Source organism: Nitrospira sp. CMX1, from assembly GCF_054902215.1.
Genome location: NZ_JBUBKD010000074.1, coordinates 1 through 57439, shown reverse-complemented (window position 1 = coordinate 57439; position 57439 = coordinate 1). Strand labels below are relative to the sequence as shown.

Here is a 57439-nt window from a genome sequence, read left to right as displayed (position 1 = left end):
ACAACTAAGGAACAGACTCCAATGGAAGGCCTGCGTGGCCTCGTACGTTCGTTACCGACAAGAGATTGGCGAACCACACTCTGGTCTCTTGTTGTACCACGTCGGAAGGGGGAGCAAGTCTCGACACGCATCCCCAGTATTGAAAGTTTTCGAGTGTTAGCGATCTTCGCGGTGATTCTTTGGCATAGCCATTTTCTGTCAAGCCTCTCGCAGGTCGCAGAGGGTAGCTTTTTCGCCATTCTCAATGGGTATCTGGTCTGGTGGGTAGGGGTCCCGTATTTTTTCATTACGGCCGGCTATTTCTTTCAGCGATCGATCTTGACACAGGGAAATCCTACGGGTCAGTTCCGTCGGTATGTGCCCCCACTTGTCTGGATCCTTCTTGTTTGGCTGTGTATTTACATGGGCACACCACCTGATTGGCCGGCTGCAATCCTTCATCGCGGCTTATGGCAGCCGTTTTATACCGAGGTGCTGAAGAATGTTCAGTTATTGGAAACTCGGCATATCTGGCTTTTTATAGAAGGGGTTCGTCCAGTTTGGCATCTCTGGTTCCTTCCCGCTCTCATATTCAGCCTAGCCATATTGACCCTGGTGGCTATGGGCAAGCTACAGAGGTCCCTGATGCTCTTAGTTGTAGGCGTCTATGGGTTGATCCTTGAGGAGGAATGTACAGCGAGAAATTTGCTCAATGCTCCGATCCCTCTTGGCCAATGGATCATTGCTGTTCCTCTTGTTGCCTTGGGTGGGTGGCTTGCAGAACGACGAGAGTCGGTCTCAACGACCGTGGCGTGGAGTTTAATCCTTGGTGGCTACGTCATGGCTCTGATGGAGGGAGCAGTGATGAATGTGGTGTTCCATAGCTCGATGCAGGCTATTAGGGGACACGCATTCTTGGGAGGGATACTCTTTAGTTCGGGGATGTTTTTGCTGGCTCTCGCGAAGCCTCAACTGGGCCGGTCAACACCCTTCCCTTTCTTGGGCCAATTGACATTGGGAATTTATGTGACACATGTCTTTGTGATGTATACCATCACCCCATTTGTGTGGAAGTTGGCGGACAAGGTTCCATTGTGGGGGCTGTTTTTGGGAATCATCGTCTATCTCATATCCGCGATATTTGTCCTCGTTCTGGCAAGGATGCCCCTATTACGATATCTCGTGGCGAAACCTGCTTGGAGGGCTGGCCAAGCTGCCACTTAGGAGCGGAATTCATTTGTGAAGGCCTAGCAGAGTGAGAGGGGAAGACAATTGTCATCCCACGCTGAGTAATGTCATCTTGCCAAGGCGCTTGGTCAAACGACGATGCTAGAAGAGCCCCGTTGGCAGGGAAGGTGCTGCCAACATACAGGGGATGCTGAAGTTACAGGAAGTATCTGGCCACGAGTGTTTCCCAAGATAATCTCTCAAAAGTCTCTCCCGGACATACGTTGCAAAGTTTGGGTTGAGCTGGTCGTCTTCTGTGGATATTAAGGAGCGAGAATAATCCGGGCATCTTTCTAATAGAAGGAGATCCTGGAAGGATGTAATACGGTGAATGCTCTGTGCTTTTAAATGGAGGTGGCGAAGCACACGATTTTACGATCGTCGAGGAGAATGCGCGGGAGACATCCAACTGTTTGGTGATGATGGTTCGAACTACATCGAGATTGAGGCGGGTGTATTCGTGAATGGCGATGTTGCGGAAGCCGACCATTCGTTCCATATGCCGAGTAAGATCGGCGGGGAGAATCCCTGCTGTTTGTAGTAGCGAAAACGCATTGCGGCTGCCTTGTGGAACCCCCAGCTTACGTTGGCTGACCACATATCATGGCCAGATCAATGATAGTTTCACAAGCACGCTGTAGATTGAGGACAATAGCGTCCTGTTTAGTCTGATTCGCAATGAGGTTCTGGTCCTTGCTTGTGTATTCTTCGCTTGTGTATTCTTCTTCGATGCAATGAAGGCAGCGCTCAATGCTTGAGGTCTTATTGTGAATGACATTATCAGCTATAGACTAACCCGCTGGCACTGATTCTTTTCAGAATCTCGCGATGCTCCTCGTTGAGTCTGGCATAGCCTGAGTATGTATACATTTCGAATTCTCGACGGACTGTTTCATCCGGTGCAGCAAGGCATTCTCCGGTCGAGATGATTTGCATGCGCATCACGATGGAAGCGGTGCAAAGATCCACGAGGCCCACATCACGATGCAGTTGCGATGCGAGCTCTTGGGCCAGTTCAAATCGACGTAATGGCGGTATGGGGTGGCGTGCGAGTAGGGCAAGGTCTACATCACTGTCCGGGCGTGCTCATTCCGTTGTCTGCAAACCAAATCGGTACAGAGCAATGTGTCGAGAATGGCTTGTGTGACGAATTCGGTTAATGCATCGTCGTTCATATTAGGCCCCCTGTTTCGACCAGCTCAGGCTACTGTTCAGTCCTATCCGGCCGATCGAAAGACCAGGATTAAACGCGGTGGATCGTCAGTATCCGGTGGATCTTGGCGGCGTAGATTGCCAGTGGCAGGATGATCCCAGTTGCGGTATTGTTGCGGTTCTCTCATACTCGGAAGGACTATGATTGCCGTCATCGATTATGGAATGGGGAATCTTCGCAGTGTCTCCAAGGCCTTTGAGGCGGTGGGACAGCAGGCGATAGTCACGCGGGACGCAGCTGCTATTCGAAATGCGAGTCATATCGTCTTGCCGGGTGTGGGAGCGTTTGGCGACTGCATGGCAAATCTCAAGCAGTATCAATTAGTCGAACCTATCAAGGGGGCGATTAGGGCGGGAAAGCCGTTTTTGGGGATTTGCCTTGGATTCCAACTCTTGTTTACGGAAAGCGAAGAGTTCGGTCGCCATGAGGGCCTGGACGTTTTTCCGGGCAAGGTGCGAGCCTTCTCAAAAGAGCAGGCACTCAAGGTGCCGCATATGGGTTGGAATCAGGTGAATATTCAAAAGCCTTGTCCGGTCTTCGAAGGCATTGCAGATGGATCGAATTGGTATTTCGTCCATTCCTTTTTTGTGGAGCCGACGGATCGGCAGATCACTGCCACAACGACAAGCTATGGCCTCCCATTTACCTCCAGTATTTGGAAAGACAACGTGGTGGCCTGTCAGTTTCATCCGGAGAAGAGTCAGGCAGTTGGGTTGCAATTGATCCGAAATTTTGGGAGATGGAAGTGAGAGACTGGTTCGTGCCGTTCCGCATGGCGCTAGTGATCATTGCGACAGGATTCATGGGAATGGCGGTGGGTTGCAGCGGGTCGAAAGTTTCAACCAAATCAGCGCCTGAGGTATCTCGATACCAGATTCGCTCACTGGCGCTAATCCCCTTTACATCGATCGAAACTCCCCAGTCATCGGGGTATGATGACCTCTTTATTCCACCTCCGGAGAGTATTCGCCGGTCCGATATCTCCATCGGAGTTCCGTTGGAAGGACCGCCTCCTGCTCCCAAGGCCATGCTCGTGCCGGGATACGCTGCGGAACAGGTAACGGACTTATTCTGGAAACGTCTCAGAAATTGGAAAGGGATTCAGGTGATACCTCCTGGTGAAGCCGTGCGAGCTTCATCAGTCGATACGGATCTTGCCAGACTGGGGCCAGAGAAAGCCGCTGTTGCTGTAGCGAAGCGACTCAAGACGGATGCGGTATTGATCGGGCTTGTGTCGATGTACCAGGAACGGGTGGGCAGTCGACTTGGTGCCGATCCGCCGGCGACCGTCGGTTTTCAGGCGAAGGTCATCGCGAATGATGGGAAAGTTCTCTGGGCCGGTGGGTATTATGAGCGGCAACGACCGATGACCGAGGATTTCCTGGGGTTTCTGCAGCGATGGTCTTTTGTGACAGCGGCTGAATTGGCGGAGTACGGTGTCGATGCGGTGCTGAAAGAATTTCCGTTCGGTGGTGGAGAGGAGCGATAAGGTGGTAGTCATTCCTGCGATTGACCTCAAGGACGGACGATGTGTGCGGTTGCGTCAAGGCGACATGGCGGCTGAGACGATCTATTCGGAGGATGTGGCGGCTGTTGCTCGACAATGGCAACAGTGCGGAGCCGGCCTTATTCATGTCGTCGATTTGAACGGCGCGGTCGGGGGCGAGCCCAGGAATTTGCCTCAGATCGAGGCGGTTCGCAAGGCGGTTACCGTCGACATCCAAGTCGGTGGTGGAATCAGGACCATAGAAACCGTCCGACGGTATCTGAAGGCCGGGGTGTCGCGCGTGGTCTTGGGGACTGCGGCACTCACGGATCGAGCGTTTCTTGAGCAGGCCTGCACCGAGTTCCCCCGGCGAATTGTCCTTGGTCTGGATGCACGCGACGGCAAGATTGCGGTGAAGGGGTGGACGACGGTATCGGAGACAAAGGCGATCGATCTGTTGAACAAGGTCAGTGGACTGGCGATAGGAGCGGTCATTTATACGGATATTGCACGGGATGGGATGTTGAACGGGCCCAATCTCACGGCGTTGAGAGAAGTCGCGGCTTCCTCCGCTTTTCCAGTTATTGCATCCGGAGGGATCAGTCGGATCGACGATCTTCTGGCCGTACGCTCGCTTGGGCCTCAGATTGAAGGTGCCATCGTGGGCAAAGCATTATATGATGGCCACTTGGATTATCATGCTGCGCTTACGGCGCTCTGTCAGGAGTAAGGGGTGAAGAGTTAGAGGTGGGAAGAGGGATTTACGTTGATCCTTACCCCTTAGTATTCACCGATTGCAGATGTTGACCAAACGCATTATTCCCTGTCTCGATGTCAAAGAAGGCCGAGTTGTAAAGGGTGTGAGTTTCGTGAATCTTCGCGATGCCGGTGACCCCGTCGAGGTTGCGGTGGGATATGATCGTGAGGGGGCGGACGAACTCTGCTTTCTCGATATTACCGCCTCGCATGAGAACCGGAAGACGATTCTTGATGTGGTCGAGCGGACGGCGGCTCGCGTTTTTATGCCGGTGACGGTCGGTGGCGGAGTACGGACAATCGAGGATATCCGGGACTTATTGAATGCGGGTGCGGACAAGGTCAGCATCAATACTGCAGCGATTCAGCGGCCCGGGTTCGTTCAAGAAGCCGCGCAGCGGTTTGGGACGCAGTGTATCGTCGTCGCGATCGATGCCAAGTCCGTTGCGCCAGGCCGGTGGGAAATCTTTACGCATGGAGGACGAAAACCGACCGGGCTCGATGCAGTTGAGTGGGCAACACGTATGGAGCAGTCTGGTGCCGGCGAGATTCTCCTGACGAGCATGGATCAGGATGGTCGTCAAACCGGATATGATCTGGGTTTGACCGCTGCGGTGTCTGGTGCCCTGTCGGTTCCGGTGATTGCATCGGGAGGAGTGGGGACATTGGAGCATTTGTATGACGGCTTTGCGAAGGGGAAGGCGGACGCAGTCTTGGCTGCTTCCATCTTTCATTTTCGGACCTATACGATCTCCCAAGCGAAGGCCTATTTGAGAGACCACGGCGTTCCTGTCCGTATGACAGACGATATTGCTGACGTGGCGTGAATTCATGGACCAGGCACCGGTTGGCCAATTCAAATTCGACCAGCAAGGCTTGCTTCCTGCCGTGGTGCAGGATTGGCTCGATGGGACGGTATTGATGCTGGGGTATATGAATCAAGAGGCGTTGGCTAAGACGGTTGCGACCAGAACCGTGCACTTTTGGAGCCGGTCCAGAAATAAGCTCTGGGAAAAAGGCGAAACCTCCGGCCATAAGCTGCATGTCAAAGCTCTTTTCGTCGATTGCGATCAGGACACCGTCTTGGTAAAGGCACAACCGATTGGGCCGACTTGTCATACAGGCGAACGGGCCTGCTTCTTTTCACGGCTGGATGAACAAGGCCTGGTTACTGGGGAGAAGACGCGGGATGCCGTGGGGGGAATTCTTGAATCAGTGTTGCGGACGATCCTCGCACGTCGTGCGAACCCACAGGCCGGATCCTATACGACGAAGCTATTCGAAGGGGGGCATGACAAGATTTTGAAAAAGGTCGCAGAGGAGGCCGGAGAGGTGCTGTTGGCGTCGAAAGGTGGCAAGAAAGAGGAAATTGTCTACGAAGTGGCTGATCTCTTTTTTCACACCCTCATGGTTCTGGGGTACCATGGTCTGACCTTACAGGACATTTATGAAGAACTGGGACGCAGATTTGGAAAATCCGGCTTGCGGTTGGAGAAGTAGATGACATGGTCTGTGGGGACACCAGTCTGTGATTGAGCGGTGAGATAGGGTATTGGTCGGAGAGGTCGACATGAGCGAGTGCCTATTTTGTAAGATTGTGGAGAAGAAGATTCCAGCAAAGTTGGTTCACGAGGATGAAGACATATTGGCGTTTGACGATATCAATCCCCAAGCACCGGTCCATACGTTGGTGATACCGAAACGACATGTAGAGTCAGTCCAAGATTTGGGTGCGGCAGATCAGGCTCTATTGGCGAGATTGCTACTGACCTGCAGGAGGGTTGCGAACGACAAAGGGCTGGCAGGTTCTGGGTTTCGCCTCGTGGCGAACACCGGACGAGATGGAGGGCAAACCGTGTTTCACCTCCATTTTCATGTCATGGGTGGACGGCATATGGGATGGCCTCCCGGCTGATAGAAGATGACGAATTGACAGGTTTTCCACTCGTCTGTTAATCTGAACGGTCAATAATTCCGATTACTTAGTAACCAGCTCGTCAGGTCGTGCGCGACGGGAATGTAGGAGCGGAGACTCTCGTGGGCCGAGGTCTGATTTCCGACGAGATTAAGAATCGAATACGAGATCGGGTGGATATTGCGGATGTCGTGGGCCAGCATGTCTCATTAAGGCGGGCTGGTCAGAACCTGGTGGGGCTGTGCCCCTTTCATCAGGAAAAGAGCCCATCATTTTCGGTCAGTTCCTCCAAACAAATGTTTTACTGCTTCGGCTGCAAGGCCGGGGGTGATGTGTTCGCATTTCTGAGCAAGATGACCGGCGCGACCTTTCCTGAAGTATTGCGTGAGCTGGGCGACAAGGTGGGTATTGCGATAGAGGAGTCGCCTACGGAACGAGGCCAACGTGGGCAAGCGCATCGCATCGAAGAGATGAACCAGGCTGCGCTGACGTGGTTTCAATCGAATCTTCGCGATCCATCTCTCGGGGCAACGGCTCGTGAGTATCTCGTCAGGCGAGGAATTCAGCAATCCACTGTGGAGGCGTTCCGTCTCGGGGTTTCGTCCTCGGATTGGGAAGGGCTCTGCAAGGTCCTCTCTCGAAAAGGGTTCTCGGCTAGCGACGGCATGACTGCAGGGCTTATTACCCCACGGTCCAATGGTAACGGGTACTACGACAAATTCCATGGACGCCTGATGTTCACCATTACTGATCTACGCAAGCGTGTGGTGGGATTCGGCGGTCGCGTATTGGGCGACGGCATGCCTAAATATTTGAATTCTCCCGATACGCCGCTATTTAAAAAAGGGCAGACGCTGTTTGCGTTCGATCAGGCGCGCGAAGCAATTGTTCGAACCAAAACGGTGATCGTTGTTGAAGGGTATTTCGATGCCATCGCACTTCACCAAGCAGGATTGACCCATACTGTGGCGACCTTGGGGACAGCCTTGACGGCTGAGCATGTGCAGACGCTGCGGCGATTTGCCGAGCGGGTCATATTACTCTTTGATCCGGATACAGCCGGTGTGCGCGCGGCGTTGCGAGGGTTGGATCTGTTTGTCAACAGCGGCTTGAGTGTCAAAGTTGTCACGCTACCGGCGGGAGAGGATCCGGATACCTTTATCCGGAAATCTGGTGTGGATGCATTCGCCCAGTTGGAAGCCATTGCGCCAAGCTTATTGGACTATGCCCTGAATCACACGATCGATCAGGCCGATCCTAGTTCGCTGGAGAGCCGTATTCGAAGCGTCGATGAAGTGCTGCGCATTCTGCAGAAGAGCGAGCATCCGATCGAACGGCAGGAGCGAATGAGAATGGTCGCTGAACGGCTGAGGATCAACGAGGCACGGTTGATCGAGCGCTATCCGGTGCTGTCGGTTCAACCGAAATCTGGTGCCGTTCCTCCACGCGTGCAATCGGCGCAGGAGATTTCTTTGACCACGCTGTTCAAAGGATTGCCAGAAGAGAGGGACTTGTTGCTTCTGCTGTTGCAGGGGAAGCTGTCCCCTGCTGATGTGCGTCGCCTGAATCCGGAATCGTTCACTCTAGCGTCTGGACGAAAGCTGATTGAAATTGCGCTCACTCATCTGGAGCCTGGCGGAGGGCTTGGTCTTCGAGCCGTGCTGGATGAAGCGATGGAAGATTCCGACTGTGGTGCAATAGCGACGGAATTATCCATGCGAGAGGATTATTTCGACGATGTGCCCGCCCATATCCAAGCTTGTTTGGATAATCTCGATCGTAAACGGACGGAGCACGTGCTGCGGGATCTGATCGAACGTCTCAAAACGGCCGAACGCGAAGGGCGAGCGGATGAAGCGGGGAACTTGAACGTGCAGATTAATGAAGTACGGATGCGGAAAGCCGGCACGCTGAGCGCCGGTGTGATGACTTTGGTGAAGGAGTAGTCATGTCGAAACAAGAGTTATTGGGCGAGGTGAAGAAGCTGATCTCCATCGGGAAGGAAAAAGGCTTCCTGACATACGACGAGCTCAACAGCACCTTGCCGGCTGAAGTGGTCTCGTCCGATCAGTTCGGCAGCATCATGGCGATGTTCGGAGAAATGGACATCGAGATCGTTGAAGCGACGGAGGGAGAACGGATTTCAAAACGAGGCGATGGTGAAGGTGGTGAAGAGGGCGAGGATGTGGAGTCGGACGCGGAGGACGACAACGATAAGGCGATCGATTTGACGCCGGGCGCTTTGAGTCGAACCGACGATCCCGTGCGGCTCTATCTCAAGGAAATGGGGAGTGTTGCGCTTCTGAGCCGAGAGGGTGAAATCGAGATCGCCAAACGGATTGAAGAGGGGAAATTCGATATCGCCTCGGTGATCTATGGGATGCCGATGACGATCGAGTTTGTCTTGGCGCTCCGGGATCAACTCAAGAACGGGAAAATCGATGTTCGCGAGATCGTTCCGGTTCAAGAGACGGAAGAGGATTTCGAAGAGGACCAGCAACCGGTCGAGCGTGACTACGAAGAGCTCCGAGTCAAGACCCTCGACGCGTTGAATTCGGTACGGAAAGTCTCGCTTGCGCTCAAGGCGTTGGCGGAGAAGGGCAAGCATCTCGGGAATGACCCGGCGAAACACAAAAAGTTCAAGAAACAGTTTGAAGCCGTTCGTCAGCAGGTGGTGAACAAGATCGAATCAGTCAACCTGCATGGGGTGTTGAAGGAGCGGATGGTGCAGCGTGTCCGCGATCTTGCCGTCCAAATCCGTATGGCCGAACGGGAAGCGGTCAGCTGTCAACGGCGTATTGGCGTCGGCGGCGAGGCCGGAGCTGAATTGTTGAGAAAGATGTGCCGGAGCCGTCAGGACTTCCTGGCTGTCAAGCGGAAGACCGGAGTCTCCGAGGAGGCCTTGCTTGAGATTCGCAAGGTGTATCAAGCCGCCAAGGCGCGAGTTCGCCAACTGGAAGCCGAAGAAGCGCTGGTACCAGCCGAAGAAATTAAGGATGCGGTCAAGCATCTCGATGTGGCGGAGGAGAAAGTCAAACGTGGGAAGGCGGAGCTGGTCGAAGCAAATCTACGGCTCGTCGTCAGCATCGCCAAGAAGTATACGAACCGCGGTCTTCAATTTCTCGATTTGATCCAAGAAGGCAATATCGGCCTCATGAAGGCGGTGGACAAATTTGAATATAAGCGCGGGTATAAGTTCAGCACCTACGCCACATGGTGGATTCGGCAGGCGATTACCAGGGCCATCGCTGATCAAGCGCGTACGATCCGGATCCCGGTGCATATGATTGAAACGATCAACAAATTGATCCGCACGTCCAGGCATCTTGTGCAGAAGTTGGGACGAGAACCGTTACCGGAAGAAATCGCCGAACGGATGGATTTGCCGTTGGATAAAGTCCGGAAGATCCTCAAAATCGCTCGTGAGCCCATTTCGCTCGAAACACCGATCGGAGAAGAAGAAGACAGTCATCTGGGCGATTTCATCGAGGACAAGAAGGCAGTGTCGCCGTTGGAGGCGGCCATTCGCTACGACTTGCAGCGGCAGATCAACAGCGCGTTGGAAACCCTGACGCCGCGTGAGGAGAAGGTCTTGCGTAAGCGGTTTGGCATCGGGGAAGCGACCGACCACACGTTGGAAGAAGTTGGTCAGGACTTTGAAGTGACTCGTGAACGCATCAGGCAGATTGAAGCCAAAGCCCTCAGGAAGTTGCGACATCCGAGCCGTAGTAAGAAGTTGCGGAGCTTTGTCGAAAGTTTGTAGGTCGCAGGACGCACGGCGTGATCCTTGACCTTTCCGAAGAGGGCCCATAGCTCAGGTGGTTAGAGCGGCTGACTCATAATCAGCTGGTCCTAGGTTCAAGTCCTAGTGGGCCCACCAGCGGAAACATGGCGTGCGCCTTCAGTGTTGGGCACTGATGGAAAGGATATGGTGAATCAGAAACTATCCCCACTCATCGAATTACAGAAACTCGATCTCCGAATCTTGGAGATCACCGAAACTCGCCGAAAAATTCCTGAACGTCTCCACCTTGCCGAAACTCCGCTTCGAGAAGTGACCCAGGCCCTGACCGACACGAAAGCTGCGGTCGACGCGGCCACCAAGGAACGGCGTACGCATGAGAAGGACCTCGAAGTGCACGAAGCGCACACGGAGAAGATGAAATCACATGCGGCGAGCCTCAAAACCAACAAGGAATATCAAGCGCATCTGTTCGAACTTGAATTGGCAAACAAGAGGCGGGGCGAGTTTGAGGAGAAGATTTTGCTGGCAATGGAGAAGATTGATGAGCTCCAGAAGGTCGCCAAGGAGCTGCAGGAGAAAAAGCAGGCACACGACAACGTCTTCGCTCAGGAAAAACAGAGTCTGGACACACAGGATAAAGAGCTGGCGAAGGAGCTGGCACGGCTGGAAGCCGATTACCGAGAAGCGGCTGGGAAGGTGGAGAAGAGCCTTCTTGACCGGTACAATCAAGTGAAGGCCGCGCGAAAAGATCAACCCTTGGCTGCCGTGCGTGCCGGTATGTGTGTGGGGTGCCGCTTGCAGATCCCGCCGCAACTCATCGCTCAGGTGAGACGATCAGATGACCTTCATCTCTGCCCCTATTGCAGACGGATTCTCTACTGGGAAGGGGAGCCAGCGAAAGAATCTGCTTCGGCCCTCAGTGAAGCTCGGAAGGCGGATATGGAAGTGGGGGAGTCGTTCTAAGACCGGCTCCCTCAATCTCTCCTGGGTCGTGGTTCTGAACTATGGAACAGCCATCGGGTACGACCCAGAAGACGCTGGATCGAATTCGATCCATGTGTATCTACCAGGATTTTGGTCATTTTATAATGCCGTTCGACCAGTGACCTAGCCGTTCCCTGTCTGTTGTGACGTCCTCCTCCCCTTCGAAGATCATTCGTTTTTCATGGTAGGAGGTTTTAATTTGAAGAGTGCCTTCTGGACATCCAAATCTATGTATCTGATGATGGGGGAATCGGCGAGGCGTACATCGTATGGTGGCGAGACCGAGCCGCCATGCCAAAACACGTGTCCCACCTGTTTATGATCTAGGCCTGCACCGATGTGAATGGAATGGGCATCATGTCGATAAGGGCTATCATAGCTATTGGCTAGTTCATCTCGTTGTCTTCTATCTGAGAAATCAAACGCCAGTTGCAGAATGGCGTCGGCCATGGACCGATCTGGTACGACTGTAAATCCTGCTCGTGTAAGCTTGTCTTTGACGTCCTGTTCCACCTTCTCGATGATGCCGGTTATACCAGTGGGGAGTGTGCGAGCGTTGCTGTGAATGTCAACCCAGATGGTTTTTGTTTGTGCGAGAGTTCGTTGCTCTTGTTCAGTATATGTTCTGTGGCCGGTGCATGCGGCTTGCAGGACTGCAATGACCAATGTCACTATTTGAAGAATCCTCATGCGCTGCTCCTCGTAGGACGTTCGTAAGCTATCAAAGCTTCTCTTGGAGCACAAGGAGGGGATGCCGTTGCAGGTTCAGATCGTGACGTCGATTGCTCAGGCAAAAAGTCTAGAGTAGGGGTGCCAGCACCGCTTTCGTGGTTTTGAAGTGCAACTTCGCCACCTGTCCTAAGCGTTCCTGTCCGTGTTTTTTTACGATCATCTTTGCAGCCAGTTCAACGGTCGGTGAGGCGCCTTTGGGGAGGGCGGTTCCCACTTCACTGGAGAGACGCTTGAGACGGATGAGAAACTCCGCCCGGGCGAGTATGGACGCAGCGGCAACGGCCAAGTCCGACTCCGCTTTCGGGCGTTGTTCCAGCGTAACTTTCCGTCCCTTTTCTTGGAGGGCATTGAGGATCAGCCGCTTGTCTCCGAATTGATCAGAGATCGCCTGCTCACAGGTGATACCTCGTTCCAGCAGAGTTTCTAGCGCTTTGGCATGGCCCCAGGCGAGCAGGCGATTCAGATTCTTGATCTTCTCGTAGAGCTCGTTGTACTTCTGCGGTCCGATGGTGATAATGCTGTGCGGGCAGATGGTTTTGATGTCGGGTGCCATCTCCAGTATACGGCCGTCGGAGAGCGTTTTGCTGTCACGCACCTCCATCAGTCGCAACTCTCCTTGCGTCGTCGCATCCACAAATACCGCAGCAATGACGAGTGGGCCGAAGTAATCGCCTTTTCCCGATTCGTCGATACCGATGCGCTCAATGGCGATTCGTGAATGTTGTGTGGTCATTGCACGTCGAGTCCCCCTAGAAATCATGCCTAGGGCGCGGTAATCTATCAATCGAATCCATATTGGTCAATCCTGCATGGATGGTGCCTGGAGGATTTTGGGGGAGGAATGAATATGCGGGCTCAGCGATTCACCCGTGCCGTGACGATATGCTGTTTGATTGCAGGAGGGATTGGTTTAGCAGGGTGTGAGACCAACCCCTACACGGGTCGGCGGCAGCTGTTGATGACGTCGGTTGGCCAAGAGATGCAAATGGGAGCGCAGGCGTACAATCAAGTTAGGAATGACCCAAAGATGAGGCCGTCACAAGATCCCCGTGAGATCGAGCCGGTGAAACGGGTGGCGACTCGTATTGTTGAAGCGGCGAAACGGTCGAAGTACGCGGAGATGGCGCAACAATTTCAGTGGGAAGTGACTGTGATCAAAGACGACAAGACGGCTAACGCCTTTGCTCTGCCTGGTGGGAAAATGGCGGTGTACACGGGCATTTTCCCCATGGCCAAAACAGAGGCCGGGTTGGCGGCAGTCATGGGCCATGAAGTGGTGCATGCGCTGGCTCGCCATGGGGCTGAGCGGATGAGTCAGGGGCAAGCAGCGAATATTGGCATGCAGGTCATCGGGGCGGCCATTGGGATTGGGAGTAAGAATCCGGCACTCGGTCAGGCGGCGATGGGAGCACTGGGTGTCGGTGCACAAGTGGGTGTGTTGCTGCCCTTCAGTCGGAAACATGAATCCGAAGCGGATTATATTGGAATCCTATTGGCCGCCGATGCCGGGTATGATCCCCGTGAGTCGGTGGCGCTTTGGGAGCGAATGGCTCAGTCAGGTGGTGGGGGACAACCAGAGTTCATGTCTACCCATCCCAGCCACGATACGAGAATTGAGCAATTGAAAGAGTGGATGCCTGAGGCGATGGAGATCTATCAGAAGCGAGCACCCATGCTGGCTGCTCCACTACCGGAAATCGGCGGCAGGTAAGCCGTTACTATTTGTCCTCAGTCGTCTGAGGGAAAGTGAGTCGGCTTGTGACTAACCGTCGCCATTCTTTATACTAACTCGGCGTGGGTGGAAAGCTGGATGGTCGCTCGGGGCTTCGGCCCCGAGAGGAAAGTCCGGACTCCATGGGCAGGGCGCTGGGTAACTCCCAGGCGGAGCAATCCGACACCAGCACCACAGAAAACAAACCGCCGATGGCCAAGGCGATGGGATTCCATCTGATCGTTGCGGCTCAGGTAAGGGTGAAACGGTGGGGTAAGAGCCCACCGCGGGGGTGGTGACATCACCGGCACGGTAAGCGTCGCCCGGTGCAAGGCCAAATAGGAAGACAGGTGCCGTGCTCCTGACGGACTGCGGCGCGCCGACTGGCCCGGTCGAGGTCTTCGGGTAGGTCGCTTGAGGTTCGGGGTAACTCGAATCCCAGAGAAATGATCATCCAGGCAAAGGGGGAGACTTCTTTGCGGGACAGAATCCGGCTTACAGGTTTTCCGCTCACGCACTTCATTCAGCGAGAGTTCTCTCAGGCGTCACTACGCTATTCCGTCGTTGGGTGCCCAGAGGACTATATTGACGCTCCTCTGTGGGGATGCTAGGATCAGAAATCTTTCCCCTTGATTTCAAACACATTCGTGCACGATGATGCGTGCTTCCACGAGGGGTGCTGGTGTAAGGTCTCACGATCGATCGTAGACCTTACGCACGTGTGGTCGGAGGGAGGAGTGTCATGAAACTCACCGGTTCTGAAATCTTCATCGAATGCCTGAAACGGGAAGGGGTGAAAACCATCTTTGCGCTTCCCGGAGGAGTCGTCTTGAAGATTTTTGATACGCTCCATCAGCAGAAAGATGTTGAAGTGATTCTGACGCGCCATGAACAGGGCGCGGGCCATATGGCGGAGGGCTATGCCAAGGCGACGGGAAAGGCGGGCGTCTGTCTGGTCACCTCTGGCCCCGGGATGACCAACGTCATCACAGCGTTGGCGGATGCCTACATGGACTCGGTGCCGGTGGTCTGCTTTAGCGGGCAGGTTCCGACGAGCCTGATCGGGAATGATGCCTTTCAGGAAGCGGACAACATTGGGTTGAGTCGCCCCTGCACGAAATATAATTTTCTCGTCAAAGATGTGAATGATTTGGCAGCCACGATCAAGGAGGCCTTTTACATTGCCACGACCGGTCGTCCCGGTCCGGTGCTTGTCGATATTCCAAAGGATGTTTCTTTGAATGTGGCGGAGTTTGTCTATCCCAAGTCGGTCTCGATCCGCGGCTATAACCCAACGGTCGAAGGGAATAAGTGGCAGATCAAGCAGGCAGCCGAAGCCATCATGCGGGCTAAGAAGCCGATCCTCTATGTCGGCGGTGGTGTCGTCTTCTCCGGCGCATCGCAGGAGCTGCTTGAGTTGGCCGAGATGACGCAGATCCCGGTCGACATGACCTTGATGGGGCTCGGCGCGTTTCCGGGTGAACACCCGCTGTCTCTTGGGATGCTCGGGATGCATGGGACCTATCAAGCCAACATGGCCATGCATTATTCCGATCTCGTCATTGCGATCGGTGCGCGGTTCGATGATCGGGTGACGGGGAAGGTGTCGGAATTCTGTCCCCACGCAAAGGTGATTCATGTCGATATCGACCCGACGTCGATTCGCAAGAACATCCATGTCGATATCCCGATTGTTGGTGATTGCAAGACGGTGCTTCGTGAGCTGAATCAGATTCTTCGTGCGACGGTCAACGGTGAACAGAAAGATCTTCGGAAACCCTGGTGGGGTCAGATCAGAGAATGGCAGCAGGCTCATCCCTTGACCTATCACCAGGAGAAGGACGGGCCGATCAAGCCGCAGCAGGTGGTCAAGCGGCTGTATGAGTTGACGAAAGACCGGGATCCGATCGTCGCAACCGATGTCGGACAGCATCAAATGTGGGCGGCACAGTACTTCAAGTTGGCGAACCCCAATCGGTGGTTGACTTCAGGCGGGCTTGGCACAATGGGTTTTGGGTTTCCTGCTGCCATGGGGGCGCAGGCTGCCTTTCGCGATCGTTTGGTCCTCTGTATTGCCGGAGACGGCAGCATCCAGATGAACATGCAGGAAATGGCGACGGCGGTCGTGAGCAAGTTGCCGGTGAAGATTATCATCTTGAACAACGGCTTTCATGGCATGGTTCGGCAATGGCAAGACTTGTTCTATAACGGACGGTATGCGTCGAGTTATCTCGATACGACGCCGGATTTCGTCAAGCTGGCGGATGCCTACGGTGCGGTAGGATTGCGGGTCAAGAAGATTGCTGACCTCGATGCTGTTTTGAAAGAAGCGTTGGCAACGGACAAACCCGTCATTGTGGATGTCCCAACGTATCCCTATGAGAATTGCTATCCAATGATTCCTGCCGGTGGATGCAATCATGAGATGATTCTCGAAGATCCGCCTGAGTTGAAGCAGAAACAATCCGGCGGAGCCAAAGCGACGCCAGAAGATAAAGACACGGTGCTCACGGCGTAAGCTAGGTGCTGAGTACTGAGTGTTCGGAACGAGAAAAATGGAACATATTATTTCAGTCACCGTTGAAAATAAGTTTGGAGTCTTATCACGGGTTGCCGGGTTGTTCAGCGGGAGGGGATTTAATATTGAGAGCTTGTCGGTGGCGCCGACGTTGGATCCTTCAATGTCCCAAATGACGATCGTGACCTCGGGAGACGAACGAATCATCGAGCAGATCGTGAAGCAACTGAACAAGCTGATCGATGTGATCAAGGTGGTCGATCTGAACGAAACGGAATTTGTCTCGCGGGAGACTGCGATTATCAAGGTCCATACGAAGGATGTGGATCGAGCCGAGGCGCTGCGGATCGTCGATATCTTTCGTGCGAACGTGATCGATTCGACACCGACGACCTATACGATCGAAGTCTCCGGAGACCCGAAGAAGATTGAAGCGATCATCAATTTGCTTCAGCCACTTGGGATTAAAGAATTAGTCCGCACCGGTCGGGTCGCCGTTGCGCGGGAGCCGGTTCGTCCGGCTGCCGTCCAGGCAAAAAAAGTTGCCCGCGAATGACGGGTTGCGGGATGAGAGAGATGTCGCGCTAGACTGACCAATGGAAAGGGTGTTGCATGAACATCTATTACGATAAGGATGCTGATCTTCAACAGATTCGGAACAAAAAGGTGGCCGTGGTCGGCTACGGGAGTCAGGGCCATGCGCATGCCTTGAACATGAAGGAAAGCGGAGTCACTGTGGTGATTGGGTTGCGCGAGGGGGCGTCGTGGAAAAAAGCCGAGCAGAGTGGGCTGAAAGTCATGCCCGTTGCTGATGCCGTCAAGAGTTCCGATGTCGTGATGATTCTGGCGCCTGATGAAGCACAGGCGGCTATCTATCGGCAGGATATTGCTCCGAATCTCAAGCCAGAGTCCTATCTCGCATTTGGTCACGGCTTCAATATTCACTTTGGGCAGATCGTGCCGCCTGCCTCCATCAATGTCTTCATGGTGGCGCCCAAAGGGCCTGGGCACCTTGTTCGCTCGGAGTATGCGAAAGGCAGCGGTGTGCCCTGTCTTCTGGCGATCTACCAGGATCCCAGCGGTATCACGAAACAGGTTGGACTCGCCTATGCCAGTGCAATCGGGGGTGGTCGTGCCGGTGTCATTGAGACCAATTTTCGTGAAGAAACTGAGACCGATCTCTTCGGTGAGCAGGCCGTGTTGTGTGGTGGCCTCACCTCCTTGATTCAAGCGGGTTACGAGACGCTGGTTGAAGCGGGGTACTCACCAGAGATGGCCTACTTTGAGTGCCTGCACGAGGTGAAACTCATCGTCGATCTGATTTATCAGGGGGGTATTGCCAATATGCGCTACTCCATCAGTACGACGGCGAAGTACGGCGATGTGACCCGGGGCCCACGTGTGGTGACCGAACAAACCAAACAGGAGATGAAAAAGATTCTCGACGAGATTCAGACCGGGCGGTTCGCTAAGGAATGGGTGCTTGAGAACCAAGCCAATCGGCCGGTCTATCAGGCCTTGCTCGCGAAAGGGGAGGCGCATCCCATCGAAGCAGTCGGGGCCAAGTTGCGGGGAATGATGCCGTGGCTCAAAAAAGATCAGCTGGTCGATAAGACGAAGAACTGAGGCGGCTCCATGGCGGATCGTGCAGTCGGTATCCCATTTGCGAAAGAGGGAATTCCCTTCATTGCGGTTCCTGCTGGCGTTACACTGTTGACGGGATTGGTGGGGTGGTCTTTCGTCGCGTTCTTCAGTGGCATCGCGACGCTGTTTTCAGCATGGTTTTTCAGGAACCCAACCAGAGTTATCCCGCAAGGTCCGAACCTCATCGTGGCTCCAGGCGATGGCAAAATCATTGCTGTCGAGGAAGAATTTGAACCGAGGTATCTAAAAGAACGCAGCATCCGGGTGACGATCTTTTTGAATGTATTCGACGTCCATATCAATCGATTGCCCTGCGACGGGATGGTTGAAAATGTGCAGTATCAGCCTGGGTTGTTCATGGTGGCAAGTAAGCCGGAAGCCACATTCATGAACGAACAGAATGCATTGATGATCAAGACAGACGAGGGAATTAAAGTCTTGTGCGTGCAAGTGGCTGGGTTGATTGCTCGGCGCATCGTGTGTTGGATTTCACCACATGATCGAGCCGTTCGGGGTGAACGATATGGCCTGATTCGTTTCGGGTCGCGCATGGATACCTTTCTTCCCGTCGGCACCACACTGCGGGTGGCAGTGGGGCAACGGGTGAAGGGTGGAGAAACCATCCTAGGAGAGTTGCCATGAAAACTGCGAGCTTCAGAAGTTCGTTTGGAAAAGGAGGGAAGCGGAGGAAGGCTGCGATGCACCTGATCCCGAACCTCTTCACGACGGGCAACTTGTTTTGTGGGGTGTTTGCCATCCTGTCAGTCTTCAATGCCAACTATCTGGAAGCCGCGATTGCAGTGCTGGTCGCCATGATCTTTGATGTTCTGGATGGGAAGTCGGCCCGGTTGACCAACAGCACCAGCCAGTTCGGGTTGGAGTATGATTCGCTTTCTGATGTGGTGTCGTTTGGTGTGGCTCCAGGGATCTTGATCTATTCCTGGGCGTTAAGCGGGCATGGGACGTTCGGTATTGCCGTGATGTTTGCCTATGTGGCGATGGGAGCTGTCCGACTAGCGAGGTTTAATTCCACTGTGGCTGTGTCGGACGGGAAATACTTTACCGGTTTAGCCATTCCAGCTGCGGCAGGGGTTGTGGCGTCTTTGGTCGTCCTGGATCATTACATCATGAAGATGGGAACCGATGTCCGGTCGATTGTGGTCTTGCTCATGACGTTAGGGCTGTCGTTTCTCATGGTCAGCACGATCAAGTATCGAAGCTTTAAGGATTTGAAGTTCAAAGGACATCGCCAGATCACCTACCTGGTCTGGGGTATTCTTGCGCTGATGATGGTCGCAGCCTGGCCGGCAGTCATGTTGTTCGTTGTGTTCGCCGGCTATGCACTGATGGGACCGGTCGAAAAGATTGCAGGGCTGCTCGTTCCGGCCTCTGGGAAACGAGGTGTCGGAAAAGTTGATCTGCCACCGGTTGAATCGAACCCATAGTAATAGAGGGAGAAATCAAGAGGGGTGTGAACGGCTAGGATGAGGAGTAGTAGGCGAACCGTCTAGATACAGGGTGGAACACGCTCTGGAGAGAGCTGGTGGATGGTGCAAACCAGCCTAGATGTCGCTGAACTCGCCTTTGAGCTGGGTCTCCGAACAGGAAGTAAGAGACTCCGTCTTGCCTCCGTAAGGGGCAGAAAGAAGGGTCTGAGGATCAGAAATTCCTCAGGCTGAATCAGGGTGGTACCACGGAGTGCTTCAAGCCTTCGTCCCTGGGTCGTATGGGATGAGGGCTTTCTATTTTCAAGCCGCTGAAAAAGTCTTCATTCTGCGTTCTCCGTCGTTCGAACTCCTCGACGTGCCGATTCGTACGCCTTGGGGTTCTCGCTCCTTGCGGCCTTGCCGGAAGGACTTTTTGAGCGGCTTGTATTGGAGGTCGGACATGGCACGCATGATCAGAATTTTTGACACGACGTTGCGGGACGGCGAGCAATCGCCTGGGGCCAGCATGAATGTGGAAGAAAAGGTCATGGTGGCGAAACAACTGGCACGGCTTGGGGTCGATATTATTGAGGCGGGATTTGCATATAGTTCACCAGGAGATTTCGACGCGGTACGACGGATTGCACAGGAGGTGGAGGGGCCGACGATCTGCAGCCTGGCGAGGGCTCGTCCCGAAGACATTGATCGGGCATGGGAAGCCTTAAAGGGCGCACCAAAGGTCCGTATCCACACGTTTTTATCGACGTCCGATATTCATCTCAAACACCAATTTCGGATGACGCGGGAACAGGCCAAGCAGCGGGCGGTTGAGATGGTTCAGCGTGCGCGCGGGTATGTCGAGGATGTTGAATTCTCTCCCATGGATGCGAGCCGGTCCGACCCGTCGTTTCTCTACGAAGTGATCGAGGCGGTGATTGCTGCGGGAGCCGGGACTGTGAACATCCCTGACACGGTGGGCTATGCGGTTCCACAAGAATTCGGCGCACTGATTAAAGGAATTTGCGACAAGGTTTCCAATGCCAAGCAAGCCGTGATTTCCGTCCATTGCCACAATGATCTGGGGGTTGCGGTGTCGAACAGCCTGGCGGCCATTATGAACGGGGCCGGACAAGTTGAGTGTACGATCAACGGTATCGGTGAGCGCGCGGGGAATACTTCGTTAGAGGAGATCGTGATGGGACTCCGAACGAGGAAAGATTTTTACCATGCCGATACCGGGATTCGGACAGAGGAGATTGCGAAGACCAGTCGTTTGGTGAGCAAGATTACCGGCATGGTGGTGCAACCCAATAAAGCGATCGTGGGGGCTAATGCCTTTGCCCACACCTCGGGTATCCATCAAGACGGCTTGCTGAAGGAAAAGGCGACCTACGAAATTATGCGTCCGGAATCGATTGGTTTGGTCGAGAGCCAGATGGTTATGGGCAAGTTGTCCGGGCGGCATGCCTTTCGGCAGCGATTGGAAGAGTTGGGGTACAAGCTCGGTGAGGCGGAAGTGAATCATGCCTTCGAACGGTTTAAAAAGCTTGCCGACCACAAAAAAGAGATTTTTGAGGAAGATCTCGAAGTCATCGTCTCGGAAGAGCTCTCAAAGATGGCTGAACGGCTCGTCTTAAGGTCGCTTCAGGTGACCAGTGGAACAGATCGGGTCCCAACGGCCACGGTTGAACTGGAGATCGATGGTAAGCCTGTCTCACAAACCGGGACCGGTGATGGGCCGGTGGATGCCGTGTATCGAACCATTGCAACCCTGACGCAGACCAAGAGTCGATTATTGATGTACGTCGTCAAAGCCATCACCGGCGGGACCGATGCTCAGGGGGAAGTCTCCGTGCGGGTCGAGGAAGACGGACGGACGGTGTCAGGGCATGGGGCCGATACTGATATCATCACGGCATCCGCCCGAGCCTACATCAGTGCGCTGAATAAGTTGTCCTATTTGGCGGCAAGGCAAGCACAAGGTGAGCAGAAGGTGAACTTGATTTGACGCGGAACTCCACGGTACAGTTTATTTCTTTGAGCAGGTTGTGGATGTCACCATATCTTCACGATGCTCATAAAGGCAGCCGCAAGTGAATGGGCGGGAGTATGCGCTTCGGTACGTTGAGCCTTTGAGCGATGCGGGAACGTCGCCGGCGTCCTTTTCCACTGTCCGGTGAGAGATGAAGTCGATTCGATCGAGGGAGCTTGTCCTTGTTCAAGGTGACCCTAGCGGATCGCCCCGAGTTTCTAGCCGGGGACGAGACCCGTTTGCGGGAGATTTTTCATCCTGCCAAACATCGGTTGTCGCTGAACTATAGTCTCGCCCACGGAACCTTGCCGCCCGGTCACTGCTCGAAACGACATGCCTTGGTCTCGTCTGAAGTCTATTACTTCATTTCCGGGATGGGCCGATTGACGGTTAACGATCAAGTGACACTGGTTGAGCCGGGAACGACGATCTATGTACCGCCAGGCGGGCAACAGTTTCTCGACAATACCGGAGACACCGACATTGAGTTTTTATGTCTTGTTGATCCGGCCTGGCGGATGGAAGACGAAACGATACTGGAGTAGGTCATGAGCCGAGCGCAGGCTCGAAAGGAGTCGCAGTGAAGGCAAAGATTGCAGTGTTGGCTGGAGACGGGGTCGGGCGAGAAATCGTCCCTGAAGCCGTCAAGGTATTGAAGGTGATCGCAGAGAAATTCGGACATGCATTCGAGTTTGTTCCTGGTGATATCGGCGGGCAGGCGATTGACAAGCTTGGTGTTCCCCTGCCGAAGGATACATTGGCCCTAGCCAAACAGAGTGATGCGGTCCTCTTGGGGGCCGTCGGCGGGCCCAGGTGGGAAGGGCTGGAGTACAGCCTTCGCCCTGAGCGCGCGCTGCTCGGAATCCGAGAGGCCCTCGGACTCTATGCCAACTTGAGGCCGGCGAAATTGTATTCGACCCTCGTGGATGCTTCCACGTTGAAGCGTGAGGTAGTCGAGGGGATCGACATCCTCGTGATCCGTGAGCTGACCGGCGGCATCTATTTCGGCAAACCGAAAGGGATCGAGAAGTTACCGAATGGAGATGAGCGGGGAGTCAATACGGAAGTCTATACGACGGAAGAAGTGCGACGAATTGCTAAAGTCGCATTCGAGGCGGCACGAAAGCGGCGTAAGAAAGTGACATCGGTCGATAAAGCGAATGTCTTAGAGTCCTCGGAGCTTTGGCGGAAAGTTGTGATCGACGTCCATGCCTCTTATCCGGACGTGGAGCTCAGCCATATCTATGTTGATAACGCCGCAATGCAATTGGTGAGAAACCCTCGTCAGTTTGACGTGCTGCTCTGCAATAATATGTTCGGGGATATTCTCAGCGATGAAGCGGCGATGTTGACCGGATCAATCGGGATGTTACCGTCGGCCAGCATCGGTGCCAAGGTCGGCCTCTTTGAACCAATTCACGGGAGTGCACCGGACATTGCCGGGAAGAACATCGCCAATCCCATCGCGACGATTGCCTCTGCCGCCATGATGCTGTCGTACGCTTTTCAGCTCGAGAAAGAGGCAGAAGCCATTGATCAGGCCATCGTCAAAACACTCGATCTTGGATATCGCACGAAAGATATTCAGAACCCGGGTGCGAAGGTCGTCGGTACGGTAGAGATGGGCGAAGCCGTCGTTCGCAATCTGAGCTAGGCATCACCGTCCAAGCTATGGCAGCTATTCTGTCCACATGGATGATCCGCACGCTCGCCGGGAACGGTGAGCCAGGCTTCACGGGCGATGGTGGGCCTTCGGTATCCGCACGTGTGAATGAGCCCAAGGGTGTGACAGTCGATTCCCATGGTAATGTGTATGTGGCCGATTCAGAAAATCATGTGATTCGGAAAATAGAGCGTGCCACTGGTCTTATCTCGACGGTGGCCGGTATCCCTGTCGTTGAGCATGGGCTTTCGGTCGTACAGCCAGAACCGGCGGTATCTCTTGAGCACGAAGACCCCTTGGCTGAAGGGAGTGATGTGCCGGGAACGAGTGCGTACACTCAGCAAGCTGACTTGAGTGGGACCGTCCGGTATTGGACCCAAGGGCCATCTACATCGACTCGATATGGTGGAGACGGTGAGGTTGCGATCCGTGCTCAGCTCAACTTCCCCACGGCTGTTGCGGTTGATCGGACTGGCAATCTGTATATTGCCGATACCATGAACCATCGCGTGCGGATGGTGAATGCAGCGACGGGTGTTATCACAACCTTGGCTGGGACCGGTCACGCTCGATTCTCGGGAGATGGGGGTCTTGCCCATCAGGCGGCGCTCAATGAACCTGCGGCATTGGCCATGAATGACGACGATACTCGGCTGTATATCGCTGATCAGAGCAACCATCGTGTACGGATGGTTGATTTGAGGACCGGTGTGATTCAGACCGTTGCTGGAACCGGAGCAGCGACCTACGATGGGGATGGGAAGCTTGGGGTTGAGACAGCTCTTGCGGGTCCAAGTGGCTTGGCGTTCGCTGGTGACCACCTCCACATCGCTGATACCTTCAATGGTCGGGTTCGCTGTCTCCATCTCTCAACAGGGCTGATCGTTACCGTCGCGGGGGATGGTGGACCCTATCGATATGAGTCAGCGTTGGGTGCAGCATCAGCAAGTCTTGCACGTCCGACCGGAATTGCCATTGATCCCCAAGGGCGGCTCTTTCTGACGGACTCTGATAATCACCTGATCCGAGAATGGGACCAGGAGTCGGGAATGGCGGTCTGTGTGGCCGGGCAAGGAAGTCCTTGTTACTCGGGCGATGGCGGTCTCGCACGAGAAGCCGGAGTCTGTTACCCATTCGGTATCGTTGCCGATCGCGACGGAACGCTGCTGGTGGCGGACACGTTCAATCATCGTATTCGCGTATTGACATTGGAGTAGGAACGGCATGCTGAAGAGGAAACCAGGTTATGTGGTGGCCATCCTTGGCGCAACCGGTGCGGTCGGCCAGGAAACGCTCGAAATATTGGAGGAGCGGCAGTTCCCGCTGACCAGCCTGAGGTTGTTCGCTTCCAAGCGATCAGCGGGCGAGATCATGGCGTGTCAGGGGAAGGAGTGGACGGTTGAGGAACTGACGGAATCCTCGTCGTTCGATGGTGTCGATCTGGCCTTTATCTCCGCGACGGATACGATCAGCAAGGAGTATGGGCATCGATTGGGCGCTGCCGGCATCGCGGTGATTGATGATAGCGCCGTTTTTCGCATGGATGAGCAGGTCCCGCTGGTGGTGCCGGAGGTCAACGCGGCGGCGTTACGGGACATGCCTCGCGGCATCGTCGCCATTCCCAACTGCACGACCACACCGCTGGTCATGGCACTCAAACCGCTGCACGATGCGGTGGGCGTGAAGCGTGTGGTGGTGACGACGTTCCAATCCGTATCGGGAACCGGATCGGCGGCCATGGATGAGTTGATGGATCAGACGAAGGACTTATTGGCGTTTCGTGACGTCACGACCAAGGTCTATCCCTACCAAATTGCCTTCAATCTTTTGCCGCACATCGGCTCATTCAATGAGGGAGGCGATTGCTCAGAGGAGGTCAAGATTGCGAAAGAGACTCGGAAGATCCTTGGTGCCCCGAACCTGAGGGTGACTGCCACGACGGTACGCGTGCCGGTGCTGCGGTGCCATTCCGAAGCGATCAATGTCGAATTGGAACGCCCCTTAAGCGTAAATGAGGCGCGTGCGGCCCTCGCAGCCATGCCCGGTGTGTTGGTCTATGATGATCCAACGAAGAAACTCTATCCTATGCCGCTTGATGCAACGGGAAAGGACGAAGTCTACATCGGTCGGGTGCGCGAGGATGAATCGATCGCCAACGGCCTTAATCTCTGGGTGGTATCCGATAATCTGCGCAAGGGAGCGGCTCTCAATGCGATTCAGATTGCAGAGTGTCTCGTGAATGGCTGAGAGGCTATCCTAGGCTGCGGCATGGGAAAAACCAACTGTTCATACAGAGATTGCGAGTGATGCCGGAATGGACCACCATTGGAAAGATTTTCATTGGAGTAGGGCTTGGCATTGTCGCACTGGGAGTGCTGCTGATTGCCCTTGACCGGATTCCCGGTCTTGGGAGTAGCCTCAGTTGGCTCGGCAAGTTGCCTGGTGACATTTCCATCAAACGTGAGAACGTCAGCTTCTATTTTCCTGTCGCCACCAGTATTCTCCTCAGTGTGCTGCTAAGTCTGATATTCTGTATCGTGGGATGGCTCTTCCGTCGTTGACACGGGTACGGCTTTGGGTCGGCGCAGCGGGATTGGGAGTCTGCCTGGGGGCAGGCACGGTACCCGAGGCCCAGGCGGCACAATCGATCCGCGTCCTGCTGGCGTCCGATGTTCAGCAGCTTGAAGTCTCGAGTGAGCAAGCGCTGTGGGTGACCGATGAACAGCATCAGGCCTGGTCTTACGACTCCGTTCTGAAGATCAAGGTGCGAGGCCATGCCCTGATCCTCAACGGCAAACCGGTGGTGACGGATCAATTAACACTACGGGCAGGTACTCGTGATCTTACCATTTGGTTGAGTGGGAACGGCAAGCGATCTACGGTGCATACCGGCGATGAAAACGGGGCGCTCCATGTCAGTGGCGTCGTCCAGCTCGTCCGACGAGGGAAAAGCCGCCTCCTCGTCAATCATGTTGATTTAGAGGAATATGTCAAAGGTGTCGTGCCGGCAGAAGTGAATTCAACATGGCATCCGGAGATGCTGAAGGTGCAGGCCGTCGCCACTCGGACGTACGCACTGTACCAACGTATGTTGAATTCCACTCGAGACTATGATGTGGTGGCCGGAATTCAGGATCAGGTGTATCGTGGCCGCCAAGGCATTGATGCCCGAGTGATCGCGGCGGTGGAATCCACAAGGGGGCTCGTGGTGACTTACCAAGGCGCTCCAATCTACGCCGCGTTTTCATCCACGGCGGCAGGAGTGACGGAAGATGCGATGACGGTGTGGTCAAAGGATCTTCCCTATTTGAAGGGAGTGGAGTGTCCGTTCGACATTGAGTCTCCCTATTATCAGTGGAAAGCATCCGTGAAGATCGGGACGCTGGAGAAGAATCTCCGGCAACAGGGATTTTCGGTGGGAACGATTTCACAGGTTGCTCCGGAGTCGTACAGCCGTGCCGGGCGAGTCGCCACCCTGCGAGTTGTGCATTCGAACGGGGAGTTGGTGATACGGGGGGAGGATCTCCGTAAAGCGGTAGGCTATACGATTGTGCCCAGCACTCAATTTACCGTTCAAGCGATCGGACAGGATCTCGTCCTCTCCGGTTATGGAGCCGGCCATGCGGTAGGTCTCTGCCAGTGGGGCGCAAAAGAGTTGGCAGAGTTAGGCTATTCGTTTTCGAGCATCTTGAGCTATTACTATCCGGGGACGGAATTGCGTGATGTCGCGTTGACGAAAATACCTCCTGTCCCATCGATGCCTCCTTCCTAATGCACCTTTCTGAATTCGATTTTCCCTTCGATCCTGCTCTGGTTGCGTTGCAGCCTGCGAGCCCTCGCGATCGCGCGCAGTTGCTGCTCCTCAACAGAGCTACTCAACAGCGCCAGCATCATCATGTCGCGGATCTTCCTGTATTGCTGAAGCCAGGCGATCTTCTTGTGGTGAACGATACCAAGGTTATGGCCGCACGGGTTCCGGGAATCAAGAAGTCGACGGGAACGCCGGTTGAGGTGTTGTTTGTGAAGAATCTGGTGGGCCAGCGATGGGAAATCATGGTGAAGGGGTCGTTTCGAGTCGGGCAGATCATTGAATTTGATCAACAGTCCTACGCGACAATCGTCAAGCGCGATGCGACGGGAACGGAGGTAGTTATGGAGAGCCCGATGCCCGTCACGCAGTTTTTTGACGCACGCGGGGTGATGCCGCTTCCCCCATACATTAAGCGTGTACCGACTCGAGAGGATCACCAGTGGTATCAGACGATGTTTGCAAAACATGAGGGTGCGATTGCCGCACCGACAGCGGGACTCCACTTTACGGAAGCACTGTTTCGACGCCTACGCAATGTTGCCATCAACGTTGCGACCGTGACCCTGCATGTTGGGCCTGGCACGTTCAAGCCGGTGACGACAGAGCGGATCGAGGACCATCAGATGGGGGGAGAAGTCTTTCACGTGAGCCCAGAGACAGCCGATATGATCAATCAAACGAAGCGAGCCGGCGGACGGGTGGTTGCGGTGGGGACGACGGTCGTCCGAACGCTTGAAACCGTCATGAAGGAAAAGGGCGAGATGGTGCCGCTGTCCGGCGAAAGCCGCCTCTTCATCACGCCGGGATTTGAATTTAGGATAGTCGATGGGATGATGACGAATTTTCACCTACCCAAGACGACCTTGCTGATGTTGGTCTCAGCCTTCGCCGGCATCGAGCCCATTCGCGGGGCCTATGAAGAAGCCGTCAAAGAACGCTATCGCTTCTACAGCTACGGCGATGCGATGCTGATCCTCTAGCACACCGCAGGACACCCACTTCGTTCATCCTTGGCTGATCTATTCACGGATAGGTCGGGTGAAGTAGCGAGAGCCTCTTTCCTGGTTTCTTGCGTGAGTAGGAGCACCAATATAGAGGGTCTGGAGTGAGGCGGATCGGGGCTCGTCGGCAACGTTGACGGCCCCGAGTGCTGCACAGATTGGTTTAAAGCAATTCGCGGCGGATGGTGACCGGGATCTTCGCTTTCATCGACTGCTGGAATGAGACCAATGCGCGTTGTTGCTTCTGCAACAGCATGTCATCCAGTACCCGTTGCTTGGCCTCAGCCATCTTTGCAGGGTCGTTACCATCAGCGGGCCTGGTCATGAGGGACTGCCCTTCGGCGATTTCCTCAGGCGTCAGTGCCACGGAGTCTCGGACGATCATGCGGGCCTTGTTGGCCAAGACTTCCTGGTGCTGGATCGATTCAAACGCGGCCGGGGTCAGGTGATTAGCGGCGAGGATACGTTTATAGTGTTCTGGATCGAACGCGCCGTTTTTCTGAAAGACCGGTGTTTGCATGATCAACTCACGTAAATCGGCATCAGACACCCGCACACCCATCTCTTGGGCGGCGATGATCCAGACGCGGCTGTCGACCAGCTGGCCCATGACGAAGTCCTTGAACTCCTCCTCTTTGAAGTCGGTCTTGACGTTGTCCTTATAGATGCGGTGCATGTTTTCGTAGGTGCGCTTAAACTCATCGAGCGTAACGGATTGTTCGCCGATCTTCGCAACTGGCCCACCAGCCTGTTCACCGAATCCCCACCATCCCATCGTAATGACGAAGGCAATGGCCAAGATCCCCATGATGGACTTCAAGAGCCAAGGATAATTGTGTGCCGCATCCCGCATCGTCTTGATCATCAGACCCCTCTTTGCTTTTGTGAAGCCAACAGTGTACTTATGGGCTGGGCGGAAGGCAAGGGGCCGCTCCGGGGGCATCCGACTCAGCAGGGGGATTGCGCATGTGGGAGTCTCAGGTTCAGGAGGTTTCCTAGCTGCTTCCGGGTGGTTTGAAAAAATATTCAGAAAAAGATGACGCTTTGTTTGTGCAAGGTGGCGAATTTTGTTATACTTTGCCACTAATTAGAAGGAGATCCCTTGGTAGGGGAGGGGCCAGACTCGAGGTCATTCGATTCACGGGTTTATCCGAAGGCCCATGTGCTGAATCGATTCATCGCGAAGTTGATCGATCTGTTCATTGTCGTCGCTGCCGGCGAAATTGCTCCTCCGGTCGGTTTTCTTTCCGGTTTGACGTACATCCTGATTGCCGATGGGTTTGCGGGAGGGAAGAGCATCGGCAAGCGGCTGGTCGGGTTACAAACTGTGCGAGTAGATGGTCGGGAGACCGCAGGGTTTCGAGAGTCGATCATCCGCAATCTTCCACTGGGCGGGGCACAGGTCGCGTACGCGATCCCGTACATCGGATGGCTTGCCTCTCTGGCGATCGTCGCGTTTGAAAGTTTTTTGATTATTGGGAATGAGCAGGGGCGTCGCCTCGGCGATGAAGTGGCCCGGACACACGTGTTAGACGCCGGTCAATTAGCAGTCCCGGACTAAGTGCCAGATCGATCACGCACACCAGCTGGACTCTGAATGGGCCAGCTCAGCTGAAGGGAGAGATATCGTGGGGTTTCCGGGAGATGTGTTCGGGTGGTTTTCCGATGACCTGGCAATCGACTTAGGGACGGCAACCACCCTGGTGTACGTGCGTGGGAAGGGGATCGTCCTCAATGAGCCTTCCGTGGTCGCGGTGGAGAAGAAGAGCGAAAAGGTGCTTGCCGTTGGCACCGATGCCAAGAAAATGCTCGGTCGTACGCCGGGGAACATCGTGGCGGTTCGGCCCATGAAAGAAGGCGTGATCGCCGACTTTGAGATGGCTGAGCAAATGCTGAAACACTTCATCCGAAAAGCCCACAATCGCAGTGCGTTCGTTCGGCCGCGGATTATCATCGGTGTCCCTTCTCGCATTACGCAAGTCGAGCAACGGGCGGTTCGTGACTCGGCGGAATTGGCCGGGGCTCGGGAAGTCTATCTCATTGAGGAACCGGTTGCGGCGGCGATCGGGTCAGGGCTACCGATCACGGAGCCATCCGGCAACATGGTCGTCGATGTGGGGGGGGGCACGACCGACATCGCCGTCATCTCGCTGGGCGGGATCGTCTATAGTGAGTCCGTCAAGGTCGCAGGCGATCGAATGGACGAAGCGATCATGAATTACATCAAGAAGAAGTATAATCTGCTGATCGGCGAACACATGGCCGAGCGGATCAAGTTTGAAATTGGATCCGCCTATCCGTTCGAAGAACGGAAAACCATGATGATCAAAGGACGGGATTTGATCACGGGGATCCCGCGTACCTTAGTCATTGATGACGCCGAGGTGCGTGAGGCGTTGCAGGAGCCGATTGGGACCATTGTCAATGCCATCAAGATTGCCTTGGAAAACACCCCACCCGAACTGGCCGGTGATATCATCGATCGCGGGATCGTGTTGACTGGCGGGGGGTCCCTCTTGAAGGGGATGGATACACGATTCCGTGAAGAAACGAACTTGCCGATCATTACGGTCGATGATCCGTTGACGTCCGTGGTCTTGGGAGTCGGGAAAATTCTGGACGAATTGGATCTGCTTCGGAAAGTATCGGTCATGTCTCAGGCGAACAACCTCCGGTAAGGTCCCATCCCCTCATGTGGATGGTCAATTTACGCGTGACGTCTAATGCCAGGCGTGTGGCCCTCGTTCTTGCCGTCGTTCTGATCCTCGGCTTTCTCCTTCTGCCAGGCCAACTCCAAAGTGTGTTTCAAGGCGTGGGTGGCCCGCTCGGGTGGATCATCAGTTGGCCCCTGCGTGCCGTGGCAGGGGTTCATGATCGGATTGCCGGAATATGGGGCGGTTATGTCGCGCTTCAGGGGATGGAAGAAGAGAATCGGCAGTTGAAACGGGAGTTAGAACTGCTGAAGGAACAGAATGGGCAACTGCGCGAATCTGCCGCGGCAACGGAGCGACTGGCGACCCTGCTGGAGTTCAAGAAGCAAGCCCTTCCCACACTCATCACAGCCCAAGTGATCGGTCGCGATACCGGTAATTGGTATAAGACCATCATTTTGGATAAGGGCTCATCCGATGGGGTCCAAGCGGATCAGGGAGTGATTACTCCCGCAGGCGTTGTGGGGCGGATCGTAAAGACAACGGCGTCAACCGCTGTGGTGTTATTAGTGACGGACCCGAATAATGCGATTGCGGGACTGATTCAGCGCACAAGAGACGAGGGAATTGTTGAAGGGACGACGCAGGGCGAGGCACGGTTGAAGTATATTCCGTTGTTGTCGGGCGCGCGGCCTGGCGATCGAGTCGTCACGTCAGGGTTGGTGGAAGGGTTTCCACGGGGGCTCGCGATCGGCACGATCACGAGAATTGATAAAGAAGAGGAAGCTTTGTTCCAGTCGGCCGAGCTGACGCCTGAAGTTGACCCCACCCGGGTTGAAGAGGTGTTGGTCATTCAGTCTTCTCAGCTGCCGACAGAAAAAGAGCGATTGAGTCCGCCAAGAGCTAAACCATGAAAACCTTTATCTACGGTGCCATCATCGTGGGGATCGTGCCGGTTCAATCCGTGCTGTTGCCGCACCTGACCCTCTGGGGCGTGAAGCCGGATCTTGGTCTGGTGGCGGTCTGTTTGATCGGCCTCATCAGCGGCGAGCTGGATGGGTTGCTAGTTGGGGTGGCAATCGGATGGGCGTTGAGTCTGTTTTCTGCTCAAGACGTGATTACCGGCGCGATGCTGAAGGGGGGGCTTGGGTTTATCGCCGGCCTGGCGGGACGACAAATGGTCTATCTCAGTCCGCTCGTGCTCGTTGTGGGCTTGTTGGCGATGTCATGCCTCGTCGGCCTGGTGACGCCGATTGTCCTGAAACTGAATCCTCAACAGGATGTCTTGTGGGCGGTCTGGAATGTGGCGTTGCCGCAAGCCTGTCTTGATGCGGTCATCGGTGGGGCCATCTACTGGCTGATGTGGAGTCAGTTCAACATCGAACAGTTGATGTCTGAATCCCGAATGTAGGTAGGTACGTGGCGACGGCCCATTATCCAGAAACAGAGTTCGGTGACCTTCATCGGCGGCTGCTCATTCTCCGTATGGGGCTTCTGCTGGTTGTGGCGCTGCTCGGGCTGCGTCTCTGGCATCTGCAGATTCGCGAGGGGCCCTACTATCGCGATTTGTCTGAAAACAATCGGACCAGACAGGTCCTGCTGGAGCCGGCCCGCGGGTTGATCTACGACCGGCATGGGGTACTTCTGGCGAATAATGTGCCGAGCTTCAGCCTCTATGTCACCTTGGAAGACGTGAAGGATCGTGAGCTTTTGGTAAAGCAGCTGACCGACCTGCTCGGTCTTGACGCCGCCCTTGTTCGGAAAAAACTGGCCGCCAAGGGGAGTAAACTGCTTCCACGAAAGATCAAGGACCGAATGACGTTACGCGACGCCACATTGGTGGAATCGCACCGTCTTGATCTGCCCGGTGTCATGATTCAGGTGGAATCGCAGCGCAATTATCCTGGTGGGATGACGGCTGCTCACATCCTGGGCTATGTGGGAGAAATTTCCGGGGAGCAACTGGAGAAGCCAGAGTTTCTTGATCTCCATCAAGGGAGCGTCGTGGGACAGTATGGCGTGGAAAAGTCCTATGATCGACATATGCGGGGCGTCGCCGGTCAAAAGAATGTGGAGGTCGATGCGCTCGGCCATGAGAAGAGGGCAACGGTGGTCGAAAAGCCGCAGGCCGGCAATGATCTGTATTTGACCATTGATGCGCGACTTCAGAAGGTGGCGGAAGACCTGCTGGGTGAAGAGCAGGGGGCCATTGTTGCGCTCGATCCGAATAATGGGGATATTTTGGCCATGGCCAGTCGTCCTGGGTTCGATCCCAATGTCCTCTCGCGGGAACTCACCGCAAAACAGTGGGTAGAAATCGTCCAAGACGAGGGGCGTCCGCTGAACAATCGGGCCTCACAGGGACAATATCCGCCCGGCTCGACCTTCAAGATTCCGATGGCCATTGCCGCGTTAGAAACGAAAACCATGTCACCGTCCAATACAGTGTTTTGTAATGGAGGCTACCAGTTCGGGAAACGGCTGTATCACGACTGGAAGGCTGGTGGACACGGGTATGTGGATCTCCATAACGCCTTGGTCCATTCCTGTGACGTATATTTTTACACGGTCGGGCAGCGTCTGGGGATCGACGTGATGGCGGAATTCGGGAAAGACTTAGGCCTTGGGAAGGTGACCGGGGTGGAGCTGCCATCCGAGCGGTCGGGTATCATGCCGTCAACGGCGTGGAAGCAGAAGGCGAAGAACGAGCAGTGGTTGCCGGGCGAAACGATTTCCGCCGCGATCGGGCAGGGCTATGTCACGGTGACACCGTTGCAAATGGCGAGCCTCATCGGCACGGTGGCGAATAACGGCATTAGTTACCGTCCTCGATTGGTTCAGGCGGTGATGGACCGCATGACGGGTAACCTTCAAGAGCTTCCGGCGGTTCCACGTGGGAAGCTCTCGGTGAAGCCCGAAACCTTCCGTGTCATTAAAGACGCGCTGGCCGATGTCGTAGCCAAAGGAACGGCGACACGAGCCAAGTCCTCAGTGGTGACGATTGGGGGCAAAACCGGTACGGCGCAGGTGGCGGCCCTCCGCACCGGGCCTGAGGAAAGTATCCCCAAAAAGTTCAGAGACCATGCATGGTTTGTGGCTTTTGCGCCGGTCGAGTCTCCCAAGATCGCCGTGGCCGTGATTGGTGAACACATGGGGCACGGTGGGGCGGCGGCTGCCCCACTCGCAAAGGAAGTCATCGAAGCCTATATGAAATTGACCCCACAGGTACCGGCGGTCATCTCAGAGCGTTCCAGCATGGAAGAGCCCGGACGGTTCTCGAACGACTCATGATCAATCCATTGACCGAACATCGGGGGCTCGATAGTTTCGACATTCGCTACGTTGCGCTGATTCTCGCCATTCTCGGCATCGGCGTACTCTCTATTTACAGTGTCACGTATGGGCAGCGTGGTGTCGGGACGCCCTATTATCTCAAGCAATTAGTCTGGATCGGTGTCGGCGCTGTGGCGTTCCTCATCATGTGGGCATCGGACTATCACCACCTTGCCCGGTTTGCCTATCCGGCTTATGGCGTGGTCTTGCTGATGCTGGTCGTCGTCTTATTCGAGGGACGAACGAGCAAGGGGGCTCAGCGGTGGATCGCCATGGGTCCGTTGAGTTTCCAGCCGTCGGAGTTTGCGAAGCTCGTTCTTGTCTTGGTCCTGGCCCACTACTACTCGAAGGCCCCAAGGGTGGGGTGGTTGCAACGGGTCATCGTCCCGGGGCTCTTGGTGCTGCCTGGTCTGCTGCTTATTGTGAAGCAACCGGATTTGGGCAGTGGGCTGAGTTTTGTCGCCGTGTATGCGGCCATGCTGCTTATGGTAGGAGTACGATCACAAGCTTTAGGGGTCATTTTATTGTTTTCGATCATGCTGTTCCCCTTTGCCTGGGAAGGGGCCTGGGGGTCCTTGCATGATTATCAACGACAGCGCATTATGGCGTTCGTTGACCCAGATTATGATCCAGGTGGGAAGGGGTATCACGCGCTGCAATCGAGAATCGCCATTGGGTCAGGGGAGCTATTGGGGAAGGGGCTCTACGGCGGAACCCAAAGTCAGCTGAAGTTCTTGCCGGAGGGGCATACCGACTTCGTGTTTGCCGTGTTCGCGGAGGAATGGGGATTCATGGGCGTGTTGGTGCTGTTGACGTTGTTTGTTGGGCTGATCTGGCTCTCGTTGGAAATTGCGTCCAAAGCGAAGGACCAGCTCGGAGCGTTGCTCGCCGCGGGAATCGTGGCGATGCTCTGTTTTTGTGTCGTGGTCAATATCGGGATGACTGCGGGTATGTTTCCGATCGTCGGCATCCCCCTGCCGTTGGTGAGTTACGGCGGAAGTGCCACGATTATGACCATGGCGGCGTTGGGCTTGCTGTTGAATGTCAAACGCAAGCGGCTGAGCTTATTTTATTGAGACCTGTTGAACAGGTGGGCCATCGAGGGCCGCTGTTCGGAGCGTTATAGAGTGTTGATTGCCAATGGAGCTGGTTGTATGGATGAGGTGCCGATCCGGGTTCTTTCCCGCATCACTCACCGTCCGTTAGTCTCTGTGGCCATGAACCAAAAGGAGTGTGTATGGGAAGTGAAATTGCGATAACGGTCGCGCGGGAAGAAACTCGTGTCGCCGTGCTTGATGGCAGTGTCGTTACGGATTTATTCGGAGACCGGGCGAAGCACAAAGATTTTGTGGGGAATATTTACAAGGGACGGGTCGCCAAGGTCTTGCCGGGGATGCAGGCGGCTTTCGTCGATATCGGGCTGGAGAAGGCGGCATTCATGCACGTCTCGGATTTGTTAGTAGAGGCGGAGCCCGGTGACATGTTGGTTGAAGCGGAAGAAGACGAGAAAGACTCGGACATGCTGCGGCCGAAACGTCAGAGTGCGAAGCCGATTGAGCAGCTCCTGAGCGAGGGGCAGGAACTGATGGTGCAGATCTCAAAGGGGCCGATCGGCACCAAGGGGTCTCGAGTGACCACGTATGTCTCGCTGCCTGGGCGATACCTAGTGTTTATGCCGAATGTCGATCATATCGGTGTTTCCAGACGGATTCCACGAGACGAGGAACGGGCTAGGCTGAAGGACATCATGCGCCGAGTTCGGCGTCCGGGGTACGGGTATATCGTGCGGACGGTCAGCGAAGGGGTCAAAGAAGATGAGCTGAAGTCCGACGTGGATTTTCTGCATGTCTTGTGGCAGGACATTTTGACGAAACGGGAGCAGCTTCCGGCTCCGGCGTTACTCCATTCAGACCTCAGCCTCAGCTTCCGTGTCGTCCGAGATTTGTTCAGTAAGAAAGTGGATCGACTCTGGATCGATTCGCGAGAGGAGTACGACGCCATTCGGAGTTTTGTCCAGCGTTTTTCTCCGGAGCAAACGGCCCGGATTCACTTATATGACAAGGATGAGCCGTTGTTCGACCATCTTGGCGTGGAACAGGAGATTGTCCGTGCCTTGAGCCGAAAGGTCTGGCTGAAGTCGGGCGGATATCTGGTGATCGATCATACCGAGGCGATGACGGTGATCGATGTCAATACAGGGCGGTTTGTCGGGAAGCGAGATCAAGAAGAGACGATCTTACGCAACAATCTGGAGGCGGCCAAAGAGGTGGCATATCAGCTGAAATTGCGTGGAATCGGCGGGATCATCATCGTTGACTTTATCGATATGGAACGGGAAAAAAATCGCGACAAGGTCTACCATGCGCTGGTGGATGCCATGGGTTCGGATAAGGCGCGGACCAGGATTTCTCGGATCTCGGACCTCGGCTTAATCGAGATTTCCCGTGAGCGAGTCCGAGAGGATCTCTTACGCTCGTTGTCGGAACCCTGCCGGTATTGTGAAGGCCGTGGGTATACGAAGTCTCCCACGACCGTTGCCTACGAGATTTTTCGTGAGATCCGACGGATTGAGCCCTCTGCCGATCAGCAACGGATTATCGTGGGGGCGCACCCGACGGTTGCCGAGCTCCTTCAGGATGAAGAGCGTCATGGGGTCGAATCGCTGGAACGAGACTGCTCGGCAAAAATCATCGTGACACCGGACAGTCAGTTGCATCTAGAACAGTATGACCTTGTCGTATTGTAGTGGTGTCCTGTCGTAGCCGCTGATAGTCCACGGGGCAGCCGAATCCTCCTGCCGTGAGATGACTCCCCTTTGTGTGACCGAGGCCGAGTATGGAAGAAGCCTTCCTGACCGCGTGGCTCTCCCTTCACGCCATCGACGGCGTCGGAGATCGGACGTTACTGAAGCTCATTCACGCCTTTGGATCACCTGGTGCCGTGCTGCATGCCGCCAGTGATGAGTTGGTTGCAGCAGGGTGCAGCTCAGAATTAGCGGACGCGATTCGTCGGGGGCCGCCGGCGGAGATTCGTCGGCAGATCGATCGTCAGATTGCCTACGCTGTACGCCACAAGATTCAGACTCTGAGGTTCTTCGACGATGACTATCCGGCACGATTGAAAGCGATTCCTGACCCGCCACCGCTGTTATACGTGAGCGGAGCGCTGTCGCCCCAGGATGCGGTGGCGGTGGCCATTGTGGGCGGACGACGGGCGACTCCTGTTGGAAGAGTGATGACGGAAGAGATCGCAAAGGACCTCGCGGAATGCGGCGTGACTATTGTGAGTGGTTTGGCGCGTGGGATCGACGCGGCGGCTCATCGAGGCGCACTTGCAGGCAAGGGGCGAACGATTGCGGTATTGGGTTGTGGCATCGATCGAACCTATCCGTCTGAACATCAGACGCTCCGGCGGACGATCGAATCACACGGTGCCATTCTCTCGGAATTGCCGATCGGTGCGGCTCCCCAAAGTCACCACTTTCCACGGAGAAATCGGATCATCAGCGGGTTGTCGCTGGGGGTCTTGGTCAGCGAGGCGACAACCGATAGCGGGTCATTGATCACTGCAAAGTTGGCATTAGAGCAAGGACGGGACGTGTTCGCAGTGCCAGGTTCCATTAAAGAAGAAGCTTGTCGAGGGTCAAATCGCTTGATCAAGGAGGGAGCGAAACTCATCGAAAGTGCGCGAGACATTCTGGATGAGATTCTGCCCCAAGTCGATGCGCGACAACGGACCATGTTGCGGTTGGATCGCACGGTGGTGGATCCGGTGGCTCCGTTGCGTCACGAAGAGGCCAGGGTCTACGAGGCGCTGTCTTATGAGGCACGGTCGGTCGATATGCTTATTGAGCGCACCGGGTTGAGTGCGGCACAGGTCGTCGCAACATTACTCTCTCTCGAGTTGGGAGGGCGCATCCGTCAGTTGCCTGGTCAGCAATACATCCGTCTCTAGAATGAGTAATGTGTGGAGCTGACGTCAGACGATAACCATAAAACGAATGAAAAAGTGGCTACGCATCGGGGACGGGAGTCCCTTTCTCTGATACAAATAATCTGCCGTCAGAAGCCCAAAGCCAACAGTATCCTCGTTGCATCACCATTGGCCCATTCCCTTGTCTCACCGCAGCCGATTGTTCCCGACTGCCAATCTAGTTGCATGAATCTTCGATATTTGGTACGGATGATACAGTTCGCGAGGCGAGGACGGAGTTACTATGGCAAAAAATTTGATTATCGTTGAGTCGCCGACGAAGGCGAGGACGATTACAAAATATCTGGGCCGCGGTTATACGGTGATGGCGTCGGTCGGACACGTCAAAGACTTGCCAACCAGTAAGCTGGGCGTGGATCTTGAGAACGATTTTGAGCCGCAGTACGTCACGATCAAAGGCAAGTCGAAAGTCTTGTCCGAAATCAAGAAGAAAGCGGAAGAGGCAGATAAGGTCTTTCTGGCACCGGACCCCGATCGCGAAGGGGAAGCCATCGCCTGGCATCTTGAGCAAGAGTTGCTCGGAAAGTCGAAGAAGAAAAAGCAGGAAGGAAAGATCTTCCGGGTGTTGTTTAACGAGATCACGCAATCGGCGATCAAACGCGCGCTGCAATCGCCAGGCGAGATCGATATGAACCTTGTCAATGCGCAGCAGGCTCGCCGCGTTCTGGACCGCATTGTCGGCTATCAAGGTAGTCAGTTGCTCTGGAACAAGGTGCGCCGCGGTCTCAGCATGGGGCGGGTGCAGTCGGTTGCGATGCGGTTGATTTGTGAGCGCGAAGCGGAGCGGGAGGCTTTTCGAGCCGAAGAGTACTGGTCGATCACCGCGCTCCTGGCCGGTACCGATCCGCCTTCGTTTGAAGCCAAACTCCATAGTATCGATGGCGGAGAAGCTTCGATTGAACATGCCGAACAGGCTGGTCGCATCGTCGGCGAGGTTCAAGGCAAGACATTCGTCGTTCAATCGATTGAACGACGCGAAAAGAAGCGCAACCCTGTTGCACCGTTCATTACCAGTCGGCTGCAGCAGGAAGCGTCGCGCAAGTTACATTTCTCGCCGAAGAAGACTATGACGTTGGCGCAACAGTTATACGAAGGGATCGAAATCGGTGCCGAGGGGGCGACAGGGTTGATCACCTACATGCGAACAGACTCGCCGCGTATTTCCAATGAGGCGATGGCTGATGCACGGGAGGTGATTCAGTCGCGGTTTGGAGCAGAGTATCTTCCGGCTACGCCGAATGTGTACAAGACCTCGAAAGCGGCACAGGAAGCGCATGAGGCGATCAGGCCGACGTCAGCGGCCCGTGATCCTGAGTCGATCCGCCAGTATTTGGAACAAGACCAGTACAATCTGTACAAGCTGATCTGGAATCGATTTATTGCATCGCAGATGGTGCCGGCGATCTTGGATGTGACCCGCATCGATTCATCCCCGGTTGGCACGACCACTCGGTACATTTTCCGCTCGACGGGAACCGTCGTGAAGTTTCCGGGACATACCATCGTCTATATGGAGGGTGTCGATAAGGAAGCCCCCTCGCAAAAGCCCAAGGCTGACCAGGAGGCAGACGACGACGAACGTCAGCTGCCGTCACTCTCAGAAGGGGAGCAGTTGCGGCTTGTGGAACAGGAGGCGCAAACGGTACCGGGGTTGCTCTCGAAACAACATTTTACACAGCCACCACCGCGATACAACGAAGCGTTGTTGATCAAGGAACTGGAGGAAAAAGGGATCGGGCGCCCGTCGACCTATGCGGCAATTATTTCTACCATCCAAGACCGCAAGTATGTGGAGAAAACCGAAGGGCGATTGGTTCCAACGGAGACGGGGAAAACGGTCAATGATTTTCTGCTCAAGGGATTTCCTCAGCTCATCAACGTCGATTTCACTTCACAGCTTGAAGAACAGCTGGATGCCGTGGAAGAAGGCAATAAGCAGTGGGTGGCGGCGGTTCGAGATTTTTACGCGCCGTTCACCATGGAAATGGAGCGCGCCAAGACGATTCCAGGTCCCAAAGATATCGTCGAGCCACCGACCAATATTCCTTGCGAGAAGTGCGGTCGGATGTTGGAGATCAAGTGGGGGCGCAACGGGAAGTTTCTCGCCTGTCCGGCCTATAAAGACGATCCACCGTGCAAGAATACCCAAAACTTCGAGAAGCTGCCGGACGGGACGATCAAAATTGTGCCGAAAGAGGAAATTACCACTGATCAGAAGTGCGACAAATGCGGTAGTCCCATGGTGGTGAAGACCGGACGCTTCGGGAAGTTCATCGCTTGTTCCGCTTATCCACAGTGCAAGACGACGAAACCGTTGGCACTCGGCGTGAAATGTCCCCAGCCGGATTGCGGAGGTGATCTGGTGCAGAAGCGGACGAAGAAAGGCCGATCATTCTTCGCCTGCAGTAACTATCCGAAGTGTGAATATGCCCTATGGGATCGTCCGATCCCCAAAGCCTGCCCCACTTGTCAGGCTCCGTTCCTGGTGGAGAAAGTCAGCAAACAGGATGGCCGGAGTGTGCAATGTCGCAATCAGGAATGCGGTTACCGCGAAGCGGGGTAATGCAACGAGGCACATGGTTTCTTTCCTGCTTTGAGCAAACCGCAATTTGGACGATGCCGCCGTATCTCACTTGCATCCGTGCATACTGCCGCAGGCTCGATAGTTTCGCTGAGCCGTTGAGGAAGTTCGTACTCCTACCTCACTCATGAAGCTGATCAATTCGGCGTGTGTGATGTGTCTGCTTTGCGCAAGTATGGCCTGGTCCTTGCCGGCTGTTGCGGATGATTCGTCTTCGACATGGGTTGGAAGGCAGACGGTTGGGCTCGTGATTGGTGGGATGTTGCCGGTTCGCTTGTTAGCGTCGCAGTCCTCAAAACTTAACGGGGTCGCGGTCCATCCTTCGTGGCAGGTGACGCTGACTGATCCGATTGGGGAAAGCTGGTGGAGTGGCGCAATGGCACTGGGGGCGGAAGCTGCACTCCTAGGCATTACGGAACCGACCGGGGCCTACGGGATCGGATTCACACCAAAAGTTATCTACACGTTTACCTCATTTGGCCCACTCCAGCCGTACATTGAAGGCGGTGGTGGCCCACTCTGGACGAATTTCGACGGCCGTATTCGGGAACAAGGATCGGATTTCAATTTTCTGGTCTGGGGTGGGGCCGGTGCGAATTATGAGTTGACCCCACGATGGGCGTTGAACATTGGAGTCCGCTTTAGCCACATCTCCAATAGTGGTTTAGATACTCCGAATAGTGGGCTCAATTGCCTGCTGCCGTTTGCCGGCATTTCTACCAGGCTTTTTTGACGAAGCTCGTATGTTTCGCAACCACAATCGTGCCCATAGGCTGCAGCGATGTGGGCGCCGAATCTGCGTGGATAGGCCACCACGATCAAAAGTCGTGGGAGGTCACTCAATCCATGAGGGTTCCGTGACACAGGGGTTTATCATTCTCAGGAGCGTGTTATCGAGAATCGTCTTTCTTGCGCTCGTGATTGGTCTCCCCAACCATGCTTCCGCTGCACCGGCTGAGCGGTCTGGTCCCTTGTTCAGGGTGAACGTCCGGCCGTCATCGAGACGCTGCGGCAGCTTGTCACTATTGAGTCCGGTAGCCGAGACAGGGAAGGGTTGGATCACCTCGCAACGTTAATCGGCCAACGATTGGAGCGGCTTGGCGCGCACGTTCAATTTCGCGAACTGCCTTCTGCGGAGATCTATCGTCTCTTTGATACGCCTGAGGTCTTGGGCAAGATCGTCATCGGTCGCTTTCAGGGGACCGGCTCCCGGAAGATTATGCTCATGGCCCATATGGATACGGTCTATCCACGAGGCACGCTTGCCGCGAGGCCGTTTCGGATTGAGGGGAGTAGAGCCTATGGCCCAGGAATCGCGGACGATAAAGGCGGCATTGCGGCGATCCTCCATGCCATTTCAGTCCTGAACGCGATGGACTTCCGTGAAGTTGGAGCGCTGACGGTGGTGCTCAACGGTGATGAGGAAGTGAGCTCACCGGCTTCACGCGCCCTTATTCAACGACTCGCCGCCGAGCATGATGTGGTGTTGTCCTGCGAGCCACCCTTAAGCAGGAAGGACGAGATCACGCTCGCCACAAGCGGCATTGGTCTCGCGATGCTGACCGTGAAAGGTAAGGCGGCTCATGCCGGTGTGAATCCGGAACTGGGGCGGAACGCCATTATGGAACTCGCCCATCGCGTGCTACAAGCGAACGATCTGTCCGATTCTGAACGGCGCATCAAGTTCAACTGGACCCTCATGAACGGTGGTCAGGTGCGCAACATGATTCCTGGCTTAGCCACCGCCTTGGCCGATGTGCGGGTGAATCGGCTAATCGATCTCACGTTTATCGAACAACGCTACCGCGAACGGATTGCGATGCAGGCCCCGCTCGTGCCCGATACTACCGTTGAGATAGGTTTCGAACCGCGCCGACCACCACTGGAACCCACCGATGCCTCGCGGGCGCTGGCCCGGACTGCCCAGGTGATCTATGCCGAGCTTGGCAGAACCTTAAACGTCGATGAGAGTGGGACGGGAGGAGGGACTGATGCCGCGTTCGCTGCTGTGTCCGGCAGGCCAGCCGTTGCGGAAAGCTTCGGCTTGATGGGCAATGGTTTTCACTCGTCAGATGAAGAGTACCTGGAGCTCGATTCGATCGAGCCACGACTTTATCTCCTCGTACGACTCATCATGGAAACCTCGCGGGCATCGAAAGGGTGAGATGGCTCACAACACTCGTGAAAACCTTTCATCGCCTTGTTCATGTGACATGCAAACAGCGCTATAGGTGGCCAGTCTGCTAGGATGCGGTGATGAGCCACCAATCGGTCACAGGACCACCGCGCCAAGCAGCAGTCCTCTTCATTCTCATCACCGTGCTGCTCGACATGTTGTCGTTCGGCATCATCATTCCGGTGCTGCCGAAACTCGTCGAGGAGTTTTTCTCTGGTGATACCGCACGGGCAGCTGTCCTCTACGGGTTAATGGGAACGGCTTGGGCGTTCATGCAGTTCTTCTGTTCGCCGATCCAGGGTGCGCTGTCAGACCGATTTGGCCGGCGTCCGGTCGTTCTGCTGTCCAATCTGGGCTTGGGTCTCGACTACATCGTGATGGCGCTCGCACCGAACGTTGCCTGGCTCGTCGTAGGCCGCGTCATCTCCGGGATGGCCTCCTCCAGCTTCAGTACTGCAGGCGCGTATATCGCTGACGTCACACCGCCGGAGCAGCGAGCGGCGGCGTTCGGCAAGATCGGCATGGTCTTCGGGCTCGGTTTCATCTTCGGTCCCGCCTTAGGTGGCTGGCTTGGTGCAACCGATCCTCGCCTGCCATTCTGGGGTGCAGCGGCACTCAGTCTTCTGAATGCCTGTTACGGATACTTTGTGCTCCCAGAATCCCTACACCCAGGAAAACGGATGCCGTTTTCCTGGGCGCGGGCCAACCCGGTCGGTTCGCTTGTGCTACTCCGCTCGCACCATGAGCTCTTCGGTCTTGCGACCGTTGCGTTCTTTGGCTATCTGGCTCACGCGGTGTTGCCGAGTGTATCGGTGTTGTATATGGGCTATCGCTATGGGTGGGGACCAGCCAGCGTCGGGTTGATGATGGCGGGCGTTGGCGTGGCGGCAATGATTGTGCAAGGTGGGCTGATCCGTCCGATCACCGCTCGGTTTGGTGAACGTACGACGCTCTTGCTCGGGTTAAGTTGTGGAGCGATCGGCTTCTCCGTCTATGGCATCGCACCAGAAGGCTGGATCTTCTGTCTTGGTATTCCCGTGATGGCCTTCTGGGGGCTCGCCGGTCCCGCCAATCAATCGCTGATGACGCGCCTTATCAGTAGTTCAGAGCAAGGCCAGCTGCAGGGGGCCATCGCTAGCATCAACGGCATGACCGGCATGATCGGCCCAACGCTCTTCACGCAGACCTTCGCTTTCTTCATCCGATCTGATTCCGGTCTCAGCTCTCAATACTCAACCCTCAATACCTCTCTGGATCTTCCAGGTGCGCCATTCATCCTTGCCTCACTCATGCTCCTCAGCGCCGCCGTGATTGCTTGGCGGACGACGAAAACGGCGAGATAGATTAGTAGGCTATGGGGTACCGACATGAGGTGGACTGTAATGAGATGCCAATCTACTTTGTGTCGGGCCGTGCAGAGATGACACTTGGGGGTCTGGGGCATTCTTTAGGGGTGCAACGATGTATTATGCAAAAATCTGCCGAACTAGCATCCTGCATGATGAAGAATGGATTCTTATCCTTAAGATTAAAAGGGGTCGGGAATATTGTAAAAGAACAAATCGCGTTACGTGCTGAGATAGCCTTGCCGCAGGCCACGTTTTCTGTTGGTTTAACACTCTTGCCGAATGCGAGATGAATAAAGAGATCCGTTTTCGTTAGTAGCCTCCCGCTGCACCTTGCCATAGCATGTCGTACCCCAACTCTTTGGTCTCGGAACACATGGCTGCTAGTTTCGCGAACTTCTTCTTGAAGATGTCGTCCGCATGGGAGCGTTCGTGTGCGTCGAATGAGCGCCAATAGGTGACGATCACATAATGGTTGTCGGCGGTTCCGGATGCCGAGAGGGAACCCTCGGTTGACACGAAGCCGGAGAACTTGAACACTTGCCCGGCGATGAAACCGCCTTTCTCTCCTCCATAGGCTCCTTTGACCACAGCACAGAGTTCTCCGACGGCCATCTCCACGTCCTCAAAGGTGACGCCCGGCTTGAGCGTGACGGTGTTGAACAGCATTTTGGCTCCAAATGGAATTGTGATGGGTCCGAACATGGATGCCCTCCTGGTTACTCGTCCCTTTACCACTGTCGATTTCTTGGAGAAAAGCTATGATGGTTGACGTTGTTCAGCATGGCTCGACGAGTCTTCTAGATGGTCTATTGTTTATGAGATCGCGTCAACTAAAAGCATTTGACTGTCGAATTGCGGACTATTCGTGCGCCGGCGCTGTGAAGACGACGCCTGAAGGAGAGGGGTTTGTTGGCATGGGGTTGGTGAGGGGATTGATGGGTGCTACTTTCTAGGAGAAAGAGAGGGCACCGGCAATGCAACCAGTCAGCAACGTCGTCAAATAGGCGGTCCATAAAGCACGCAGTCCCAGGAGCGAAATATCTTTTGCCCGATGCGGCACCAATGCGGAGATGCCGCCGACAAAGATGCCCATGCTCGCCACATGCACGAATCCGCAGAGCGCATAGGTCATGGTCGTGAGGGACCGTGGAGAGAACGGCGGCGGAGACATGGATTGCACGGCGGCCAACTTGAAATAGGCTGCGACTTCCGTCTCAATGAACCGCGACCCCAGCAAGTCTGCGCCGATCTGCCATTCCTCAGGACGGAGACCGAGGAGAACGGCGAACGGCCAGGTCAGCCAGGCGAGGACCCGTGTCATGGAGAGAGGTGCTCCACCGATCGTCGGAAGCTGTGCCAGTACCAAATCTACCAACGCTTCCAATCCAAGAAACACGATCAGTAACGCGGCAATGCCGGCAGCCATTTTCATTCCCTGTCCTGCGCCATCGATCAACGCGACGATGAAGTTGGATGGTGGTGGGCTCGTGTCACTGCCGGATTCAGGCGGTGCGTTTCGGTCGGTGGGTTCAAAGGGCACGCCGCCCAGTGTCGCGGGCTGTCCATCTTCGGGAAATGTAAGTTTGCTGATGAGCACCGCACAAGGAATCGAAATGATTGAGGCTGAAATCAAATGTCCGGCGATCTGAGGCACCGTATGTTGTAGAGCCGACACGTAGATGCCCATGACGGTGCTTGCCACGGTTGCCATCATGCAGGTCAGTACTAAGAGCAGTTCCGACTGTGTCATGGCCACGAGGTAGGGACGGACAATCAAGCTTGCCTCAATGCCGACAAAGATATTCGCGGCGCCGGAGAGGGCCTCGGCCCCCGATAACCCCATGGTTCGGTAAAAGAGCCGAGCAAACAAGCCCACGATCGCTTGCATGGCGCCTATATAGTAGAGGCCCGCCATCAAGGCGGCAAAGAACACGACTGCCGGCAGTGCTTGCGCCGCCAAGATGAACCCGATCGAGACCGTTCCATCCTGCAACGTCTGGCCGGGACCAAGTGCGAGAGGCCCAAGAAGAAATACCGTACCCTTTTGCGACGCGGTGAGCACGGCGACCACCAGATCGTTGACCATGCTCCAGAGCCAGCGGGAGCCCGGAAACCAAAAGGACACGATACCAAGTCCCCAGGCCAATGCTGCGCTGCCCCCTATGGTTGTCCAGTTCAGCCGATTGCGCTTCCCTGTTACCCAGGCCAGCCATGCGATCGTGACGAAACCGATGCTCGCAGTAAGGCGATAGAACAGTTCCTCCACCGTCATATCCTCCTTCCGATGAAAGCCCGGCGGGAGGCTACGCGGAGAGCTGGTTGCCGTCAAGGGAAAATATGGTGTGCACTCATAACAGGGCGATAACAGGCAGAGGTTGGACCTTTAACTGTTTACTCAATTCTATGAACGTGTGGTGAGGTTACGGGGCTCTTTCTGTTACCAGCTACCCGCTGACTCTTATTACAGCCTGTTGTGTTCCTGTGCCTTTGTCTGCTGACCCATCGTTCGCCAGAGCTATGAGTGCTGTCTGTTTGGCTGAGAGACTATCCGGACTTGCGCGACTAACCTTCCAGGCTTCTTCTGCTCTCCCATATGGGTGGGTAATCCCCCTACAGATGAAGGATTGGATCCCGTCACGGCGAGGGCAAAATGGAAACCGTGACGCACGGGCTTATGAACCAACACCCTGTACAGATTCACTCGTACTGGAAGGAGAGGACAATGGGCATGTTCATTCATCCCCAAGTGGGTCATGTATTTCACCGTGGATATAAAGGGGTTCTCGCGCTCGGGGCTCTGCTGTGGTTGATGCTGCTACTGATTGGCTGCTCTGTCTCACGGAAAGAATACGTGGTGGATCATGCCCGCGGGAATGATGTGACTGCGAAGGGTTCGCACGAGCAGCCATGCCAGACCGAGGGGCGCTGCCGGGTACTCGCTGAACGTGACGGGGTTCGGTCATATTGGATGGTGTATCAATGAGGAGGGCGAGGGCTTGAGCGAGAGACGCATGGGGCTACGAGGGTGAGCGTTCGGTTGTATGATGGTTGCCTCGTCGTTCTGTGGAATGAAGAACTCTTCATGCTTCCCTCATACAGGCTTCATTTTGGAAGTGTATAAGGAACGCAAGTAACACAAGAAAAGGGGTGACACACCATGCTGTATTTTGTTGAAGCGTACGCATTCGTCGCGATATTTGGGATGCTCTACGGAATGTTGCAGCTTGCCAGTCGGTAAGAGGCTCGATTCCCGAGAGGATAAGAACCTTGATGATTCACCAAGGTTTGGCGACATTCACCTTCTATCGTCTGGTGCGAGCCTCGTCAATTGCCATCAGAAAGGCCAGAATGGCTGGCTGGCGATCTGTAAAACTATCGCGTTAAGACGCTGCGGTGAGAGGGAGCCGTGCATTGAGCTGTTTGTGGAGCAGCCATGTCAGTATGTGGCCTTTCGGGGTCAGGGCGAGAAGTACATGTCGATCATCCTGTGACGAACGCTGTTTGTTGATCCAGCCCTTGTGATGTAAGCCACGGACGAGGTGACTCATTGTTGAGCCAACCACACCAAATACTTGGGCACACTGCTGAACAGAGCTGTCGGGATTTCGCTGGAGATAGAGCAAGGTACGGGCTTGAGCAGGGGTGACCCCAAGATCAGACAGTTCCTTTTGATACTCATTCAACCACTTTAGACTGATTCGCCACGTGCCTGAGGTCACAGACTGTGATTCTCGGAGCAGCCGTACAAGTCTCATAGCGGTATGCTGCCTCAGGATTTCAAACCTGACTACTGATTCTGCAATTCCTGCTGTCGTCAGTTGTATAACCTGGAACGGGTCATGTCTCGGCGGATGCTATGAGGTTGGGTTCTACCCCGTCTCCACGGACAATTCCGTTGAAAACTTCCGCCTCTGGATCATGACACTTTCCTGGCCCATTATGGACCTTCGATCAGGTGTCCGTAAAATTGGGGCAGAACCCGTTAGGGGCGTTTCAGCACATCCCATAACCTCGCCGTATCTTTTTCACTAGTCGCGACGCAGATCTGCTACGATCCTCCACCTCGACCTTCTAACATCTGAGTGTCTGGCGATCAGGTGTTGTTTTGTTCTGCGGAGATCCAACGGTATCAACGAAACAACTGATGGACAACCAAACCTCCGAAAACCAGATGGCCACGCCACCAAGTGAGGGGCCGATCTGCGGGTGGGAGACGATCCCGCTCTATGGGCGCATCGTTATTGCCTTGGTTCTCGGTGTGATAGCAGGGCTGATGCTTGGCACTCAGGCCTCAGTCCTTGCTATTCCAGGGAAGCTGGTATTGCGTCTCCTCGGTGCGCTTGCGCCGGCGCTTATTCTTGCGGCAATTATTCACACGTTTATGACGACGCAGCTCGGTGGACCACTTGCCGTGCGGCTGCCGCGATTGCTGCTCTTGAATACGTTGGTCGCGATCACGATAGGTCTTACCGTCGTCAATGTGATTCAGCCAGGGCAAGGCGCGGGACTCACACCACCACCTTCACATGAAGAGACCACGAAGACTGCCAATCCGCTCGCACTCTTTCTTGAAAACGTCCCCAAGAGTTTGCTGGGACCACTCGGCGACGACGGCAAGGTCATCGCCGTGATCTTCATTGCCGTGGCATTTGGCATGGCGCTCCGCAAGGAACGTGAGCGGCCAATTGGGACGGTGGGGCACCTTCTTGAATTATTTTTAGAATCCCTGATCACGATTCTGCATTGGATTATCGCGGTGGTGCCGCTTGCCGTCTTTGGCATCGTCGCCAGTATCGTGGGGACGGAGGGTTTCGTACAGTTCAAAGCATTGGGGGTCTTTGTCGTAAGCGTACTGCTCGGTCTGACGATTCAGGCGGCCTATTACCTCGTCCGTGTCCGATTCGGTTCGTGGGTGTCTCCTGGACAACTGCTGCGGGGTGGGCGAGATGCCTTGGTCATGGCGTTTTCCACGGCCAGCTCAACGGCCACGATGCCGGTGACCTATGCTGCCCTGAAAGATCGTGTGGGGTTGCGCGAGCAATCCGCCAGTATGGGAGCGTTGGTCGGTGCGAACTTCAACAATGATGGGACGGCACTCTACGAAGCGATGGCGGCACTCTTCGTCGCCCAAATGATTGGGATGGACCTGAGTCTTCAGCAGCAACTGATGGTGGTGCTGACGAGCATTATTGCGTCAGTGGGGGCTGCTGGGATTCCTGAAGCGGGTCTTGTGACGATGACCATGGTCTTTACGGCCGTTGGGTTACCTGTGCAGTACATTCCTATTCTCTTAACCGTTGATTGGTTTCTTGATCGCTGCCGCACGGCGATCAATGTGATGGGCGATATGAACGTCAGTTGTCTCTTGGATGGGAAACAGAGGAGGGAGACTTAGCAGAATTCGGAAATGCCAATGTCATGCTTTGTTTGATAGACCCGTCCTGAGTCAATCGAAGGGCTCAGGACGAACAGGGGATTCAGCTAGTCGCCGATGATTTCGTTCGTGCAGCTTGTCCAAGAGCACGCGTATTTCTTGGCGATACCGCTAGGCTGTAGCTATCTTTTGTTTGTGCTGGTGTGTCAGAGTTGCCCGCAGTTTTTCTTCCTGCTCCTTGCTGAGTGAAGTCTTGAGGATCGTTCCTTCATATCGGGAGAAGCTCGTCAGCAGCTTGTCTTGGTCAGCGTTCCGGATCAACAGAAAAATCGCGGAAGTGCCTCTCTGGATCGTGCTACCCAAATCTTTGATGAACTGATCGGGAATCCCATAGTCGCTCAGGAGTCCAAACTCGCTGGCGCTCAACGAGACCGCTCCGCCACTCGCTCCTCCCGCAAGGCTTCCCAACAGGCCTGCGAGAGGGTTAAAGAACAACAAGCCTATCAACCCTCCCCATAACATGCCCAGGGCGACACCATGAGACGTGGCGCCTCCGAACACATCGACACACTGTTTCAAGTGGACCTTGCCATCCATATCGCGAATGACGATGACGGCGTCTTCCAGGTCGAAGATATATTTTGATTCCATGGCGCGCAATTCGTTGAGCACTCGATCGGCAGTGCTGGAGTCCTTAAACGCGATACAAACCAGTTCACTCATGATTCTTCTCCTTCACGCGATATCCCACAGCATGATTCACCTGGCCGGATCCCTGATCTCGGGGGTACATGTCTTAGTTAACAGGAGGATCATGCTCAGGGCAAGACGGGTTTCTCGCCCCTTGTTTTTCGACGTCTCGTTCCCTTACCCTCAACGGTTCTTGAGTGAATCGATTGACTATGTTGCAAGCTGTTGCCCTGAGTTGTCGTCGCGGCGAACGCCGATTGTTTTCGGACCTCAATATTACGGTTGAGTCGGGGACGCTATTGGCGGTCGTGGGGGAGAACGGCAGCGGAAAGACCAGCCTGCTCCGTATTTTCTCCAGCTTGTTGCCGCCAGAAGATGGTTCCGTACGATGGGAAGGGCAGGATATCCATCAACTCAAAGAACTCTATTCGGCCAAGCTGATGTATCTCGGGCACCTCAACGGGATCAAAGACGATCTCACGGCAGTCGAAAATCTAATGAGTTCTATGGCTCTCGCCGGGGAGCCCTGTTCGGAACGTGGAGCTAAGGAGGCGTTAGAGGCGATTGGGCTGAAGCGGCTGGTCCATCGGTTACCCTCCAAAGTGCTCTCACAAGGACAAAAGCGTCGGGTGGCATTGGCCAGACTGTGGCTGTCGACGCGGCCATTATGGCTGTTAGATGAGCCATTTACGTCGCTTGATGCGGCGTCGACGAATGTGGTCACTCAGCGATTTCTTATGCATTTGCAGCGTGGCGGTCTGGTGGTCGTCGTGACACATCAGGAAATTGCCCTTCCCACGGAGCGGCTGCAGCAGCTGAGGCTGACTGGATGAGTCACTCCAGTATGTGGGACGCGATCAGTGGAATCATCCAGCGGGATCTGCTGCTGGCCATGCGACGGTGGTCAGACGCCGCGATGTCGGTCTTTTTTCTGGTGATCGTCGTGAGTCTGTTCCCCTTGGGAGTAGGGCCTGAACCGGCCGTCTTACGGACCATTGCCCCGGGGGTGTTATGGGTGGCGGCTCTGTTGACCTGCTTACTCTCCCTAGGACGCGTGTTTACCCCGGATTATTTGGATGGTGTTCTTGAACAGATGGTTCTGGTTCCCCAGCCGCTGTCGCTTTTGGTGCTTGGAAAGGTCCTAGCCCATTGGGTGATCTCCGGGCTTCCCGTCGTTCTGCTTTCGCCGCTCCTCGGGCTCCAGTTTGGTTTGGATGGAGAGGCACTGGGGGTACTGGTTTTGTCGCTCTTGCTTGGGACGCCGACGTTGAGTATGATTGGTGCGATCGGCGCCGCGTTGGTCCTTGGCGTGCGGGGGAGTGGTCTACTGGTTGCCCTCCTGGTGCTTCCACTCTATGTTCCAGTCTTGATCTTCGGGGCCGGCGCCGTGACCAGCAGTATGGCTGGGATCGGCGGCGAAGCAAACTTGTCGCTGCTCGGAGCCTGTCTGGTGCTCTCGCTCTTTCTCGCGCCCTGGGCCACGGCAGCGGCGTTACGTATCGCGTTAGAGTAAAAGGATTTCAACTCGTGATCTGGTCGAAGTATTCAGCGCCTCAAGCTTTTTATCCTCTGGCAGGCCGTCTCATTCCCTGGTTCGCGGCGGTAGCTGTTATTCTGATGGTCGTTGGCCTCTACATGGGGTTCTTTGTGGCGCCCACCGACTTTCAGCAGGGGGAATCCTATCGGATTATCTTTGTGCATGTTCCCGCTGCGTGGATGTCGATGTTCTTGTATGTGGTGATGGCCGTCTGGGCTGGCGTCGGGATGGGACTCAATGCGCGATTGTCCTTCATGATGGCGCAGGCGATCGCGCCAACCGGGGCGATGTTTACCTTTTTGGCCTTGTTGACAGGGGCTATGTGGGGCAAGCCTACATGGGGAGCCTGGTGGGTTTGGGATGCCCGATTGACGTCGGAACTGATCCTCCTCTTTCAGTATGCGGGAGTGATGTTGCTGCGGACCTCGATTGATGACTTGCGCCGTGCCGATCGTTCTAGCGCGGTGTTCGCGCTGGTTGGGGTCGTCAATGTGCCGATCATCTATTATTCCGTTCAATGGTGGAACACGTTGCACCAAGGGGCTTCGGTGAGTATGGCGACTGGTTCGAAAATGGCGGCGACCATGCTGATGGCCATGCTCATTATGACGATCGCATTTTGGATGTACAGTATTGCGGTGATTCTGGCTCGGGTCCGCTGTGTCATGCTTGAGCGGGAATCTCTGCCAACGTGGGATGAAAAGCCGACGGTAGTTCACGAAGCGGTGGAGGCGCGCTGATGCAGTGGGGGAGTGCATCGGAGTTTTTTGCAATGGGAGGCTATGGCCTCTATGTCTGGACCTCGTTTATCGCCACGGCGTTGTGCATGATATGGGAAGTCTTGGCCCTGTGGCGGCGACGAGCGGCAGCGCGCGCTGAGCAGCGGGCTGCGTTGTTAGGAGGTACGGATGAAACCGCGGCATAAACGTTTTGTATTTATCGGGTTAGGGCTAGTTGTCTTGGGGATTGCGACGGTTTTGGTCTTGAACGCGTTCCAGAGCAATCTGGTTTTCTTTTTCACGCCGACGCAAGTGGTGAACGGCGAAGTGCCGCAAGGGCGCAGCTTCCGGATTGGGGGCATGGTTGAAGATGGGAGCCTCGTGCGCGAAAACGATGGACTCACCGTTCGGTTCATCGTGACCGATACGGCGAAGCGGGTTCCGGTGACCTATAAGGGGATTCTCCCGGATCTCTTTAAAGAAGGAAAAGGCGCGGTTGCTCAGGGAAAACTCATCGGTGACGGCACGTTTGTCGCCAGCGAAGTGCTGGCTAAACATGATGAAAACTATATGCCACCTGAAGCGGCCGAGGCACTTGCGAAAGCCAAGGCATCTGGTGCGCAACAAAGCAAATCGCTCGTGGTTCCTGAAGGTAGGAAAGATTCACTATGATTCCAGAGATCGGTCATTTTGCGTTGATTCTTGCACTGTGCGTTGCTGTGGTGCAGGGCATCCTCCCCATCTATGGTGCGGCAGTTGGAAATTCGGCATTGATGGCTGTGGCGAAGCCAGCCGCACGTGGGCAGTTTCTCTTGGTGCTCACCGCGTTCGGCTGTCTTGCGTATGCGTTTGCCGAGAAAGATTTCTCCGTCCTGTACGTCGCAGCCACAAGCAACTCTCAGCTCCCGCTCCATTATCGCTTGGCGGCGATCTGGGGTGCGCATGAGGGGTCGCTGCTTTTATGGACCTTCATCCTGACCATCTGGATGTTTGCGGTCACGTTGTTCTCCGCTCATCTTCCCGAGTCCACGCGATCTCGTATTCTCGGCGTGATGGGCCTCGTCAGCATCGGATTTCTTTTGTTCATGCTGACGGTCTCCAATCCGTTCGAGCGGCTGATTCCTGCCGCTGCTGAGGGGCGTGACCTTAATCCCCTCTTGCAGGATCCAGGCATGGTGATCCATCCGCCAATGCTGTACATGGGGTATGTCGGGTTCTCAGTGGCCTTTGCCTTTGCCATTGCTGCCCTACTAGGTGGAAATCTCGATGCGGCCTGGGCTCGCTGGTCTCGCCCATGGACGACTGTCGCGTGGTGCTTTCTGACGGTCGGCATCGCGATGGGGAGTGGCTGGGCCTATTACGAGTTAGGCTGGGGTGGCTGGTGGTTCTGGGATCCGGTTGAGAACGCCTCCTTCATGCCGTGGCTGGCAGGGACGGCTTTGGTTCATTCATTAGCTGTCACGGACAAACGGGGTGGATTCAAAGTCTGGACGGTTCTTCTTGCCATCATGGCATTTTCGCTCAGCTTACTTGGGACCTTTCTTGTCCGCTCCGGTGTGTTGACCTCCGTCCATGCTTTTGCGACCGATCCGAAGCGCGGCATGTTCATTTTGGCGTTTTTAGCGGTCGTCATCGGCGGGTCGCTTGCGCTCTATGCCTGGCGGGCCCCGCGTGTCGGATTGGGCGGCAGTTTTGCGTCGGTGTCGCGTGAAGGAATGCTGCTGGCGAACAATGTGCTGCTGGTTGCGGCGATGGGATCCGTGTTGTTGGGGACGCTGTACCCTTTGTTCTTGGACGCGCTGGATCTTGGGAAAATCTCCGTCGGGCCTCCGTATTTTGACTCAGTCTTCGTTCCATTGATGGCTCCGGCGATCTTCTTGATGGGAATCGGTCCGTTGGCGCAATGGAAAAAGGCAAGTCTTCCTGATTTGGCAAAGCGATTGAAATGGGCATTCGGAGTGAGCGTGGTCACCGCCATTGTCCTTCCCATGGTGATGGGCAATTGGACTCCGTTGCTCAGCCTTGGACTCCTGCTGGCGATCTGGATTGTGACGACTGCCGTTGTGACGCTCCGAGAACGGTTGACGCATGTCACTGGCAATAGTCTCATGGAGCGTCTGGCTGCCGTGCCAAGATCCTACTGGGGGATGCTCGTTGCACACTGTGGGATTGCAGTGTTTATTGTCGGTGTCACGATGGTGAAGGGCTTCGAGACGGAAAAAGATGTGCGGATGAATGTCGGAGAGACGGCGACGATCGGTGACTATACGTTCCGATTTGACGGGGCGCAGGATGTTGTTGGCCCGAATTACACCGCCGCGCGGGGGACGTTCGCGGTGAGTCGTGATGGCCGAGAGGCGACGGTTCTCTACCCTGAGAAGAGGCGGTATACGGCTCAGAATCAGGTCATGACCGAAGCGGCGATCGATCCTGGATTGTTACGAGATCTGTATGTGTCGTTGGGGGAACCGCTCGATGACGGAGCCTGGAGCGTGAGGCTCTACCATAAGCCGTTCGTCGATTGGATTTGGGGCGGATGTTTTATCATGGCTCTGGGTGGTGTGCTCGCCATCAGCGATCGCCGGTATCGCATCGCATGGCGTCGGCAAGAGCCGGCTGTGCCTGCGTCCACTCGAGCCGCAAGGCGAAAAGTGGCATGAACCGCTTTCTTCTGCCGCTGTCCATTTTTATCGTCGTCGTCGTGTTTCTCGGGATCGGGCTGAAGCTCAATCCAAGGGAAATTCCCTCTCCGCTCGTCGGGAAGGCTGCACCGGATTTCTCTCAGCCACAACTCTTCGAGCCAGCCAAAGCGTTTTCGCCTGCGGATATGAAAGGGAAAGTTTGGCTGCTCAATTTTTGGGCCTCGTGGTGCAGTGGATGTAAGACGGAACATCCCGTCCTGATGGATCTGGCCAAGTCCGGTCAAGTGCCGATCTACGGGATGGATTATAAAGACCAACGGGATGAAGCCATGACCTGGTTAAGCCGGTGGGGAAATCCCTATCCGGTCGTAGGCGTAGATGACGCCGGCCGGGTCGGGATCAATTATGGGGTGTATGGCGTGCCGGAGACGTATGTCATCGACAAGCAAGGGGTCATTCGCTACAAACAAATCGGCCCCCTGGATCCTGATACCGTTGAGACGAAGATCATCCCCCTTGTCAAGCAACTTGAAGCCCAATGAATATGAAATGGATCGCACTCATCGTCGTCTTGTTCCTGTCGGGGCCGGCCTGGGCTGGTGAAGCTAGGCCGTTGGCTGATGACCCGGCGGGTGAGGCACGACTGAAACATCTTGCCGTTGAACTGCGCTGCCTGGTCTGTCAGAACCAGACATTGGCCGATTCCAACGCCCCACTCGCCGAAGATCTGCGTCGGGAAGTTCGGGAAATGATCGCCAAGAACATGAGTGATCAGGAGATCATTGAATTTCTGACGGCGCGATACGGTGACTTTGTACTATATCGACCGCCACTCAAAGCCTCGACGACCCTTCTGTGGGCCGGGCCGTTTCTCTTGGTGATCGTTGGTGCGACGGCGCTGATCATTACGCTGCGGCGTCGAGCTGGGAAAGTAGTTGATGTGACGGTTACGGAAGATGAGCATCGACGGGTTGAACAACTCTTGGCGGAAGGAGGCAAGCGATCATGACAGCGACATTCTGGGCGATCGTGTCGGCTATGACTCTTGCCATTTTAGGAATCGTTCTACGCCCGCTGTTGATGCGTCAATCGACTGTGACAAATGAACAGGAGAAGAAACTGCCGGTGTATCGGCAGCAATTCTCGGAGCTGGAACAAGATCTTGCCAGTGGCTTATTGACTGATGACCAGTACCAGGCAGCGCGCAGTGAACTGGAACGTCGAGTATTAGAGGAAACTGGTTCAACTGAACCTTCAACCATGACCACCGGAGGACTTGTGAATCTTCGACTCGTGGCGCTTTCGTTAGCGATGATTATTCCGGCGTCCAGCGGTGTCCTCTACTGGACATTGGGGAATCCTGCCGCTATGACCCACCCAACGGCGTCCTCCGCTTCTCAAGGTGGCCCAGGCGGCGGTGCGCAGATGGCGGAGAGTCTGAACCAGCTTATCGAACAATTGCGAAAAAAGTTGGAGCAGAACCCGAATGATGCAGTCGGGTGGGGGTTGCTTGCTCGATCTTATATGGCGATGGAGCGGTATGCGGATGCGGTGCCAATTTTTGAACGGGCGACAAAGCTTGATCCTGACAATGCCAGTCTTCTGGCTGACTATGCCGATGCCCTCGCCGTGCACCAGGGGCGGAAGCTTGAGGGTAGGCCGGAAACGTTGATCCAAAAGGCGTTGAAGCTTGATCCTCATAACGTTAAGGCCCTGATGTTATCGGGAACGATTGCCTACAACCGGAAAGACTTCGCACGGGCGGCGAAGGAATGGGAGGATGCCCACACCTACCTTCCTCCCGACGATCAGGAATCTGCGGATCAGTTGAAGGCCAGCATCGCCGAAGCCAAGCGTCGTCTTGGTGGTCCCGGTATGAATATGATGGTGGCGAATCCGCCAATGGAGGCAGCCAAGCCTGCTAAACCAGCAGCGCAATCCGGGCAGTCTCGTGCAATTACAGGGAAGGTAATATTGGGGCCGAACCTGGCGAGCAAGGGTTCTCTGCCGGACACCTTATTTGTGTTTGCCAAGGATGTGGCTGGTCCACCCATGCCGGTCTCGATTGTGAGGGCATCAAGAAAGGATCTCCCATTTACATTCCGGCTTGATGACTCTACCAGCCCGATGCCGTCAAGAAAGCTATCGGATATCGACACCGTTGTCATCGTGGCGCGTCTGTCAAAATCCGGAAAGGCGATGCCAGAAAGTGGGGATTTGGAGGGTATGAGTCAGCCGATCAAGCCTGGTGCTGAAAATATTACGGTCGTCATTGATCGAGAGCGACCATAAGCGTGGTGGAATCTTTATCATTTTGGTGAAGAAATCTGCGAAGTTCCAAGGCCGTTGTGTGTGAAAATTTCTTGACACTCCTATGGGGCTGAGCTATATTTCGCCGCCATTCTATTTTAATCTTGCGCAATAGAAGTAAGTAGATACAAGCGTGCAATGAATGAGTGTTTGTTGAGGGACAGAGCGCACTGGCCATCAAACGGAAGGAGTCGAGCTGTGATGGTGAAAAACATGGTGAAGTATGCCCTGGTGGTCTGC

At 55.0% G+C, this 57439-nt stretch carries 54 protein-coding genes, 1 tRNA gene, 1 other RNA gene, 2 pseudogenes and 1 other annotated feature; of the genes and pseudogenes, 49 read left to right on the top strand and 9 right to left on the bottom strand.

Annotated features, from left to right (window positions below; all coding sequences use genetic code 11):
• Positions 1-21: 21 nt before the first annotated feature.
• Positions 22-1203 carry an acyltransferase gene (locus ACYX34_RS18490; protein ID WP_462078052.1) on the top strand — a complete coding sequence of 394 codons (1182 nt, stop codon included), beginning with the start codon at positions 22-24 and terminating at the stop codon, positions 1201-1203.
• A 376-nt stretch (positions 1204-1579) separates the two neighbouring features.
• Here ACYX34_RS18490 and hepT read toward each other — a convergent pair.
• Together hepT and mntA are read right to left on the bottom strand one after the other, a co-directional pair.
• Positions 1580-1994: pseudogene (gene hepT, locus ACYX34_RS18485) on the bottom strand (type VII toxin-antitoxin system HepT family RNase toxin); the annotation flags it as partial.
• Positions 1987-2280 (bottom strand): annotated as a pseudogene (gene mntA, locus ACYX34_RS18480) (type VII toxin-antitoxin system MntA family adenylyltransferase antitoxin); the annotation flags it as partial. The pseudogenes mntA and hepT, both read right to left, overlap by 8 nt.
• 279 nt (positions 2281-2559) lie before the next feature.
• Between mntA and hisH the strand changes: the two are divergent.
• The 10 genes from hisH to ACYX34_RS18430 all read left to right on the top strand — a co-directional run bounded on the left by hisH (position 2560) and on the right by ACYX34_RS18430 (position 11284).
• Positions 2560-3168, top strand: a complete 609-nt coding sequence (hisH, locus tag ACYX34_RS18475; RefSeq protein ID WP_462078051.1) for an imidazole glycerol phosphate synthase subunit HisH — start codon at positions 2560-2562, stop codon at positions 3166-3168.
• Positions 3165-3908, top strand: a complete 744-nt coding sequence (locus ACYX34_RS18470; protein ID WP_462078050.1) for a hypothetical protein — start codon at positions 3165-3167, stop codon at positions 3906-3908. Before hisH ends, ACYX34_RS18470 begins: the two co-directional genes overlap by 4 nt.
• 1 nt (position 3909) lies before the next feature.
• Positions 3910-4635, top strand: a complete 726-nt coding sequence (gene hisA, locus ACYX34_RS18465) for a 1-(5-phosphoribosyl)-5-[(5-phosphoribosylamino)methylideneamino]imidazole-4-carboxamide isomerase (protein WP_462078049.1) — start codon at positions 3910-3912, stop codon at positions 4633-4635.
• A 70-nt stretch (positions 4636-4705) separates the two neighbouring features.
• Entirely contained in the window at positions 4706-5488 is a 783-nt protein-coding gene (gene hisF, locus ACYX34_RS18460; RefSeq protein ID WP_462078048.1) for an imidazole glycerol phosphate synthase subunit HisF, read from the top strand.
• A gap of 4 nt (positions 5489-5492) precedes the next feature.
• Positions 5493-6161 (top strand): bifunctional phosphoribosyl-AMP cyclohydrolase/phosphoribosyl-ATP diphosphatase HisIE, encoded by a 669-nt coding sequence (gene hisIE, locus ACYX34_RS18455; RefSeq protein WP_462078047.1) that lies wholly within the window; start codon positions 5493-5495, stop codon positions 6159-6161.
• Between the two features lie 70 nt (positions 6162-6231).
• Positions 6232-6576 (top strand): histidine triad nucleotide-binding protein, encoded by a 345-nt coding sequence (locus tag ACYX34_RS18450; protein WP_462078046.1) that lies wholly within the window; start codon positions 6232-6234, stop codon positions 6574-6576.
• A 122-nt stretch (positions 6577-6698) separates the two neighbouring features.
• Positions 6699-8522: a DNA primase gene (gene dnaG, locus ACYX34_RS18445; RefSeq protein ID WP_462078045.1), complete on the top strand. Its 1824-nt coding sequence runs from the start codon at positions 6699-6701 to the stop codon at positions 8520-8522.
• A 2-nt stretch (positions 8523-8524) separates the two neighbouring features.
• A complete protein-coding gene (rpoD, locus tag ACYX34_RS18440; RefSeq protein WP_462078044.1) occupies positions 8525-10339 on the top strand; it encodes an RNA polymerase sigma factor RpoD in 1815 nt (604 codons plus the stop codon).
• A gap of 40 nt (positions 10340-10379) precedes the next feature.
• A tRNA-Ile gene (locus ACYX34_RS18435) sits at positions 10380-10456 on the top strand.
• 48 nt (positions 10457-10504) lie between these two features.
• On the top strand, positions 10505-11284 hold the full coding sequence (locus ACYX34_RS18430) for a zinc ribbon domain-containing protein (protein ID WP_462078043.1): 780 nt from the start codon (positions 10505-10507) through the stop codon (positions 11282-11284).
• A gap of 189 nt (positions 11285-11473) precedes the next feature.
• Here the strand turns inward: ACYX34_RS18430 and ACYX34_RS18425 are convergent, their stop codons facing one another.
• Together ACYX34_RS18425 and rnhC are read right to left on the bottom strand one after the other, a co-directional pair.
• The gene (locus ACYX34_RS18425; protein ID WP_462078042.1) at positions 11474-11995 is read right to left on the bottom strand and encodes a hypothetical protein; all 522 of its coding nucleotides are present in this window, start codon (positions 11993-11995) and stop codon (positions 11474-11476) included.
• Between the two features lie 109 nt (positions 11996-12104).
• Positions 12105-12770: a ribonuclease HIII gene (gene rnhC / locus ACYX34_RS18420; RefSeq protein WP_462078041.1), complete on the bottom strand. Its 666-nt coding sequence runs from the start codon at positions 12768-12770 to the stop codon at positions 12105-12107.
• A gap of 114 nt (positions 12771-12884) precedes the next feature.
• On the opposite strand from rnhC, the gene ACYX34_RS18415 reads away from it, so the two are divergent.
• The 15 genes from ACYX34_RS18415 (at position 12885) to queA (ending at position 27823) form a co-directional block, all read left to right on the top strand.
• Positions 12885-13748: a M48 family metallopeptidase gene (locus tag ACYX34_RS18415; RefSeq protein ID WP_462078040.1), complete on the top strand. Its 864-nt coding sequence runs from the start codon at positions 12885-12887 to the stop codon at positions 13746-13748.
• 87 nt (positions 13749-13835) lie between these two features.
• An RNA gene (gene rnpB, locus ACYX34_RS18410) (RNase P RNA component class A) lies at positions 13836-14262 on the top strand.
• A 228-nt stretch (positions 14263-14490) separates the two neighbouring features.
• The gene (ilvB, locus tag ACYX34_RS18405; protein ID WP_462078039.1) at positions 14491-16266 is read left to right on the top strand and encodes a biosynthetic-type acetolactate synthase large subunit; all 1776 of its coding nucleotides are present in this window, start codon (positions 14491-14493) and stop codon (positions 16264-16266) included.
• Positions 16267-16303: 37 nt separating this feature from the next.
• The gene (gene ilvN / locus ACYX34_RS18400; protein ID WP_086425064.1) at positions 16304-16822 is read left to right on the top strand and encodes an acetolactate synthase small subunit; all 519 of its coding nucleotides are present in this window, start codon (positions 16304-16306) and stop codon (positions 16820-16822) included.
• Positions 16823-16878: 56 nt separating this feature from the next.
• Positions 16879-17892 (top strand): ketol-acid reductoisomerase, encoded by a 1014-nt coding sequence (gene ilvC / locus ACYX34_RS18395; protein ID WP_462078038.1) that lies wholly within the window; start codon positions 16879-16881, stop codon positions 17890-17892.
• 9 nt (positions 17893-17901) lie between these two features.
• Positions 17902-18552 (top strand): phosphatidylserine decarboxylase family protein, encoded by a 651-nt coding sequence (locus ACYX34_RS18390; RefSeq protein WP_462078037.1) that lies wholly within the window; start codon positions 17902-17904, stop codon positions 18550-18552.
• Positions 18549-19355: a CDP-diacylglycerol--serine O-phosphatidyltransferase gene (gene pssA, locus ACYX34_RS18385; RefSeq protein ID WP_462078036.1), complete on the top strand. Its 807-nt coding sequence runs from the start codon at positions 18549-18551 to the stop codon at positions 19353-19355. Before ACYX34_RS18390 ends, pssA begins: the two co-directional genes overlap by 4 nt.
• A 27-nt stretch (positions 19356-19382) precedes the next feature.
• Positions 19383-19632: a binding site (T-box leader), on the top strand.
• Positions 19633-19797: 165 nt separating this feature from the next.
• Positions 19798-21345, top strand: coding sequence for a 2-isopropylmalate synthase (locus ACYX34_RS18380; protein ID WP_462078035.1), 1548 nt, complete (start codon positions 19798-19800; stop codon positions 21343-21345).
• Positions 21346-21560: 215 nt separating this feature from the next.
• Positions 21561-21914 (top strand): cupin domain-containing protein, encoded by a 354-nt coding sequence (locus ACYX34_RS18375; protein WP_462078146.1) that lies wholly within the window; start codon positions 21561-21563, stop codon positions 21912-21914.
• 35 nt (positions 21915-21949) lie between these two features.
• Positions 21950-23023, top strand: coding sequence for a 3-isopropylmalate dehydrogenase (leuB, locus tag ACYX34_RS18370; protein ID WP_462078034.1), 1074 nt, complete (start codon positions 21950-21952; stop codon positions 23021-23023).
• A gap of 17 nt (positions 23024-23040) precedes the next feature.
• A complete protein-coding gene (locus ACYX34_RS18365; RefSeq protein ID WP_462078033.1) occupies positions 23041-24249 on the top strand; it encodes an NHL domain-containing protein in 1209 nt (402 codons plus the stop codon).
• A 7-nt stretch (positions 24250-24256) separates the two neighbouring features.
• Positions 24257-25279 carry an aspartate-semialdehyde dehydrogenase gene (locus tag ACYX34_RS18360; RefSeq protein ID WP_462078032.1) on the top strand — a complete coding sequence of 341 codons (1023 nt, stop codon included), beginning with the start codon at positions 24257-24259 and terminating at the stop codon, positions 25277-25279.
• A gap of 59 nt (positions 25280-25338) precedes the next feature.
• Positions 25339-25593 carry a DUF2905 domain-containing protein gene (locus ACYX34_RS18355; RefSeq protein WP_462078031.1) on the top strand — a complete coding sequence of 85 codons (255 nt, stop codon included), beginning with the start codon at positions 25339-25341 and terminating at the stop codon, positions 25591-25593.
• Positions 25575-26804: a SpoIID/LytB domain-containing protein gene (locus tag ACYX34_RS18350; RefSeq protein WP_462078030.1), complete on the top strand. Its 1230-nt coding sequence runs from the start codon at positions 25575-25577 to the stop codon at positions 26802-26804. The genes ACYX34_RS18355 and ACYX34_RS18350 overlap by 19 nt, the downstream gene beginning before the upstream one ends.
• Positions 26804-27823 carry a tRNA preQ1(34) S-adenosylmethionine ribosyltransferase-isomerase QueA gene (gene queA, locus ACYX34_RS18345; protein WP_462078029.1) on the top strand — a complete coding sequence of 340 codons (1020 nt, stop codon included), beginning with the start codon at positions 26804-26806 and terminating at the stop codon, positions 27821-27823. The genes ACYX34_RS18350 and queA overlap by 1 nt, the downstream gene beginning before the upstream one ends.
• A 184-nt stretch (positions 27824-28007) precedes the next feature.
• On the opposite strand, the gene ACYX34_RS18340 is transcribed toward queA, so the two are convergent.
• A complete protein-coding gene (locus ACYX34_RS18340; RefSeq protein ID WP_462078028.1) occupies positions 28008-28709 on the bottom strand; it encodes a SurA N-terminal domain-containing protein in 702 nt (233 codons plus the stop codon).
• 297 nt (positions 28710-29006) lie between these two features.
• On the opposite strand from ACYX34_RS18340, the gene ACYX34_RS18335 reads away from it, so the two are divergent.
• The 12 genes from ACYX34_RS18335 to ACYX34_RS18280 all read left to right on the top strand — a co-directional run bounded on the left by ACYX34_RS18335 (position 29007) and on the right by ACYX34_RS18280 (position 43921).
• Positions 29007-29405 carry an RDD family protein gene (locus tag ACYX34_RS18335; protein ID WP_462078027.1) on the top strand — a complete coding sequence of 133 codons (399 nt, stop codon included), beginning with the start codon at positions 29007-29009 and terminating at the stop codon, positions 29403-29405.
• A gap of 67 nt (positions 29406-29472) precedes the next feature.
• Positions 29473-30522: a rod shape-determining protein gene (locus tag ACYX34_RS18330; protein WP_462078026.1), complete on the top strand. Its 1050-nt coding sequence runs from the start codon at positions 29473-29475 to the stop codon at positions 30520-30522.
• Between the two features lie 14 nt (positions 30523-30536).
• Entirely contained in the window at positions 30537-31409 is an 873-nt protein-coding gene (mreC, locus tag ACYX34_RS18325) for a rod shape-determining protein MreC (protein WP_462078025.1), read from the top strand.
• A complete protein-coding gene (locus tag ACYX34_RS18320; protein WP_462078024.1) occupies positions 31406-31906 on the top strand; it encodes a hypothetical protein in 501 nt (166 codons plus the stop codon). The genes mreC and ACYX34_RS18320 overlap by 4 nt, the downstream gene beginning before the upstream one ends.
• Positions 31907-31914: 8 nt before the next feature.
• Positions 31915-33786 carry a penicillin-binding protein 2 gene (gene mrdA / locus ACYX34_RS18315; RefSeq protein WP_462078023.1) on the top strand — a complete coding sequence of 624 codons (1872 nt, stop codon included), beginning with the start codon at positions 31915-31917 and terminating at the stop codon, positions 33784-33786.
• Positions 33783-34904, top strand: a complete 1122-nt coding sequence (rodA, locus tag ACYX34_RS18310) for a rod shape-determining protein RodA (protein ID WP_462078022.1) — start codon at positions 33783-33785, stop codon at positions 34902-34904. The genes mrdA and rodA overlap by 4 nt, the downstream gene beginning before the upstream one ends.
• A 161-nt stretch (positions 34905-35065) precedes the next feature.
• Positions 35066-36574, top strand: a complete 1509-nt coding sequence (locus ACYX34_RS18305; RefSeq protein ID WP_462078021.1) for an Rne/Rng family ribonuclease — start codon at positions 35066-35068, stop codon at positions 36572-36574.
• Positions 36575-36663: 89 nt separating this feature from the next.
• Positions 36664-37782: a DNA-processing protein DprA gene (gene dprA / locus ACYX34_RS18300; RefSeq protein ID WP_462078020.1), complete on the top strand. Its 1119-nt coding sequence runs from the start codon at positions 36664-36666 to the stop codon at positions 37780-37782.
• A gap of 262 nt (positions 37783-38044) precedes the next feature.
• Entirely contained in the window at positions 38045-40384 is a 2340-nt protein-coding gene (topA, locus tag ACYX34_RS18295) for a type I DNA topoisomerase (RefSeq protein ID WP_462078019.1), read from the top strand.
• Between the two features lie 193 nt (positions 40385-40577).
• On the top strand, positions 40578-41135 hold the full coding sequence (locus ACYX34_RS18290) for an acyloxyacyl hydrolase (protein WP_462078018.1): 558 nt from the start codon (positions 40578-40580) through the stop codon (positions 41133-41135).
• A 264-nt stretch (positions 41136-41399) separates the two neighbouring features.
• Positions 41400-42566 (top strand): glutamate carboxypeptidase, encoded by a 1167-nt coding sequence (locus ACYX34_RS18285; RefSeq protein WP_462078145.1) that lies wholly within the window; start codon positions 41400-41402, stop codon positions 42564-42566.
• A 92-nt stretch (positions 42567-42658) separates the two neighbouring features.
• Positions 42659-43921 (top strand): TCR/Tet family MFS transporter, encoded by a 1263-nt coding sequence (locus tag ACYX34_RS18280; RefSeq protein ID WP_462078017.1) that lies wholly within the window; start codon positions 42659-42661, stop codon positions 43919-43921.
• A 315-nt stretch (positions 43922-44236) separates the two neighbouring features.
• Here the strand turns inward: ACYX34_RS18280 and ACYX34_RS18275 are convergent, their stop codons facing one another.
• Both ACYX34_RS18275 and ACYX34_RS18270 read right to left on the bottom strand, forming a co-directional pair.
• On the bottom strand, positions 44237-44629 hold the full coding sequence (locus tag ACYX34_RS18275) for a hypothetical protein (protein WP_462078016.1): 393 nt from the start codon (positions 44627-44629) through the stop codon (positions 44237-44239).
• A gap of 247 nt (positions 44630-44876) precedes the next feature.
• Positions 44877-46199, bottom strand: coding sequence for a NupC/NupG family nucleoside CNT transporter (locus ACYX34_RS18270; RefSeq protein WP_462078015.1), 1323 nt, complete (start codon positions 46197-46199; stop codon positions 44877-44879).
• 450 nt (positions 46200-46649) lie between these two features.
• On the opposite strand from ACYX34_RS18270, the gene ACYX34_RS18265 reads away from it, so the two are divergent.
• Entirely contained in the window at positions 46650-46910 is a 261-nt protein-coding gene (locus ACYX34_RS18265; RefSeq protein ID WP_462078014.1) for a hypothetical protein, read from the top strand.
• A gap of 397 nt (positions 46911-47307) precedes the next feature.
• Here ACYX34_RS18265 and ACYX34_RS18260 read toward each other — a convergent pair whose 3' ends face one another.
• The gene (locus tag ACYX34_RS18260; RefSeq protein WP_462078013.1) at positions 47308-47682 is read right to left on the bottom strand and encodes a MarR family winged helix-turn-helix transcriptional regulator; all 375 of its coding nucleotides are present in this window, start codon (positions 47680-47682) and stop codon (positions 47308-47310) included.
• Between the two features lie 389 nt (positions 47683-48071).
• On the opposite strand from ACYX34_RS18260, the gene ACYX34_RS18255 reads away from it, so the two are divergent.
• Positions 48072-49322: a dicarboxylate/amino acid:cation symporter gene (locus ACYX34_RS18255; RefSeq protein WP_462078012.1), complete on the top strand. Its 1251-nt coding sequence runs from the start codon at positions 48072-48074 to the stop codon at positions 49320-49322.
• 150 nt (positions 49323-49472) lie between these two features.
• On the opposite strand, the gene ACYX34_RS18250 is transcribed toward ACYX34_RS18255, so the two are convergent.
• Positions 49473-50024, bottom strand: coding sequence for a DUF1269 domain-containing protein (locus tag ACYX34_RS18250; RefSeq protein WP_462078011.1), 552 nt, complete (start codon positions 50022-50024; stop codon positions 49473-49475).
• Between the two features lie 179 nt (positions 50025-50203).
• Here ACYX34_RS18250 and ccmA point away from each other — a divergent pair, with 179 nt between their 5' ends.
• Genes ccmA through ccmI form a run of 9 tightly spaced genes read left to right on the top strand, consistent with a single transcriptional unit; the run spans position 50204 to position 57181 of the window.
• A complete protein-coding gene (gene ccmA, locus ACYX34_RS18245) occupies positions 50204-50824 on the top strand; it encodes a cytochrome c biogenesis heme-transporting ATPase CcmA (RefSeq protein WP_462078010.1) in 621 nt (206 codons plus the stop codon).
• Positions 50821-51504 (top strand): heme exporter protein CcmB, encoded by a 684-nt coding sequence (gene ccmB / locus ACYX34_RS18240; protein WP_462078009.1) that lies wholly within the window; start codon positions 50821-50823, stop codon positions 51502-51504. The genes ccmA and ccmB overlap by 4 nt, the downstream gene beginning before the upstream one ends.
• Before the next feature lie 14 nt (positions 51505-51518).
• Positions 51519-52268 carry a heme ABC transporter permease CcmC gene (gene ccmC, locus ACYX34_RS18235; RefSeq protein ID WP_462078008.1) on the top strand — a complete coding sequence of 250 codons (750 nt, stop codon included), beginning with the start codon at positions 51519-51521 and terminating at the stop codon, positions 52266-52268.
• Positions 52268-52453, top strand: a complete 186-nt coding sequence (ccmD, locus tag ACYX34_RS18230) for a heme exporter protein CcmD (protein WP_462078007.1) — start codon at positions 52268-52270, stop codon at positions 52451-52453. The genes ccmC and ccmD overlap by 1 nt, the downstream gene beginning before the upstream one ends.
• The gene (gene ccmE / locus ACYX34_RS18225) at positions 52437-52919 is read left to right on the top strand and encodes a cytochrome c maturation protein CcmE (RefSeq protein ID WP_462078006.1); all 483 of its coding nucleotides are present in this window, start codon (positions 52437-52439) and stop codon (positions 52917-52919) included. Before ccmD ends, ccmE begins: the two co-directional genes overlap by 17 nt.
• Positions 52916-54907: a heme lyase CcmF/NrfE family subunit gene (locus ACYX34_RS18220; protein WP_462078005.1), complete on the top strand. Its 1992-nt coding sequence runs from the start codon at positions 52916-52918 to the stop codon at positions 54905-54907. Before ccmE ends, ACYX34_RS18220 begins: the two co-directional genes overlap by 4 nt.
• Positions 54904-55431, top strand: a complete 528-nt coding sequence (locus ACYX34_RS18215) for a DsbE family thiol:disulfide interchange protein (protein ID WP_462078004.1) — start codon at positions 54904-54906, stop codon at positions 55429-55431. The genes ACYX34_RS18220 and ACYX34_RS18215 overlap by 4 nt, the downstream gene beginning before the upstream one ends.
• Positions 55432-55433: 2 nt before the next feature.
• On the top strand, positions 55434-55898 hold the full coding sequence (locus tag ACYX34_RS18210; RefSeq protein WP_462078003.1) for a cytochrome c-type biogenesis protein: 465 nt from the start codon (positions 55434-55436) through the stop codon (positions 55896-55898).
• Positions 55895-57181: a c-type cytochrome biogenesis protein CcmI gene (ccmI, locus tag ACYX34_RS18205; protein WP_462078002.1), complete on the top strand. Its 1287-nt coding sequence runs from the start codon at positions 55895-55897 to the stop codon at positions 57179-57181. Before ACYX34_RS18210 ends, ccmI begins: the two co-directional genes overlap by 4 nt.
• Positions 57182-57439 lie beyond the last annotated feature (258 nt).

Coding starts and splice junctions, on each gene's coding strand:
- ACYX34_RS18340 (WP_462078028.1), bottom strand. CDS start 28,709: ATGATCAAGACGATGCGGGATGCGGCACACAATTATCCTTGGCTCTTG.
- ACYX34_RS18430 (WP_462078043.1), top strand. CDS start 10,505: ATGGTGAATCAGAAACTATCCCCACTCATCGAATTACAGAAACTCGAT.
- rnhC (WP_462078041.1), bottom strand. CDS start 12,770: ATGACCACACAACATTCACGAATCGCCATTGAGCGCATCGGTATCGAC.
- mreC (WP_462078025.1), top strand. CDS start 30,537: ATGTGGATGGTCAATTTACGCGTGACGTCTAATGCCAGGCGTGTGGCC.
- rodA (WP_462078022.1), top strand. CDS start 33,783: ATGATCAATCCATTGACCGAACATCGGGGGCTCGATAGTTTCGACATT.
- ACYX34_RS18380 (WP_462078035.1), top strand. CDS start 19,798: ATGGCACGCATGATCAGAATTTTTGACACGACGTTGCGGGACGGCGAG.
- ACYX34_RS18415 (WP_462078040.1), top strand. CDS start 12,885: ATGCGGGCTCAGCGATTCACCCGTGCCGTGACGATATGCTGTTTGATT.
- ACYX34_RS18220 (WP_462078005.1), top strand. CDS start 52,916: ATGATTCCAGAGATCGGTCATTTTGCGTTGATTCTTGCACTGTGCGTT.
- ACYX34_RS18270 (WP_462078015.1), bottom strand. CDS start 46,199: ATGACGGTGGAGGAACTGTTCTATCGCCTTACTGCGAGCATCGGTTTC.
- ACYX34_RS18290 (WP_462078018.1), top strand. CDS start 40,578: ATGGCCTGGTCCTTGCCGGCTGTTGCGGATGATTCGTCTTCGACATGG.
- dprA (WP_462078020.1), top strand. CDS start 36,664: ATGGAAGAAGCCTTCCTGACCGCGTGGCTCTCCCTTCACGCCATCGAC.
- ACYX34_RS18450 (WP_462078046.1), top strand. CDS start 6,232: ATGAGCGAGTGCCTATTTTGTAAGATTGTGGAGAAGAAGATTCCAGCA.
- ccmA (WP_462078010.1), top strand. CDS start 50,204: ATGTTGCAAGCTGTTGCCCTGAGTTGTCGTCGCGGCGAACGCCGATTG.
- ACYX34_RS18355 (WP_462078031.1), top strand. CDS start 25,339: ATGCCGGAATGGACCACCATTGGAAAGATTTTCATTGGAGTAGGGCTT.
- ACYX34_RS18215 (WP_462078004.1), top strand. CDS start 54,904: ATGAACCGCTTTCTTCTGCCGCTGTCCATTTTTATCGTCGTCGTCGTG.
- ACYX34_RS18210 (WP_462078003.1), top strand. CDS start 55,434: ATGAAATGGATCGCACTCATCGTCGTCTTGTTCCTGTCGGGGCCGGCC.
- ACYX34_RS18275 (WP_462078016.1), bottom strand. CDS start 44,629: ATGTTCGGACCCATCACAATTCCATTTGGAGCCAAAATGCTGTTCAAC.
- queA (WP_462078029.1), top strand. CDS start 26,804: ATGCACCTTTCTGAATTCGATTTTCCCTTCGATCCTGCTCTGGTTGCG.
- ccmD (WP_462078007.1), top strand. CDS start 52,268: ATGCAGTGGGGGAGTGCATCGGAGTTTTTTGCAATGGGAGGCTATGGC.
- ccmB (WP_462078009.1), top strand. CDS start 50,821: ATGAGTCACTCCAGTATGTGGGACGCGATCAGTGGAATCATCCAGCGG.
- ACYX34_RS18365 (WP_462078033.1), top strand. CDS start 23,041: ATGGCAGCTATTCTGTCCACATGGATGATCCGCACGCTCGCCGGGAAC.
- topA (WP_462078019.1), top strand. CDS start 38,045: ATGGCAAAAAATTTGATTATCGTTGAGTCGCCGACGAAGGCGAGGACG.
- ccmI (WP_462078002.1), top strand. CDS start 55,895: ATGACAGCGACATTCTGGGCGATCGTGTCGGCTATGACTCTTGCCATT.
- hisF (WP_462078048.1), top strand. CDS start 4,706: ATGTTGACCAAACGCATTATTCCCTGTCTCGATGTCAAAGAAGGCCGA.
- rpoD (WP_462078044.1), top strand. CDS start 8,525: ATGTCGAAACAAGAGTTATTGGGCGAGGTGAAGAAGCTGATCTCCATC.
- ACYX34_RS18265 (WP_462078014.1), top strand. CDS start 46,650: ATGGGCATGTTCATTCATCCCCAAGTGGGTCATGTATTTCACCGTGGA.
- ACYX34_RS18390 (WP_462078037.1), top strand. CDS start 17,902: ATGGCGGATCGTGCAGTCGGTATCCCATTTGCGAAAGAGGGAATTCCC.
- ACYX34_RS18250 (WP_462078011.1), bottom strand. CDS start 50,024: ATGAGTGAACTGGTTTGTATCGCGTTTAAGGACTCCAGCACTGCCGAT.
- pssA (WP_462078036.1), top strand. CDS start 18,549: ATGAAAACTGCGAGCTTCAGAAGTTCGTTTGGAAAAGGAGGGAAGCGG.
- ACYX34_RS18490 (WP_462078052.1), top strand. CDS start 22: ATGGAAGGCCTGCGTGGCCTCGTACGTTCGTTACCGACAAGAGATTGG.
- ACYX34_RS18260 (WP_462078013.1), bottom strand. CDS start 47,682: ATGAGACTTGTACGGCTGCTCCGAGAATCACAGTCTGTGACCTCAGGC.
- ilvN (WP_086425064.1), top strand. CDS start 16,304: ATGGAACATATTATTTCAGTCACCGTTGAAAATAAGTTTGGAGTCTTA.
- ccmE (WP_462078006.1), top strand. CDS start 52,437: ATGAAACCGCGGCATAAACGTTTTGTATTTATCGGGTTAGGGCTAGTT.
- hisIE (WP_462078047.1), top strand. CDS start 5,493: ATGGACCAGGCACCGGTTGGCCAATTCAAATTCGACCAGCAAGGCTTG.
- hisH (WP_462078051.1), top strand. CDS start 2,560: ATGATTGCCGTCATCGATTATGGAATGGGGAATCTTCGCAGTGTCTCC.
- ilvC (WP_462078038.1), top strand. CDS start 16,879: ATGAACATCTATTACGATAAGGATGCTGATCTTCAACAGATTCGGAAC.
- ACYX34_RS18280 (WP_462078017.1), top strand. CDS start 42,659: ATGAGCCACCAATCGGTCACAGGACCACCGCGCCAAGCAGCAGTCCTC.
- ilvB (WP_462078039.1), top strand. CDS start 14,491: ATGAAACTCACCGGTTCTGAAATCTTCATCGAATGCCTGAAACGGGAA.
- ACYX34_RS18320 (WP_462078024.1), top strand. CDS start 31,406: ATGAAAACCTTTATCTACGGTGCCATCATCGTGGGGATCGTGCCGGTT.
- ACYX34_RS18255 (WP_462078012.1), top strand. CDS start 48,072: ATGGACAACCAAACCTCCGAAAACCAGATGGCCACGCCACCAAGTGAG.
- ACYX34_RS18350 (WP_462078030.1), top strand. CDS start 25,575: ATGGCTCTTCCGTCGTTGACACGGGTACGGCTTTGGGTCGGCGCAGCG.
- ACYX34_RS18305 (WP_462078021.1), top strand. CDS start 35,066: ATGGGAAGTGAAATTGCGATAACGGTCGCGCGGGAAGAAACTCGTGTC.
- ACYX34_RS18425 (WP_462078042.1), bottom strand. CDS start 11,995: ATGAGGATTCTTCAAATAGTGACATTGGTCATTGCAGTCCTGCAAGCC.
- ACYX34_RS18360 (WP_462078032.1), top strand. CDS start 24,257: ATGCTGAAGAGGAAACCAGGTTATGTGGTGGCCATCCTTGGCGCAACC.